Raw genomic sequence first — 48,349 nt, 5'->3', positions numbered from 1 at the left:
GGCGTCAGTCAACTCGCCCGGAGGGAGGCCATCAATGCGCCCACTTCTTTGTTAAATACCACGGAAATAGAACGACTATTCCTCGTGGTATTTGCCTCGAATTGAACGCATTGATGGCCTCTGAAGGCGAGCATCTTCAGGTCGTTTGGGTATAAAGCATGATCTGCAGAAAATCTCTGTCACCTTCATGTTGAGTAACGAGAGCGCCCGTCTTCCGGCGTATTTTCTCCAACTCAGCAGCATCGAGTGCGTAAGGTAGAAAGATGTTCAACGTTTCAATGTGCTGGCGTTTCGCTTCTTCCACCAGTGTGACAAGGTTAGAAACATCGCTGTAGAGCGATGAAAGAGAATGTGTCACCGATAAGGTGAAGGCCTCGCTTGGAAAAAAACCTTCGTATGTTTCGATCTGTTTTCTCTTAAATCGGCCCAACTGCGCTGTAAGAGCTTCAAAAAACGTCCAATGTTGGCGGCTGGATTCACACAGAAACTGTGTATAGTCAAAGCTCACGACATGCTGGTTTTGCTTATTTGTACTGTCTAAATATCCCGTCATAGCAAATCCCGTTGCTTTCATTATTCTTGAGATATTCCAAGCGACTACTTCTCATTTCGCCCATTGCTTTTAAGTGCCAAACTGACGATTCAAAAGCTGTTCTTTAATGCCTTAAAGCGAGAGAGAAGTCGCTTGGTTAATGTTCAACTTATCACTCACTATATGTGTTTTTCGAGATTAATCTCGCAAATAAACAAGAACTTTGGGCTTGATCAGCGATAAATTTATGTTGTCCAGAAAAATCATCAATCTTATCTACAGCGCTTTAACACCGAGTTAAAAACCACCGAAAAGAGGCTACAAAAAAACCAGCCCGGAGGCTGGTTCTTCAAACTTACGATCTGTGCGCGATTAAAGTGCTTTGTACAGTACTTTGTTACCAGATTGGATACGCTCTACAACACCTTCTTCAGCCAGCTTCTTCAGCGCGCCTGTCGCCCAAGATGCCGCTTTAGAATCTTCCTGACCTGCTGCCAGACCGATACCTTTAGGGTTGATACCTTCTGCGTTCTGACGAACGATGTCCAACACTTGCTGTTGTTTTGGGGTCAGTGAAACGTCTGCAACCACTTTTGCTGGTGCTTCAGTTTTTTGCTCAACTGCCGGCTTTTCAGCTTTAACTGCTTTTACTGGCGCTTCTTTCTTCGCAACAACTGCTGATGCAGATTTTGCTGCTTTGATGTGTTTCTGAAGCTTAAGTTGAACTTTACGTTTGTGAGAGATCTTCATTAAATCGTCCTACTCCGACGTACTGCATTGAAATTTACCGACAGTCTTCGAAAGCGAATACTCGTTCCAAAAGCCCGTTTGGGAAGGCAAAAGCCTTGTTTTACTTCCCTAAACCAGCCTTTTATCACCGCTTCGGTATCAAGCAGAGTTAAAAACAAAGCGCGTTTTATATCAAAAATCCCCCGCGTTTTGTAGCACTAACGACGACTGAGAATGAAAGTTGAGCCAAGTGTCGGAAACTACACTTTATTTTGTTTGGAATTCGACCGATAGTATTCGGTGATCGAACTAAGCTTTAGAGAAGTAATACAAGGAAAGTACCAACCCAGTGAGTAAACGATTGCTGATTTATCCTCCCCACCAGCAGATAGGCAAATATTTCCGTATCGCCGTGTTGATTTTGGCCATGGTGGTGGTGACATTTATTTTGCTCAACCCGCAGGTGAAACCTGTTCCCGCTCTGATTGGGCTCTGCCTTCTCGGATCACTGGGTGTATATATTGGCTATGTGATTGACCAGCAACGCCTCTCCTTTTCACTGTCTGACATGCACATTCAGCACCACACGCCTAAAGGGGGCTGGAGCCTTAAATGGCGCAATATCTATCAAATTGGCATTCCTTCCGTTTCCCATGAAGGCTGGCACCAGTCTTTGCCTTGGTTCGGTGTGAGGCTCAAAGACTATGAGCCGTTCCTTGAAGGCATCAGTTATCGCCTTGCAGGCCAAATCATCATGGAGCAGCGCGGACTCTTGCTCAGCGCCTACCGACGCGCCGAAGAACCGATGAGCAGCAAACTCGAAGACATGATGTTTGACGACACGCCTTACACATCGGCCAGTGGTAAGGTTTACAAAGGTCTGGTGGCGATGTTGGCGAACAGAATGAAGTACACCCGAGAGTTACTGGGGTATGACGTGTTTGTCAGTGAAGACTTGTTGGACAGGCCGCTAGAAGATTTTGTGGGGCTAACAAGGCAGTACTTGGCTTCTGCGGGCAGAGCACCCGCAGAAGAATAAAAAATTTTTACCAGATAGGCATGTTATCCGCGACATACGGATTTTGCTGACGCTCAATACCGAACGTTGATGTAGGACCATGACCAGGCACGAAAGTGATGTCGTTGCCCAGAGGGAACAGCTTGTCCTTGATTGAACTGATCAAGGTTGCATGGTCCCCTTTAGGGAAGTCAGTGCGGCCAATGCTGCCATTGAACAGAACATCACCGACCCACGCCATACGATCTTCTTCACTGAAAAGCACAACGTGACCAGGCGTATGACCTGGTGTGTGAATCACTTTCAGTACGCTTTCGCCCAGTGTCACCTCATCGCCGTCTTGCAACCATTGGTCTGGATCAAACGCTTCTGTACGCGCAAAACCAAACATTTCGCTTTGCGCTGGCAGCGCCTGCAGCCAGAACGCATCTTGCTTTTCTGGGCCAATCACAGGCACGTTGTAAGCCGCGCGGACTTCTTCAGTTCCACCAACATGATCCAAATGGCCATGAGTCAGAAGCACTTTAACCACGTTCACACCGAGTTCGTTAACCTTTGCCACCAGTTTGGACACGTCACCACCAGGGTCAACCAGCGCCGCTTCGTTGGTTTTATCACACCAGATGATGGAACAGTTTTGCTGAAACCCTGTCACAGGAACGATTTCGTACTTCAAAGCCATAAGAAAATCCGTATAAATGCAATAATCAGCGAAAGCATATCACGCCCGCGTTCTCATTTTAACGAGAACCGTTCCTTTAGAGGGGCGCATTGACACACGCCAATCTCAATTCAATGAAGTTCAATATGATCAAGGAATTGGAAAGAATTCCGCTGATTTTGTCATCAATTTGCAAACAGTCTGACACCAGTATGTCACCCCTTTGACAACTCGCCTTCATGTAAGCGCACTACATTGAGCATCGACAGTTGATTCGTTTTGATCATCAAATGGATGCCTATGAACCCTATCTCTGTGCGAACCGTGTGGATTTCCGATCTGCACCTGGGAAACAAGGATTGTAAAGCGCAATACCTGCTCGATTTTTTAAATCGACATACCGCAGAAACCATCGTACTTGTTGGTGATATCGTCGACTTTTACTCGATGAAGTCCAGCCACCACTGGCCGGAATCCCACAGTCAGGTGCTTTCTCTCCTCTTAAAACGTGCTCACGATGGCACACGCCTCATCTACATTCCCGGAAACCATGACGTCGCAGTACGGGACTATCTCAAGTTCGATTTTGGACGTATCGAAGTACGTGCCCGTTTCGAGCATGAAACCGTCACCGGAAAACGTATTATCGCCGTGCACGGCGATGAGTTCGATAACGCCGTATGTCACAGCCGATTGACGGAAATCGCCGGCTATGTCGGCTACGACTTCCTGCTTTTCCTGAACAGATGGTGGGCAAGGCTTCGTCGCAAGGCCGGATTCCAGTACTGGTCCCTAGCCTCATACATCAAGTCAAAAGTAAGTTCCGCCAATGTCGCCATTCAGCGTTTCGAAAATGCTGCAGTGCAATTCGCAAGACGGCGTGGTGCCGACGCCATTGTATGTGGACACATTCATCACCCGGATATTAAGCGGTTGGAAGGCACTTTCTACTTCAACGATGGCGACTGGATTGAAAACTGCACCGCTTTGCTCGAACAGCACGATGGCACCATTCAGCTTATCCGATGGACTGAAAAATCCACATTACTTGCGGAAACTGACGCCTTTGTCGACCCAGAAATGAATAGATTCCGTGAAGAGAAAGAAAGCATAGAAGCAGCCTGATGAGCGATAAACACCGTTCGAGGGCAAAAGGAAAGATATGTTTAGCATTGATGATGTCATTACAAAGAACTACCCAAAGATCGCTGACAAGCGCTGGATTTCTCGCCCTGTCAGCTCAACACTTCGTCGCTTACTTCACGAGGAAGCGTTTCAGAGCTTTGCGGAAAAATACCCTTATCTGAGAGGCTTTGAGTTCGTCGAACAGGTGCTGGATTATTTTCATTTCAGCCATGCCACCAGCGACCGCGAACGAGAACGTATTCCTTCCACTGGCCGCGTCGTGATTATCGCCAACCATCCCATCGGTTCGCTTGACGGCCTCGCATTGCTAAAACTGGTTCGTGAAATTCGGCCGGATGTCAAAGCGGTCGCTAACAACTTATTAATGCAGATTGAACCAATGCACAACTGTTTGCTGCCAGTGAATAATATGTCTGGGAAAACGCCAAAAGAGAATCTGCGCAAGATTGATGAATGGCTGCAAAATGACGGCGCGCTGATTATTTTCCCCGCAGGTGAGGTCTCTCGCTTCAGCCCGACCGGTGTGAAAGACAAAGCCTGGCATCATGGTTTTCTGAAAATGGCGACCAAAGCCAAAGCGCCGATATTACCTATTCATGTTGATGGTCGAAACTCAGCGGTGTTTTATGGCGCTTCCATGGTCTACAAACCCTTGTCTACCCTGCTGCTGGTCAACGAAATGTTTGGACAGGAAAACAACACCATCAATCTGACCATTGGCGAGGCCATTCCGTTTGCCAGCTATCATGCCAGCGCCAATCTTCCCCCAAAAACGCGAGTGAAGCTGTTCCGAAAGCATCTTTACAGCATCGCCAAAGGCAAGCCAGGTGAATTCCCCACCGAGTCGGCTATCGCTTCCCCCGAGCCAAGATTGAAACTGGCAAAAGAATTGGAACAGAGCGAGCGACTGGGCGAAACACCCGATGGAAAATCCATCTACCTCTATAGATACAAAGACGAATCCCATGTCATGCGTGAAATTGGCCGTTTGCGTGAAGTGGCGTTCCGCGCCGTGGGTGAAGGCACAGGGCAACGCCGCGATATCGACAAATACGACCAACATTATTTCCACCTAGTGCTTTGGGACCCCAAAGCCATGGACATTGTCGGCGCTTATCGCTTCTGTGATACCCAAGCCGTTATCGCGCAGCATGGGCTAAAGGCGGTGTATACCCATACCTTGTTCGACTACGGAGATGGCATGTCAGACGTGCTGAACAAAGGTTTGGAGCTTGGAAGAAGCTTTGTGCAACCCAAATACTGGGGCAAGCGCAGTCTGGATTACCTCTGGTTGGGAATTGGTGCATTTCTGGCGAAGCACCCTCATTACCGCTATCTCTTTGGCCCGGTCACCATCAGCAATGCCATGCCACAGGCCGCGAAGGAGTTACTGATTTTCTTCTACAGCACCTACTTTGGTGCACATGCGACCATCGCGCGTTCCAAGCGCCCTTTCAATATCGACAGCCAGAAAGAACATGAACTGCTTGTCCATTTTTGTGGCGATGACTATCAGAAAGATCTGAAGACACTCAAAATGCTGCTCGATAACCTGGGGACGGGCATTCCTACCCTCTACAAACAGTACAGTGAGCTGTGCGAACCGGGCGGCGTACAGTTTCTGGATTTCAGTATCGACCCGGACTTTGCCGACTGCATTGATGGCTTAGTGATGGTGGATATGACCAAGCTGAAGGAGAAGAAACGTCAGAGGTACATCTCTCCGCACCTGAGAGAAATCGAACTGGTTTAAGAACTGAAAAAGGCGCCGAGGCGCCTTTTTAAATCTTCGATAGTTATGACCAGCTACGAACCGGCCCAGTATCAATATGAATGAAGCCGCTACGCGGATAATAACCAACGCCACCAGCCTGAAGCTCCAGGGCGACTTTGCGCAATTTAGACAGAGACACATCTTCAATGAAGAAGTCGATGGCCTGTCCTGTGGTGTGGTAACTCTTCTTAGCCTGACCACCGCCATTTTTACGCAGCATTTCATTGGTCGCTGGGGAACGATAACCCGACACCATAGTGATTGGGTTTCTGGCATCGACAAGGTCATAAATCGCCGCAAGTTGATCGTAGAGTTTCGGATCCATCTCGGTAGAAACATTACGTCTGTGATCACGGCATAGCTGATTCAGCACAGCCAATTCTTTGTCTACATACTGCTTACCGTTGAAATAGCAAACATCAGCATGTTCACCGGTATTAATGCTCAACATGTCTATATTTCGTGGTTTACCGACTGCCAACGGCAGAGCGAGCGCCGTTTGAGGTAAGGCTGCCGCCACTAAACACGCCGCACCGCCCAGTATTAGGCGACGACGTTGGGTATCCAAACCGTCCATAACAACTAACAATTTCCCACAAAGTACTAAATAAACAATCAGAGTTGCTAACTACGCCAAATCCCGCGCTTTTCCTGTGGCAACTCTTAAAAACAGTTGGAATTTATCGACAATGAAAACGTTAATCAAACCCCAAAATGTCTCGATAATGAGCGAACTGCTGTAAATGGCACCGTTTCCTGATGATTTTCAGCAGGTTTTAGACATTGTCAGGAGAGTGTAAAAATATGCAATTGTGGTAAGCATCACACTGACACTCACCACAATCCGGTTTGAAGCGGTTAAGACTGTTGGTTTTTAGCGGTTAATGAAAAGGCTGCATTACGCTTTGGGCGCGCGTCGTAGTGGTAGACGTCTTCACGAAACTGTACTTCACCGTCGTCATTCACCCATGCAGTCTGATAAATGGTATGAACAGGGATCTTCTTACGCAGCGATACCCACTTAGTCTCGGGAATACGCTGGTAATATTCGTAGTCGCCAAACTCCAACCCAGACCGGCTCAACAACACCTGCGCCAATATCTCCGCTTTCTGCACTCTGATGCAGCCTGAGCTGTATGCGCGGCGCGATTTGCTGAACAAACCTTTGGCTGGCGTGTCATGCAAATAGATAGCATTGCCATTGGGCGTATTGAACTTGTAGCGACCAAGTGCATTGAAGTTACCCGGCGACTGCTGAAGACGGTATGGGAAATTATTCGGGCTCACGCTCTCCCAATCAATCTCCTCAGAGGAAATCACGGACCCATTTACCCAGCTACTCAGGACGGTATAAGAGTGTTTATCCAAATATTCGTTGTCCTGTTGCACCTTAGGTAAAATGTCTTCACGCATGATCTTAACTGGCACATTCCAACTCGGATTAAAGACAACGGAATCTAGGCGCGATTCAAACAGTGGCGTCCTTCGGCTTGGTCGACCCACAACCACTTTGCTGTCGAGCACAAGTTGGCTGTCCATCCACAGTTCCATTTCGTAGTTTGGAATGTTTACCAGAATGATTTTTTCACGATCTGTCGGCCACAAACGCAGACGCTCCATATTCAAGGCAAGAATTTGGATCCTGGAGTTCACCGACATATTCAACCAACGACGCGTCTTGTTGCCGATAACACCATCTCGCTTCAAGCCATGTCTTTCTTGAAAACGTTTGACTGCTTCAACCAACACGGCATTGTAAAAACCCACTTGCTCTATCTTCAGGCGTTGCGCGTCATAGGTACTCAAAACACCCTGGCGCTCAAGATTGGTGATGAGGTTATCCGGATTTTCGAGCTTTGCGCCGTGCTTGATCAGCCCACCCTGCGTCACCTTCGGCCAGTACATGGATTCTTGATCCTGAAGAGCAACAATCGCTTTTGCCATTTCACGGTACTGAGGCGTATCCGGACGCAACTTAAACACAAACTCATAAAGTTCGTTTCTGCTGGCAGAAACAATCAGATTATTGGTTTGAGTGAGCGTTGGGCGCGGCAAAGCCTCACTGATATCCGTACCGAAATACCAACTCTTGCCAAATTCAGGAATCGATTCGATGTAGCCAATCAGTGCAAGAAGGCTGTCAGTGGCGAATACGTCGTACGCACGCCAGTCACCACTGGCTCTTAGCTGACGCAAGATAACCGCACGCCATTCAAAATCCTGACTGATCCCAGCCAGAGAGATAATGTTTATCTGGGTTTCAAGCTCGTCTTTCGCGCGGTAGTCGTGCCAGATAGGAGCATAAGAGAAATATTCATAAATTTTAGCGACGTCATAAGTGAAATTGACGACACCTGGTTCCGGCTCGGCCTGTTTGACCCACAGCACGGCTTCTTTAGAGACACTATTAGGTGACTCCATAGTTTCCAATGCGTTAGCGGCCAATGGCATGGCAACATATACAAACAGTGCCTTGATAAGCGTACGAGCAGAAAACATGCGCTACCTCCGGTTAGAGATCATAGTATGGCAAATGGCGCAATTTTCGTTGGCGGAATTTTTATGAATATTGGAAAACAAAGGGTTAGAAAAGCATCATCCTAAAGCATGACCCAATGATTATCCCAAACTACGCTAGAAGACTGAAAAGCAATACTTTTTTGATGATTACGTATGACTAATCGCCCACTACCCGCACTAAGAGCAAAGCGGTCCTTCACCGCAGCCGCACCCGAGGCATCGAACAATGATCCCATCTCAGTAAGTACGCCTGAGGCTAAGTCCCAAATTCCAAAACAATTTCCACGTGGAGAAGTCGCAACTATCTGCGATTCTGTACACGCAACACTGCCAATGTATTGCTGAAAACGCGTCCACTGTTCTCTACTGGCCTTTAAAGGGGTAATGTCACGCCTATGTTGTTTTATTGCCAATAATGGAACGATGTTCTCAGCGTCTCCTTGATATTGCTGCGCAATCACCACATCTCCTTTTGGGCTCAACGCCAGGTGGCGGATACTCAGTTTTGGATCTTCTAAGGTGTGTTTCTCTTTTACCTGTCCTGACTCGATATCCATCAGTACCAATGACGGTTGCATCGAATCCAGGTTCAATTTCTTCCTGCCTTCAGTGCGTATCCCACCAACAGCGACTGCCAGAGTAGTGCCATTGATAACCTTCATTTCATGAGGACCGATACCAAAGCCAGAAATTTCACGTATACGGGTCAGTGAGCCATCTCGATGGGTGTGATAAACGCCAATACTGCCTTCACTGGTTGCGATATCTCCTTCTACGACAAAGAGTTGGTTACCGAGTACGTCGCCGTGCCCGTAGAAGAATTTTCCAGCTGGCGGAGAAGTCGTGTGGAGAACTGCGCCTGTTTCCAGATCGACGCTTTCAATGAATTGTCCTGGACGCCGCGCAAACACATAGGCAAACGACCTATTCTGGTTTATTGCTATGCCGTGCCCACGCCCGGGTAATGAGGTTTGGAAGCAAACCTCTCCATTTGTATTTACTGCCGTTACCGCGAAACTTCCGTCTGATGCTTTGGCACAGCCAAGAAACGCTGGCTTGGCTTTATCGGCTTCATTCTGATAAACGCGCCAACCACCTGCTAAAGCTCCTGTAGTAAGCAAACCTAATGAAGACAATAGCAAGCGACGGCGTTTTTGGCTTACACTCACCCTTTAGTCTCCATCCGTTGAATTAAACCCAACCACCAAACCCAACGTTGGCCCTACTTCGTCACTCAGTGCGGTTTGCAGGTAATCGATGTTGTTTGCAACAATCATCAATGACTGATAACCCGACTTATCTGCCAACAGCGGTGCCATTGACATGCTTTCCGGCACACTTTTCACCGCAGACTCGAAATGGAAATCCAAACGGTTAGCAAGTTCGGTATGTCCTTTTTCAACCAACAGTGGTTGAAGAGTGGATTTGTAACGCTGTTGCAAAGACTTCAGTCCAGCCTTCAAAAACGCATTCGATTGACCAGAGCGCCAAGCCTGAGCCTGATAAGGCTTGGGGAAACCCGGCTTGCCCATTGGTAATGATAAGGTCTTTGAAATTGCATCGAGTTGGGAGGTCACGCTGCGAAGCATCTCTGCTTCCAGTTGCTTCCCAGTCAGGTCATTCCAAGGGTTGACCTGCCACGCGCTGTCCAGCGCCTCTGCTGATTTCACAGTACGACCGACTACCGACAGCGTAAGAGGACAACGCATTTTCATGGACTCGACATCTGCCCCGTCAAACAGCAACCATTCAATCGCCCCAAGCCCTTGCACAGCAACACTTTGCTGAGCCAGTTCGTCAGCAGTTGGAACCGCATCTTTCTTCAAAAGCTGGGTCAACTGGCGGCCCGTAGTGTTTTTCTTGTCAGGATAAAACTGGATGTTCCAACTGATCGACATCGCCGCTTCGTTGCCAGAATTCCCTCCCACAAAAGACTGCCAAGCGCTCATGGTTTCGATCCACTTGCTCTGGGCTTCATTTAGTGTTTCTTCAGAAGGTGCTTCGCAGAGTCCACTTACACTTCCTTCCAACGCTCGTGCAGCATCGAGAAATCGCTTAGTGGATTGCTTTTGCATATCCCACATTACCAAGTCACTCTCTTTCACTGCGGCTTCACTGAAACAACCCGATAATAGTGACAGCGTCACGCAAAGCGTTAGTGTTTTCATTGGTGATTGAATAAACATGGCTACCACTCCTACAACGAATTCAGGAACGCAATAAGGGCTTCGCGCTGGGTTTTATCGAATCCCAACACGTTTTGTTTGCTGCTCTCGGCTTCGCCGCCATGCCACAGAACCGCTTCCATTACGTTTCTTGCTCGCCCATCATGCAGATACTCGGTATGTCCATTCACTTCTTCGGTGTAGCCCAAGCCCCATAACGGCGCGGTTCGCCATTCCTGTCCGTTAGCAATGAATTCACCACGGTTGTCTGCCAATCCTTCGCCCATGTCGTGAAGCAGCAAATCCGTATAGGGATGAATGGTTTGATTGCTCAGAGCTGGCCTATCAGTGCGCTCTCCGGTTTGAAGCGTTGATTGATGGCAACTTTCACAGCCTGCGTCGGTGAAGAGTTTCTCCCCTAGTTGCACTTTGGGATCATCGAGGTTTCGACGCATAGGCACAGCTAGATGCTGGGAATAGAACTCAACGAAATTAAGCACTTTTTCTGTGACTTCAGGGTTACCGCCATTTGGCAGCCGTTCACAGAGTGTTTGGGCGGAAGTGCAATTCTCCGCTGGGAATAAAGCACTGGTTAAGCCAAGGTCGCCATTAAATGCCGCCGCGTTTTGCTGCATCAAGGTAGGCTGTCCAGCTTTCCACCCAAAGCGGCCAACGACGGTTTTTTCCTGCAGAACATCCCACACTTCATTTGGACGCCCTGATACGCCTTTGCCCTCGTTGAGTTGCGCTGCGGCAATATCTCTCATCGTTTGCTCAGTGACAGACTCAAGCAAACCAAGACCAATCATAGGTGGCGCGATACGAACAGATTTCTCTATCTGAGGGTGCATATCTCCGTAATTGAGCTCTTCGATAGTGATAACAGGCTTTCGAAGCTCTACTGAATAACCGTCTTTAAACGTTTCATTGTGTTTCTCGAAACGTAGAGCAATCCGACCTTCTGGCTTCTCCCCCGGAAGTGCGAAGTCCTGGAGTTGGCCTCCATAAACCGGGTCAGGAATGTTACCTGACATGATCAGCGCTTTTTTCTGGGCATCTGTCATTGCCGGAATACTAAGACGGATAAGCATAGATACGGCGTTGTCATCGCCTGGTTTAGGTAGATGACCGCGCCCATCTTTGATATGGCAGTTCTGGCAACCATTGGTGTTGAAAAGTGGGCCCAGTCCATCTCTTGCATCTGTCGAAGCAGGCGCACTTACCCAAGGGTTTCTGAAAAAGCTGTTACCGACGCTGAAGTCGATGCGCTCAATCATAGGAAGATTGGTGGCAGGTTGTGAGAAGGCATTGACACCTTGCTTGTTGGTCGTGGTATCTCCGCCGGATTTAATAGCAGAGGCGTTGGCGGAACAGGCAATAACAGCAAAAGCGAAAAGAATATATTTCATAACGACATTGAAACCAGCTAAACGACAGAAGCCTCCCGCGAGAGGAGGCTCAATAAGACACAAGAATCAAACTCAGAACTGATGATCAGCGCTGTCAGGGTTCAGGTTGGAAATCCCTAATTCCGCAGCGACCGTTTCAATACTGCGGGTTTGTTGAACCAATGCCGAAATGGCGTTGTTCACCAGCTTGTTACCATCAGCGTTGTCGGACGCAATAAGCTGGTCAAAATGCACATTATCTTTCTCAGCAGATTCTACGAGTTGGTAAACGGCAGTGCGGGCAGAATCGAAATCTGCTTTGATTTGTGTAGCCGCTTTATCGTTGTTCTTCTTCACCATATCCAGCAGGGATGGACCAGTCAGTTCAGAACCATCAATACGCTGATAAGAGCCAGTCAGTACGTTGTAGATACCCTGCTCGTTGTAGTAGTGAGAGTTGTGCGTGTTGTCAGAAAAACAATCATGCTCGTCTTCCGTCGAATTCGCCTCTAAAGCGACTTTCATGCGCTCGCCTGCCAACTCACCGAGTGAAAGTGAGCCCATGCCAAACAGCATTTTACGCAGACCGTTTGTGGTATCTTCTTTCAAAAGGGTTTCGCGGTAGTTACCTGACTCATTCGCAGACCATTGTTTTTCCATCCAAGTTAAATCTTCGATGAGCAAATCAGAAGCGGCTTTCAGGTACTCACGTCGACGGTCACAATTGTTGTTGGTACATTCTTCGCCATAGGCAAAATCAGTGTAAGGACGCTCACCTGCGCCAGATAGAGTGCCATTCAGATCCTGACCCCAAAGCAAGAATTCAATAGCGTGATAACCTGTCGCTACGTTCGCTTCGGACCCACCAATTTCATTCAAAGAAGCCAATAGCTCAGGCGTAATAGTGGTGACATCCAGCTTCTCGCTACCCACCTGAATGCTAGTGTTAGACACGATATTCGCAACTGCACCACCATTACCAAGCTCGTATTGATAATCCGTTGCTACATAGTCGATCAGGCCTTCATCCAGTGGCCAAGCATTCAGCTGACCTTCCCAGTCGTCCACAATAGCGTTACCAAAACGGAATACTTCAGATTGTTGATAAGGTACGCGTGCAGCAACCCAAGCCGCTTTTGCAGCATCCAGGTTGGCTGGAGATGGAGATTCGATGAGTGCTTCAATCGCGGAATCCAGCTTCACCGCAGATTGTTGCGCGTCACTGTAAACAGCATGAGCTAGATTTGCGTAGTGGTTAACGACTTCGTCCGGCGTTGCCGCCATTGCAGTGGTTGAAACAGAAGAAAGAACCCAAATAGAGCTGGCAATAGCCAAAGTGGAGCGCTTCATAATCATTCCTTGAATGCATGTGGTTGTAACAAATTGTTGCGTTCGGCAACAATTATTACATTCACATTCGAGTAAATTCAAATGATATTGATAGTTTTTATCATTTAGATTAACCAGACATAATCATTCGTTGAAGTTTTGGGACTTTCATTTTATTTCAAGGATGAATGAGAGGTTCGAGAGAAGGTTCGTGTCACATCGCTTGAGACAGATTGAGCCTTGGGTGTAAGGTTGACCTAAAGTTAAGGTGAGAAATACAAGTTAATATCCGATAATCGCTGGGATTTTTCCTTCAACAACGGCGCACATTCTGCTGTGAATCAGTGATGAAAGTCTCCGTCTTTTACGCTTATTGCCCTATCAGCAATATTCCTGTGTAAAAGGTCTTTAAATCTTGATCTTTTATACCGATAATTCCCGCGATTTTTAACATCCTGCTGTCTAAAGGAGAGGCTTCTATGGAGAAGCACGAAGAGGTTCTGGTTGCACTACGACAAATCATCCGCGCTATCGATCTGCATTCTAGAAAACTGAATAAAGAAGCAGGTTTGACAGGACCCCAGTTGGTTCTGATGCGTGCAATCCAGGAACTGGGCGAAGTCACCATTCGTCAGCTTTCCAACCACACCAACATGAGTCAGGCAACAGCGACCACGATTCTTGATCGCTTGGCCAACCGTAACCTGATTGTGCGTGTGAGAAGTAATCTGGATAAGCGTAAAGTTCATGCCCATTTAACACCTGAAGGTGTGAAAGCATTAGAGCAGGCTCCAAAGCCTTTGCAGGAAAGCTTCATTTCCCGCTTCCAGTCTCTCGAAGAGTGGGAACAGTCGCTGCTGATATCTTCTGTTCAGCGTATCTCTTCGATGATGAACGCTGACAACATTGACGCAGCACCGCTTTTGGAAGTGACACCTCTGACATCTGCCGAGCCTGTGCGCTCTGAGTGATGAAAAACAGGATCGAAAAGAGCCCATTTGGGCTCTTTTTTATGCGCGCTTTTCCCTTCTTCCGAAGTTCACTATTCCCGTCGTTAGGGCAGTACCAGCAAAGATCGTTAATCCCCCCGCCAACATTCTCGGTGTGATGATTTCCCCTAGGAAGGCAACACCCCAAACCGCCGCAAATAGCGGAATAAGGAAAGTGACTGCGATCGTATTGGTTGGCCCTACCCTGCTAATCAACCTAAAAAACAGGATGTACGCGAAGCCCGTAGATGCAATCCCCAGGATGGCAGCAGCGATCCAGGCTGCAGAATCTGGCGCAGTTTCTGGCCAAAAAAGCAGTCCCAAAGGCAATAGAACAATTGTTGATCCAACCTGACTCCCTGTTGCAGTCACCAATGGTGGAACACCGGTCAGGAATCGCTTGGTATAAATCGCGGAGATGCCATACATCAAAGTAGCGCCCAGCACAGCAACGACCGGCCAACCCAGACCTTGATCGCCAAAATCCAGCTTGCCCCAAACCAGAATGATCACCCCTAGTACACCCAGTAACAAACCCAATATCCGATCACGGTTCAGCGACTCGCCAAGCCAAAGATAGGCAATAATCGCCCCCCAGATAGGCGAGCCTGCATTCACAATAGATGCAAAACTCCCGGTCACACTGACCATGGCATAGGCAAAAAGAATAAATGGAATGGCCGAACTAAAAAGCCCAACGACACAAGCGTGAAACCAATGCTCACGGAAAGCGGCGGTATGCCCTTTGAGTTGTAATAGCGGAAGCAAAAACAGTGCGCCGAGGCCAACTCGCACCAGTATCAAAGCAAATGGGCCAAAGTCCGGCACTGCATAACGAATAAGGATGAATGAGCCTCCCCAAAGTGCAGCGAGTAGCATTAACTCCATCACATCCAGTTTTTTCATTTCCATATTTTCCTGCCAATAAACCGTACGGTGAAGCGTATCCGAAGAGTCACAAAACCACTGGCCGGATACGGTACTCTCTACTGCTCACAATAAAGACACTATTTTTTATGTGGATTAAATTAGCCTCCGAACCACTAACCTTTTCAAACCATTGAATATTTGCATTAGACGCTGCTAAAACATAGAAATCCACACATTCAGACCTGATTGAAATTTGGCTTTAAGCATCTAGTTTTATATTTGATAACCGAAAATCTTATGTGGAAGATTGCCTGTGGAAAGAAGCATTCTCGTCGTTGACGATTCTGAAGCTATTTTACTGATGGTGAGATCTCTATTATCAGAAATTGGTGAGAATAATGTTCACACTTTCAGTAACCCCCACAAAGCGTTAGAAGAACTACGTCGCGCGCCCAACAAATATGATATTGTATTCACCGATCTCAACATGCCTTCCGTTGATGGAATGGCCGTGATCAGAGCTTTAGGAAAAATGAAATTTACCGGAGGTGTCTCAATCGTGTCTGGGCTGGACGCAAGGATTATTGAACTGGCGAGTTCAATTGCTCGTCAGCAGCAGGTTTGTCTGTTGGGCAATATTGCAAAGCCCATTAAAAAAGATGCACTGCAGCTCACTCTGGACAGATTGACTCACTTTGAAGAAAGAAAATTTCTGGACTACCAGAGAATGTCTCCCTCTGAGCTCATCGACTGTATTACGCACCGACAGGTAATACCCTACTATCAACCAAAATTGAACTCACAAAACAATCGCGTAGAAGGTCTGGAAGTTTTAGCTAGAATTCAAAAACCAGGTGAATCCAACGCTATTTTACCGGGCCGTTTCATACCAACAGCCATTGAAAATGACTTGATTGACCTCCTCACAATGCAGCTGGCTGAGATGACAGCGTCAGACATTAAAGAGCTGTCAGATATCTTTGGAGAAGATGTCACGATAAGCCTCAATTTATCAGCATCACAACTGGCTGATTTGGAAGTGCCCAACCGCTTGGAGTTTCTGTTTGAAGCACACGGTATCGACAAGTCCCGCGTCACTCTGGAAATCACAGAAGAATATGCGCTTAAAAGCTCTGAACAAATGGAGTCTCTTAACAGACTGAGAATTCGGGGACACGGTGTATCACTTGATGACTTCGGCACAGGTTTCACCAACATCCAACAACTGCGCACATTGCCTTTCACCGAGATTAAAATCGACCGAACCTTGATAAGCAAAATTCATCAGGACCAGTTCAGCCAGGTTATTGTTCAGTCATTGGTGAATATTATGGATAAGTTCGATGTCCAATTAGTTGCTGAAGGAATCGAACAAATCGAAGAGTTTGAGTATTTGCATTCCAACTACCCAGAGATGTTGCTCCAAGGCTTTATCATATGCCGCCCTAGACCCATAGAGTCGCTAAGAAGTTGGTACAACAGTTGGTTGAAAGGAATTGGCGCCAACATAAGTTCAGATGGAACCAACCGCTGACGCCGAAGTGCAAATAAGAAATGGTCTACGGCACACCGTGGCCTTTGCTTGCAACCCAAATGCGATACCACTGCTCACGACTCAGTTCGACTGACATTGCTCGCACAGCAGATTCCACGCGTTCAATCTTACCCGAACCAACGATTGGCAAAGGCTGACTTGGATGACGGATAACGAAGCCATAAATCACCTGCTCCATCGTTACACCCAGTTCCTCAGCAATTTCTGTCAACGTTGCTCTTAGACGAACGGCTTGCTCAGAATCCGAAGAGAAGATCTCCCCTCCGCCCAAACAAGACCACACCATTGGACGAACACGCAATTGCTGCATTAAATCCAGAGTACCATCATGTGCGACGTCGAAATTAATTGGATTAATTTCGACCTGATTCGTTACCAACGGTTTATCCAGGCGGGATTGCAGCAGGTTAAACTGAGAAGGTGTAAAGTTAGAGACCCCAAAGTGCTTCACCTTACCGGCGGTATGAAGCTTCTCAAATGCACCAGCCACTTCATCGGCATCCATCAAACAATCAGGGCGATGGATCAAGAGCACATCCAGACTATCCACGCCAAGACGGTAAAGACTGTTGTCTACTGACTGCAGAATATGCGCTTCTCCTGTGTCGTAGTGGTTAATTTTGCGTTCGGGTGCACTCTGACTCACCAGCTTGATGTCGCACTTGGAGACAATCTCCATGCTATCGCGTAATGAAGGCTCCAGCTTCAGCGCTTCACCAAACAGCGTTTCGCATTGATAGCCACCGTAGATGTCCGCGTGGTCGACCGTGGTAATGCCAAATTCAAGGTGCTTTTTAATAAAGGTCAGGCGCTCTTGTGGAGACATTCCCCACTCACCCAGTCGCCAATAACCTTGAACAAGCTCCGAAAGCTCTGGCCCTTGCGGTGCTATTTGTGCCCGTTTAATCGCAGTCACTCAACCTACTCCTGTTATTTGAGTACCTCCTTTGCAACATGAGCAAAGGTGGAAAGCCAACAATGTAACATGGGCCGCAAATTGAAAGCACTTTGCCGTCCAAAAAATGATTCAGTTCAGCGTCCAAAAAGTGTTTTATTTCCTCAGCTTGTTCGATATATATTCGAGAAGACCCGCGTAAGGATACGAATATGAAAACCATTGGCTTAATTGGCGGAATGAGTTGGGAGTCGACAGCGACTTACTACAGGTTATTGAACCAATATACTCGGGAAGCTTTAGGTGGCCATCACTCCGCGAAAATCCTGATGAGCAGCGTCGATTTCGCCGAAATTGAGGCTCAGCAACGCGCTGATGCCTGGGATGAATCTGCAAAACAATTAGCAAGAGAAGCAAGAAAGCTTGAAGCCGCAGGCGCTGACTTTATGCTGATTGGTACCAACACCATGCACAAAGTGGCTTCTGAAGTTCAAGACGCGATTTCCATTCCTCTCCTGCATATTGCCGATGCAACCGCTCAGAAGCTCAAAGAAGATGGCATCAAGCATGTTGGTTTGTTGGGCACACGCTTCACCATGTCACAGCCATTCTACAAGGAGCGTCTTACTTCCCACGGTATTCAGGTGACTGTTCCGGAAGGCTGGCATCAGGACATTGTTCACGAAGTTATCTACCAAGAACTGGTTCAAGGTGAGGTAAACACGCATTCCCGCAAACAGTATCTTTCTGTTATCGATGCACTTAAAGCCCGTGGGGTTGAAGGTATTATATTGGGATGCACTGAAATAGGGTTGTTGATCCAGCAGCAGCATACTCCTATTCCTCTCTATGACACCACTGAACTGCATGCAGAAGCAGCAGTTAAACTAGCACTGTCTGAGTTCAGCAAGGACGCAGTATGACAATTCGAGCAGTACAGGCCGGAGATCTTCAGGCCATTAACGACATCTACAACCACTATGTGCGTGAAACCTCGATCACTTTCGATTACGAGCCATGGACAATCGAACGACGTCAAGTCTGGCTGGAAAAGCTGAGAAACAGTGAGGGTTACTACCATGTACTGGTCAAAGAGAACGAGCATGGCGAAGTGATTGGATTTGCCTATAACAGCGAATTCAGGGAAAAACAGGCCTACAAAGTCAGTTCTGAAATCACGATCTACCTCCACCCCGGCGTGCGTGCCAAGGGTTTAGGATCAGCACTGATGGAGGCTCTTTTGGACAAAATGTTATCTTCTCCGATATCCAGAGCTTATTCTGTGATTACTTTACCGAACCCTGCCTCTATAAAATTGCATGAAAAGTTTGGCTTTCAACAGGTTGGGCTATTGACTGATGTTGGCTACAAATTTGACCAGTATTACTCCGTTGCCATTTTAGAGAAGTCAATAAATAACAAATAAATACATAACCTCATTCATTATCAACACATTTTAAAGTGGGCAAAGGCTTATAAACTTTGTCCAATTCCTCTTACCCACCGCAAAAACCGAAAAGGCCATAAAGTCATACAATCCCACCAACAAACCTCCACATTTACCGTATTTCACTTCTTAATTTTAATTTCTATCCCTCTGTTTTTAATAATGAAAACTAATTCCCTTCACTTTCATTACCTTAATGAGCCCGCACAAAGATTCCTGTGCGAAGTAAACAATTTGTCAAAAAGTTTTCCTACACTTTCAAGAAACCTATTTGGATCGCATGTCTCTTTTATGGAGCAAGGTGACAATGAGAATTTCTACAAAAATTAAAGCCGCATTTATCGCAATCAGTGCTATCGCTGTCATTGCGACAGCGAGTTTACTCACAGCAACTGCCATCAATACTTCCTCATTAGCGATTGAACATCAGTTGGAGAATCAACTGCTTTCAGTCAGAGAAGTGAAAAAAGCGGAAGTGCAAGATTATTTCGTCAACATCAGTAAACAGCTCACCAATCTGGCCAACTCAACCATGACAGAAGATGCCATGGTTCAATTTGCGAAAAGCTTCCAAAGTGTCACCACAGAGACGTTCCCAACCACGGAGCAGGGAGACATTCTCAAGAACTATTACCAAAATGAATTTGGGGCTACGTACAGAGAAACCAATAATGCCAGTACAGATGCCCTCTCAAACCTCGACAGCATTGGTCAAAACGGATTGCTTCTGCAACAGGCATATATCGGTTTAAACGAACACCCACTCGGTAATAAGCACCTGTTAGACAAGGCAAGCGATGGCACGACTTACAGTGAGGTTCACGAGGTTTTTCACAACAATTACCGCACCTTTCTAGAGTCATTTGGTTACTACGACATCTTTCTGGTCGATAACTCTGGCAATATCGTGTACTCAGTTTTCAAAGAGCTCGACTTCGCGACCAACCTCCAAACAGGCCCTTACAAAGACAGCGGTCTTGCTGAAGCGTTTACTGGTGCGAAAAGTTTAGGCAAAGGCGAGTTTTCCTTTGTCGATTTCAAGCCCTACTACCCTTCCTACGACAGCCCCGCTTCTTTCATTGGATCCCCCATTGTAAAAGATGGAAAAAACATCGGTGTACTCGTTTTCCAAATGCCCATTGATACGATTAACACAATTATGACTTACCACGGTAAGTGGCGAGAAGATGGGTTGGGAGAGTCCGGGGAGTCTTTCTTGGTTGGACCAGACGGCCTGATGCGCTCTCAAGCTCGTATGTTGGTTGAAGATAAAGAAGAATACCTCAAACTACTTGCCACATTTGGCGTGCCACAGAAACAGGTCGACCGCATTGCCACAACAGAGTCTTCTGCAGGGCAGCAGCCTATAGATTCAACATACGCGAGCCAGGCGCTTGCAGGTGAAAAAGGCTTCGTTGCTACGGAGAATCATCTTGGTAGCAATGTATTCGCTGCCTACACACCGATAGATATTCTTGGCACCCAATGGGCGCTGATTTCAGAGATTAACAAACAAGAAGCGCTGTTCGAGGTTCACGCTCTTGAGTCCACTTTGTATCAGGCGGCAGCTCTTACAGGCGTCGTGATTATTGCTATTGCTATCATTTGCGCTTGGGTGATTGCTTCAAGCATTAATAAGCCGATTGCCAATCTCACCCAACGTATCACCAGCATCGCCAAAAACCATGACCTCACGATGCGTTTGGATGCCAGCGGAAAGGATGAAATTGCACAGCTTTCGTCATCAATGAACACCATGCTTGATGACTTTATGACGGTTATCAAAGGCGCAGATGCCACCGTCAAAGCACTTGGCGACGCATCTTCGGATATCCAACAAAACATCAGTTCCATGCGCGGTGAGGTTGACCAACAAGCCTCTAATTCAAGCCAGGTGGCTACTGCCGCAACAGAGATGAACGCATCAATTTCAGAAGTCGCGAATTTTGCCAATACCGCCTCAGAGTCTTCTGAGAGTGTGGTGCAGTCAGTGCGCAAAAGCGCCGATGTCGGTAAGCAGTTGGTCAACGAAATTTCGTCGTTGTCTGACAAGATGAACGAAGCAACCCAATCCATGGAGCAACTGTCAGCCGAAAGCCACTCAATTGGCTCCGTGCTTGATGTGATTCAGGGCATCGCTGAACAAACTAACCTCTTGGCACTGAATGCCGCGATAGAAGCAGCGCGTGCGGGTGAACAAGGACGCGGTTTCGCGGTGGTTGCTGACGAAGTGCGTTCGCTAGCGATTCGAACCCAAACATCGACAGAAGAAATCCGTGCCAAAGTAGAATCACTTCAGGCGGAAACAGACAAAGTGGTCAACGGAATCAGAGGTGCCAATCAGTTTGTGGCAAGCAGCGTAGAAAACTGTAACCGAAACAACGAAATGCTGGCACAAATTGAAGGCATGATGGTCGATATTAATGACATGAACACCCAAATTGCCACAGCGGCGACGGAACAGTCTTCAGTGACGGAAGAAATTTCGATGAACGTGACGAATATTGCCCGTTCTTCCGAAACTGTCTCGGAGAAAACGGTCAATACCGATGGCACAGCCATCAGTATTAATGAACAGGCAAAGAAACTCACCGAACAAATCGGGATGTTCAAAATCGCATAGCCCATGTTGCAGAAAAACAAAGGCCAGCATATTTGCTGGCCTTTTCGTTCTGTTTGAATCTCGCTTACTCAGCGATTTCCAATGCTTCCTGAATCGGGGGGTTGGTTTTCGCCATCTCTCCAAATCCACGCAAACCGACAACGTGCACGTGTTCTTTATCGTTAAAGATCTTACGTACCAGTTTGTAGGTGGTGCCCTGCTCTGGGCTGATGTTTTCCGGCGCTGCAATCAAAAGCTGCATATCCAGACGATGACAAAGCTCGAACAGGGTCGAGATTGACTTCGCATCCAGACGCGCTGCCTCATCAAGGAACAGCAGACGACAAGGAATCACATCTTTGCCGCGCAGACGGCGGGATTCTTCTTCCCAGCTCTGCACCACCATCAACAGAATAGCCTGACCCGTACCAATTGCTTCACCTGTCGACAATGCGCCGGATTCCGCTTGCAGCCAACCGTCAGTACCACGGTTAACTTCAATACCCAGTTCCAGATAGTTACGGTAGTCCAGCAACTCTTCACCCAGAATCTGAGGAGAGCGTTGACCCAGATCGATATGCGGGTTCAAACGTTGGAACAGTTTTGCCATCGCTTCAGAGAAGGTCAGACGGTTGTTACCAAACAAGTCTTGATGCTGTTCAGCTTTCTCCGCCAAGCCTTCTAACAATTGCGCGTGGGTATCACGAATCGACACGTTCAGGCGCACGCCCTTCACCTGACCAAAGGCAATGTTAGACAAGCCTTGGTTCAACAGGCGAATACGATTTTGTTCGCGCTGAATGGTCTTGCGGATAATGTTCGCCACAGACTCTGAACTGATCGCAAGACGCTTCTCGCGCTGAGTCAGTTCTTCCGTCAAACGTGCCAGTTCCACTTCCATTTCTTCAATCGCTTCAACCGGATCGTCGGTACGAATGATGTCATGACGGATACGCTCACGAAGATGCTGGTAAACCGCCACATAGAACAGAACCTTACGCTCAGGACGTGCCATGTCTTCCGATGCACGCAATGCATCACGCAGCGTTTCATTGTCTGCGACTGCCAGACGCAACGCACCCAAGGATTTATCCGACAATGAACGCAGTTCGTCAGCAGACATGTACGCCATTTCACGACGGTTAAGCTGCTTCTCTACGTTACTGCTGCGGGCAATCTTGAGTACATCCATCCAACCCGCTTTCGCATTGACGACGAAAGTGCGCAGTTCAGTGTATTCTTTGCTGGCTTTCTTCAGCGTTTTCACCAGAGACTTCATCTCCAGCTCAATCGAGGTCAGGCCTTTTTCCAGCTCGCTCTTGCGGCTACGCGATTGTGATAGCTGCGCATTTAGCTCGTCACGACGAATACGTGCTCGCTCTTCCGCTTCTACATCGGCGCGAACACCCAGCTCAACCAATTCACGTTTGAATTCAGCAACCGTTTCTTGTTTCGCTTGGTGCGAGCTCTTCAGAGACGCCAGAAGCTGGTTGTATTGGTTCACCTGATCGCGAACCTGCTTCACGTGTTCACGTGAACGGGTACGGGCGCGCTCAGCATCTACCAGCTTAGCTTTCAGCTGTTCATTCAGTTCGCTGCTCTTATCAAGAAGCTCAACCGCGTCGGCGTATCCAAAGTGGTGGCGACGCTCGACCAAATCAGACAGTGCGAAAAGCGTTTTCTTCAGCGATTGCAACGCTTCGTCCGCTTGCTGGTATGCAGCGTTCAGTGCATCAAACTGTTCTGGGTCGGTATCCAGCGTTGAAACCAGATTCTCCAACTCAGCGAGTGCTTTGCCATGCTCACGGGTGAAGTGGCGAGCTTCGTCTGCCTGAGACAGGCGGCTTTCCACTTCTTCCAGACGACCTTCCAGCGTTTCGTCTTCAAGCGCGTTAACGACGTGCTGAAGTTTGTTCAGAAGTGCAATCGCTTCTTTCGAACCGGTCAGTTGGCTACGAACCTGCTGCTCGCTCTCGCGAAGCTGAGCCAGTTGACGCTGAACACTGCCACGTTTTTCACGCAGGTCTTTCAGTGCCGCTTCTGGATCTTCGTTGAATGCGACGTTCATGTGGTTCGACACGAACTGATTGAAGCTTTGGGTCAAACGTTGAAGCTTCTGCGCATCAAACGAGGCTTTGGCGTAGTTTTCGACTAACTCTTCACGCTTCTCACGTAAGATTTCTAAACGGTGCTCACGCGCCGCACGGCCAAATAGCGGGATTTTCGGGAAGCGAGAGTAACGAAGCTGACGGTCGTTCAGGTGAACACAAACCGCATCTTCCAGCTCTTCAACATCGAATACGCTATCGTCAAAACCGTCTGCATCACCTTCGATGATGTAGAGATCTTCCGGGCAATCATCCAGATCCAGCAGCTTCTCTTTAATACCTTTCAGATCAGGTACAACAATCGCGTGACGTGCCGGGCCATAAAGCGCCGAGAAATACGGAGCATCATCAATGGTGATGTCATCGTAAATCTCAGAAAGCAGCGTGCCACCCAGTGTGTCAGCCAGAGATTGGAGACGCGCATCGTCGCTACCGCCTGGCTGCGCCAGACGTTCGATTTCTGCTTCCAGCGCTTGTTTCTCAGCTTGCAGCTTATCGCGGGTCGAGATAGTTTCACGCTCATCCGCCATCACGCGCTGCATGGTATCCAACACTGCCTGATTGTCGTAAAGCTCAGCTTCAGTCTGTTCTGCCAATTTCTCCAGCGCTTCTTGCGCGGCAATCCAGGCTGGCGCGACTTTTTCGAACTCAACCGCTTTAGCATTGATTTCGTTTTCGCTGCGTTGCAATTCGCGGACTTTCTCCGCTTGTTCGCCAACCGCTTCTTCTGCGGTTTCCAGACGTTCTTGTTGACGCGCCATTTCCAACTCAACCGCTTCTTCCGAAGCCACGGTTTCGTTGAACTGACGATGATACTGCTCAGACAGAGTTTTCGCCTGCTGGAAACTGCGCATCTGACGTTCAAGGTCGCGATGCTGTGAAGCTAGCTGTTCAGCATTTGCCGCAAGATTCGCGAATTCACGGCCTTTTGCGATCACTTCGCGGGCTTTCGCGCCTGCGTCAGAACGTTCGACTTCGCCAGCGATGCTGCGCACTAATTCAAGGCCACGCTCGAACTGTTTAGCTGCGGCAGAAGACAGATCCAACTTGTGTTTCAGGCTTAAAAGCTCAGAGGTTTGTGCCTCTTCCTGCGCTTTCAGAGAACCCAAATATTCCGTTGCGTTTTCTTGTGAAAGCTTGTTATTACCGGTTAGTTCACGGGCTTTTTCCAGCGCTTTCACCGCTTGCTGATATTGCAGCGCGCGGGTTTGCTGCATATCCAGCGCTTGTTGGTAGTCAGCAAGCTGGGTTTTCAGGCTATCCACTTCTTCTTCAGAAAGGTGTGCCTGCTCTTCCGCCATCGCGAGTTGTTCTGTGGCTTCTTCCACCACCATGATCTGCTCTTCGAGACGGACTGCCAGCTCTTCCAAGTCTTCCTGATAGCGCTCAACTTTCTCTTGCTGACGTACTGCCGTCTGAACCAATTGCAGATGGTCAGACGCGGCTTGATAGTCCTGTTCTAAGTGAGTCTGGCTATCTGTCAGTGCATCCAATTCATCCGTCATGCGGCCAAATGTGGATTGGAAATCATCCAACTGGCGGCGAGAGCCCAACAGTTCGCCGCGGCGCTGCAGTGCCAGCTCGAGCTTTTTGCGACGCTCGTTGGCATGGCGCATGTAGTCAGACGCCACATAGTTGGTCGATTCAGTGATCAGGTGCTTGAACAGGTCACGGTCACGCTGGGTCAGCTTGATGGCTTCCAGCGTCATACGGTTTTCACGAAGTGCCACTTCCATATCCTGGAAGGCTTTCTTCACGCCGCCGTTCTGTGGCAACAGGTAATCACGGAGGGATTTGGTAATCGCGCTCGAAATACCGCCGTAAAGCGATGCCTCAATCAGGCGATAGAACTTAGAACGATCGCTGCTGTTACGCAGCTTTTTCGGCAAAGCTCCGAACTCGAACATCTGCGCGTGATAATCAGTCACGGAGTTGAACGCTTTGTAATGCGCCGTATCGTAGTCTGCCAGCGCGTCTTTCACCTCGTTCAATTGACGAACACGAACCTGATTCGCAGACACGTTTTCGATCAGGATGTCAGTTGGCTTCACACCAGATGGCAAGCCCTGAACGATGAAAGGCTTGATATCAACTTTCTTATCGCGGCCCGCCACTTGTTGCAGACGAACACCGAACAGAATACGTTGGTTACGCGAGTTCACCACATCCAGCGCGGCATAACAGGCGCCCGGCTTCAATTTACCGTGCAGGCCTTTATCACGTGACGCGTTAGAACTGCCCGCTTCTGTGGTGTTGCGGAAATGCAGCAGGCTTTGGTCAGGGATCATCGCGGTGATGAACGCAGCCATGGTGGTGGATTTACCCGCACCGTTACCGCCAGAAAGCGTCGTGACCAGGTTGTCGATGTCAAAAGTACGGGCAAAGAAACCGTTCCAGTTGACCATAGTCAGCGATTGGAATTTACCGCGTTGGGTCATGCCTGAACCTCCTGATCATCATCTTCACGCTCTTCGTCGTGTTCTTCATCTTTCAGCAGGCTTGATTGAGCATGCTCTTGGGTGTGGATAACGGCTTCACCATCACGGATCAGACGCAGTTGTGCTTCGCGGATATCGTCTCCCGCACGCACATCGGCACCGAAGCGGAATGTCGCTTCGCTCACGCGAAATTTGCCGTTCTCACCGATTGGCACAATCATGCCCAAACGGCGAAGACGACGCAGTGAGGTCTTCACTTTGTCGAACAGTTTTTCACGGTCCAAGTCAGAGCCAGATGCACGCAGTGTCACCAACTTCATCAGTTTTTTCTCATCTGCCAGTGTCAGCAGCTCATCGAACAGTTCTTGAGTGGTGAAAATACCTTCCTGTGCCAAACGCTCTGGGCTCAGATAAAGGAAACACAGCACCTTACCCACCAGCATGTCGAGTTCGGACAGCACTGCGCGTCCGATCAGCGAGGTTGAACGAGGGCGCAGGTAAAAGAAGCCTTCCGGCGCTCGCACCAACTCAGCGTTATAACGCTGGTAGAAATGCTGCAACGGGTTTTCGAATTCAATCAGGTATGCATGATTGTCCAGATCTTCGCTGGCAATATGGCGGCCAGCACGCAGCGCACTATCCAAAGCCGGGAACAAAGGATTGGCAATCGCTTTGGCCAATTCTTCCGGCATAAATTCTTCAATATTTATCGATGACATTCGCTTGTACCTTGGCTCCATAATCGTTAATTGCCTGCCAGTCCGGCTGAATCGCACTCAAGTCAGATTGCGAGTAACCAAGGCGAACCGCTTGGTTGATCACAATGCGTGCTAAGTCGAAGTGGCGTGCTTGTGGGTGTTGAGCCAGATAGTTTTTCAGTACCACGCCCAAATCTATGCCCTCGCCCGTCGTACGGTGACGAGACAGCATGTCAGAGATTTGGTCGCTCAATTGGTCGTTAACCAGTGTCAGTTCCTCAAACTCGACTTCTGCCGGCATTTCGCCTGTCACTTCGTCATCACGAAGTACCAGTGCTTCGTCACGCATATCGCGTAGACGCTCTGCATCGGCAAAGGTCAGGAACCATGGGTTATCGAAGTATTCTGTCACCGACTGACGAAGACGCTGGCTGAACGCGCGGTTCTTGTCCATATCGATGGCATTACGAATAAACTTGTGAACGTGGCGGTCGTAACCGATCCACAGATCAATCGCCTGCTGGCCCCAGTTCACAATGCGATCGAGCTTCATTTGCAGGTTGTAGATCATGGCATCAACGAAATCTAAATCGTCACGGCCTTGTACCTGCTCCTGAATATTCAAAAGCTGGGTTTGTAGCTGATCCCCGGCAGATTGCAGGGTGTCCTGAAGTTCGCGGAGTGTGCTGGAGGTTTCGTTCAGCAGTTGCTCACAGTTGGCAATCGCAGCCTGCCAGTCTTGGTTCAACAGCGCAGCAATGTCTTCTTTCACTTTCTGCTGCTGTTCATCCATGGTGCGCTGGTTCAGATCGATACGATCGAAAATTTCGGCCACTGAATACTTCAGTACGCCATAAACATTCTTACGCCAGAAATCTGCATCACCATCTTCTGCGGCAGCGGTCAGGGCTTTATCAATCTCGTCTGCCACCATGGACAGTTGGATAGAAAGCTTGAGAGAGCTGTATTCGCGGTGACGCGCATAGTAATCGCTGATACCCAGTGCCAGCGGTGTGAGTCGGTAAATACTCGCACCGTCCGTCATTTCACTGGTGAAACGACTTAGCAGGCGGCTGCGTACCAAGTCGTTGATGGCATTGTTCGCACGAAACGCGATGGTTTCGCTAGCTTGATCGAATTGGTCACTGACGATACGGAATGCATCAATCAGCTCCCCTTCCCCTAGCTCCTCCTCGTAACGCTCGCTGCTGAGTACAGCAACGGCAAGGAGAAATGCCAGCCGTTCCGGCGGCAGATTGAGGGAGAAGTCGTTCGTTTTCACCCAACCAACCAACTCAGGAACAGTCTGAGAGAATTCGCTCATCCGTTTTCCTTGTTGTATACGTGTAATCTTGTAATCGTTATGGCTCGAGAGGCCTTTGCGCGTACACGTGAATGTAGCGACCTAACGAGATAAAAGGTTCCTGACGGCAGAGCTTTTGCTCCATCGCCACCACCTGTTCAAAGGTGAACTCGCCCGTTCTTGTGTCTTTCATATAGTCATGGAACGTGCGGACACCACTTTTCCCTAAAATGGTAAAACCGGCCTCTTCAATCCACTGGTAAACATCTTCCGGTTGAAGACCCTTTTGAGGCTGGAGTTTGAAACGTTTTCTGTGCGGCATGCCTTCTTCTACATGGGTCAAATTGCCGCAAATTAAATTCTTAAACAGCAATCCATTTTGGTTGTAGAACATGACCGAAGCAACACCGCCCGGCTTAACTTGTGACAGTACGACATCCAGTGCTTCACGTGGATCTGCCAACCATTCCATCACCGCATGAAAAAGCATCAAATCGAATGGTTTATCAACATGCTGTGCGATTTCTTGCGCAGGCGCGTGGACGAAGCGATATTGCGGCAGAAGGCCTGCTTCTTCGATATCTTTTTCCGCCAGTTCGAGCATCTGTGAAGAAAGATCACACAAGGTGACTTTGTGTCCGCGATGTGCAATTTGTTGCGATAACTGCGCTAAACCGCCTCCAGCGTCCAAAATGTCTAATGGACTGGATTCACCCAAGCGGCTAAGTATTGATTCGAGATCTTGCCAAACAACGGCTTGGCGGATTTCTCCCTTGCCCGAGCCATAAATGTTTTTAACAAATTTGTGGGCAATGTCGTCGAAATTTCTATCCTCTGTCACAGTGCCTTCGTTATCATTGTCTGCTAAGGGGTTTATTTTCGCATAAGCCTGCCGTTAATAAAGGTCTGATGCACTTTCTGGCCCCTGTTTGACTATATTTCGGGCGACATTTCATGTTTGAACTAAAAAAACTTATATCAACTTTACTGATGCCCTTGCCTGCGCTACTGCTTCTTGGATTCTTCGGTCTCTTTTTGATCTGGTTTACCCAGCGCAAAGGCTTCGGTTCGTTCCTCGTTTTTGTTTCGCTGCTGTTAATGACATTGGTTTCTTTTCAACCGTTCACTTCCTCACTTCTCATGAAGCTGGAACGTCAATATGAGCCCTTCCTGCCAACAGAAGAGCCTGTCGACTATGTGATGGTATTGGGTCACGGACATGTCGTTGATGATGAGATTCCGCCAACGTCAGAATTGTCACGTGTTGCACTGATGCGTCTTGCTGAAGGCATCCGGATTCACTTCATGTATCCGACTTCAAAATTGATCCTTTCTGGCTATGACGGTGGATATGAAGTAAGCCATGCGCGGATGCTGGCAAGGGTTGCGATGGCGCTGGGTGTCAACAAGAACAACATCCTGTTACTCGAAACGGCGAAAGATACCTGGGAAGAAGCTTTCCAAGCGGCTTCTGTTGTTGGTGATAGTAATCTTGTGCTGGTGACATCAGCGAACCACATGCCACGCGCTATGTACGAATTCGAAAACGCAGGTTTGAACCCAATTCCAGCACCAACCAACTTCATGGCGCAGAAAGAGATTCATCAACCGTGGATCAAGTACGGCCCTCGCGCGCAGTACCTTGAGCAGTTCGAACGTTACTGGCACGAAAACCTGGGACAACTATGGCAACGCCTACGGGACAAAGTTGCTCAACAGGAAGCGGTACTTGATGGTGATCCTGTTACCTCTCCGGAGCAAACCAAAGATGCAGTGCTGGAAGATATCGAAGAGCTGGATCAGGCTATCAATCCCAATGCGGATAATCTAGCTCCTGCCAATTAACACACTTTTTGAACCAGAAATAAAAACGCCCTGACTGAGTCAGGGCGTTTTTTCTATCAATAATCAGATTATTGAGCAGCAATCAGCTTGCGCACCACTTCCAGATCTTCTGGCGTATCAACACCCGCTGGCGGCGCTTCTATAGCAACATCCACATGGATTTTCTCGCCATACCAAAGCACACGAAGCTGTTCCAGACATTCGATATGCTCAATTGGGCTTGGTTCCCAGTTGATGTAGGTATTGATAAAGCCCGCACGGTAACCGTAAATGCCAATATGACGTTTCAGGTTGTGATGAATTTCAGCTGGCGCTTTAGCAAAATTATCGCGATCCCAAGGAATCGTTGCACGGCTGAAATACAATGCGTAACCGTCTTTGTCCGTCACCACTTTCACGGCATTCGGGTTGAACACTTCGTCTGCATGATCAATGTTGATGGCCAGTGTCGACATCGGCGCTTCACTTCGTGCTAAGTTCTCTGCCACCTGACGAATTACGCTTGGTGGGATCAGTGGTTCATCACCTTGAACATTCACAATGATTTCATCAGCAGCCAGATTGTATTTCTCAACCACTTCAGCCAAACGCTCAGTGCCTGATTGGTGGTCTTCGCGTGTCATGCACACTTCACCACCAAAGGCATTTGCTGCATCAACAATGCGTTGATCGTCAGTCGCAATGATGACTTTGTCCGCGCCTGACTTCATTGCCTGCTCATAAACCCATTGGATCATCGGCTTGCCACCGATATCAACCAGCGGCTTTGCAGGTAGGCGGCTCGACGCATAACGCGCCGGGATCACCACAGTGAATTTCATTGTTTAACCTCGTCAGAAGACATTTCGCGCGCTTCTGTTGTCAGCATAACTGGAATACCTTCACGGATTGGATAAGCCAAGCGGTCGAATTTACATACCAACTCGTTATTTTCTTTGTTGTAGTTGAGCTTTCCCTTACAAGCAGGGCAAGCAACGATTTCAAGCAGTCGGTGATCCATATCCATCCTTCACTTTCATGATTTTGTTCAAAATGTTGGCCGTATCTGTGTCGCTAAACGCAGCGTCAACAGGCAGATACCACCAATTTTCAATGTCTGGGTATTGGTTGATAAAGGCGCGGCATTTCACTGCGTCTTTTTCCGTCATCAGCAAATTCTGGCCTTTCTTCGCCAATGCGTCCAATTGGGTATATTCAAATGCTTTATGATCAGCAAAAGGCTCGCAGTGCACTGGCTTAACACCAAGAGAGGCCAAAGTATTAAAAAAGCGCTGTGGGTTCCCGATTCCTGCCAAGGCAACAGAGGCGTCGAGAGAATCAGCAGGAGCACGTTTGCCTGTTTTCAGGTTAATGAACTCAGCAGGTTTCAGCGACATCGCGATTTCATCCGCTTCTGCTTCACCACCGTTGCAGACAACGAAATCGACACTGTTCAAGCGGTCAGTCTGCTCGCGCAGTGGGCCAAACGGCATGTAGTGTTGATTGCCGAAACGACGTTCACCATCAACGATAACGAATTCAATATCTCGCGCCAGTTTGTAATGCTGAAGGCCATCATCAGTGATGACGATATCGACGCCCAATGGCAACAGGGCCTTTACGGCATCACTGCGAACAGGAGAAATAGCAACAGGTACCTTGGTGCGCTGGTAAATCAAAACTGGCTCGTCACCCGCTTTGTCGGTGTTGGTGTTTTCATCAACGACAAACGGATAGCTTTCCGCTTTACCGCCATAACCTCGAGAAACCACACCAGGATTAAAGCCTTTGGCTTTCAATTGCTCCACCAGCCAAATCACCACGGGAGTTTTGCCATTGCCGCCCACCGTGATGTTACCCACCACTATCACAGGAACAGGCGGTCGATAGGCATTATTAGTGCCGGCTAAAAATGCAGCGCGACGCTTTCTCGCAATCGCGCCAAACAACTTGCTCAGCGGCCACAAAAGTGGCGCGCCGATCCAACCTAGCGGGTGGTTTTCAAACCAGATTTTTTCGACCAAACCCGCCAAGCGTTATTCTCCAAACTGGATACGATGAAGCTGTGCGTATGCACCATCTTTGGCGAGCAAGTCGGCGTGAGTGCCACGCTCAACAATCTCACCTTCATCGACAACCAGAATTTGATCAGCGTTTTCGATGGTCGAAAGTCGGTGCGCAATCACAAGCACAGTGCGGTCTTTTTGTAACTCATCCAACGCTGCCTGGATAGCACGCTCTGACTCAGTATCCAACGCAGACGTTGCCTCATCGAGAATCAGCACTGGTGCGTTACGCAGCAAAGCGCGTGCAATAGCGATACGTTGGCGCTGACCACCAGAGAGGCTCACACCGTTCTCACCGATGATTGTGTCAAAACCATTGTCCATATTACGGATAAAGTCTGACGCATAAGCCAAGTCTGCTGCGCGCTCAATCTCTTCGCGGGTGTATTCGTTCTCAGCCGCGTAAGCAATGTTGTTGGCGATGGTGTCGTTAAACAGGTGAACATTCTGGGAAACGATAGCAACGTGATCACGCAGGTTACTTAGGGTGTAATCTTCGATTTTTACGCCATCAATGGTGATATCACCGCTGTCGATGTCATAGAAACGGGTCAACAGGTTAGCAATGGTGCTCTTACCTGAACCAGAGCGGCCCACCAGCGCCAACGTCTGCCCTGCAGGCAAATCGAAGGTAACATGGTTAAGCGCTGGCGCATCTTTGGTTGGGTAAGTGAAGACAACATCGTTGACCTTAACATCACCTTTTACGCGCTCAGCAACGTGTTGGCCGTTGTCTTTCTCTGTTTCCAGTTCCATCAACTCGAACAAGCTATTACACGCAGCCATACCACGCTGGAATTGCGAGGTCACGTTAGTCAGTGCTTTAAGAGGACGCATCAGGCCGAACATGGCAGCAAATACGACAGCAAAAGTACCAGCGCTCAACTCACTGCGGATAGCATCGGTGTTTGCCAAAACCAGCACAGCAACCAGAGCAAAAGACGCAATTAACTGAATCACAGGGTTAGCGATCGCCTGAGCAGATACCAGTTTCATGGTTTGCTGACGCATGCGGTTAGATACATCTTCAAAACGCGCCTTTTCGACTTCCTGACCACCGAAGCTCAATACCACTTTGTGGCCTTTCAGCATTTGCTCTGCAGATGAGGTCACCGAACCCATGGCTTCCTGCATGTTGGAAGAAATTTTACGGAAACGCTTGGAAACGATGCGAATAGCAATAGCAACGATTGGCGCGATCACTAAAAGGATCGCCGAAAGCTGCCAGCTGTTATAGAACATCAGAATCATCAGACCAATGATTGACGCGCCTTCACGCACTAAACTGACCAAAGCACCACTGGTCGCATTGGCAACTTGTTCTGAATCGTAAGTAATACGGGAGAGAAGCGCACCGGAAGATTCTTTATCAAAGAAGCTCACCGGCATCTTCATGAAATGGTTAAACATGCGGCGTCGCATGGTCATCACGACTTTACCGGATACCCAGGAAAGGCAGTATGCTGAAACGAAACTCGACACACCACGAATCAGCATTAAGCCAACGAGATAGAGCGGCATCCATTTCAGGAAATCGCTTTCGACTGCATCATACGTAAAGCCTTCATCAAGCAAAGGCTTAAGCATAGAAACCATAAGGGTGTCACCCGCAGCGTTAACAATCAACGCAATAACAGCAACCACCAAACCCGCTTTGTAGTTAGCGATGTATGGCCACAGCTGCTTAAAGGTTTCCCAGGTAGTTTTGTCTTGGTAGTTTGATGACATGTTATTTGCTTATATTCTTGCAAGTAGCGGGCATTCTACTCTTTTATTGGGGGTGGTCCAAACATCTTCCTATACCAAAAAGGCTCGATATCAAGACGTTGGCTACTAACCCGCCAACCCTTGTCTGAGAAATGCACACTCACTTGGCCGTGTTGTCCGGTTTCATACCACGAAATATTGCGTTCGCGGTATCTATCGACAACATCGGGGTTCGGCAAGTTCCAAGGAGTATATCGACCCGTCGATGCGATCGCCGCGTTGGGATTGACGGCATCAATAAATCCTGACGATGAGGATGTCTTGCTACCATGATGCGGAACCAGCAGAACATTTGCACTGACATCAGCGTCCCGTTCTACCAACCATTTCTCCTGCTCTTTGGGTAAGTCTCCCGTCAGCAAAACTGAATAGTTTTCGTCTGAGATACGTACAACGCAAGAGTCTTCGTTCTCTGCCTCTTCAGTCACTTTGTTGGGATATAACACCTCGAAGTTCAGTGATTGCCATTGCCAGTCTGCTCCGCGGACACAAGGAATATAGCCACCACCAACTTCAGGTACCCTCACCCAATCTGGAGAAAGGTTTTCGATGACCCAATCCGCGCCACCAGAGTGATCATTATCTCCATGGCTGAGAATCAACCCGGTTAGTTTGCTGTTTCTAGAGGAAAGAATAGGTTCAACCACAGATTGCGCAATACTCCCTGTTGACCATGCAGCGCCTGTGTCATACAGGATGGCCTCTCCATTCTTTTCGACCAACACTGCCAGTCCGTGTCCAACATCAAGAACATCGAGCTGCCATTCGTTTGATTTCTCTGCAGAGCCGCGCCAGCCCACTAAGCTAAGGATCATCACCACAGAAAGCACTTTGAACTTTCGAAATGCACCCAGAGATAGCAAATACAGCATCAGGACAAGAACAAGAACGAAACCCAACGAATTGCTTTGAATATCCAGCCATCCAATATCGGCGTGGTTTAACATCTGACGAATGGGCCAAAGTGAATAATCGGCGAGACGCCATAACCAAGCAGCACTAAATACTGAACTTGCAAGAAGCGAGAGTAATATGATTGGCACCGTCAACAGACTCACGATGGGCACAGCAATCAGATTGCAGAGTAAAGAAAGGAAACTGACTCCTCCAAACCATGCCCATGTAAGCGGTAACATGCCGACAATGAGATAACACTGCATGCGAAATAGCTGGATGACGTAATTCAGCGGACCTTTCGACTCCTCTCTGCCAGTCGTAAACGTCATAACGCAAAGAACCATCACCGCACCAAAGGAAAGCCAAAAACTGACGGAGAACACCGACAGCGGATCAATAAGTAATACAATGCCCAGCACCAACAAAAAGGTATTGAAAGGACTGACGCTAAATCCCGATTGTCGAATCGCCATGAAAACGACCAAAGCAATCAGCGCTCTTTGAGCCGTTAAAGAAAAGCCCGCCAACCAAGCATAGGTGATAGCACACCCCAAACCTGCCAGTATCGAAAGCCATAGATATCTATCTGATCGATTGAATAGCGGCAGGGAAGCTTTAGTGACTCTGTAACCAAAGAAGAATGCCAAACCGATATGAAGCCCTGAAATCGCAAGCAGGTGTGCCAGCCCCGAGTTTCTGAGCGTCATCCAATCTTGGCTGGTTAGCAGTGCCCTTTCACCAAACGCGAGTGCAACGAGGAATGCGCTGTTTTCGAAAGGGAGGATTTGAGGGAGTGTCCGGTCAAAAAGCCACTGCCTGGCAGATATTTCTTCGTCAATCAGATTCGCAGAAAGCACGCTGCCTTTGGCATGAATGTGTTTTGAGAGAAAATAGGTTTCTGCATCAAACCCTGCTTCGTTTACTCTCCCATAAGGTTCACGGATTCGGACCTTAAGCTCCCAGTGTTGCCCTTGTTTTACGGGAAATTCACTGCGCCAATATAAACGGGCGCGGAATTTCTCAAAGGCGCTCAATTTCCGTCCATTCACTGTGTCGACATCAAAGATTACACTTGTTTGCTGATTTTCCCCTGTAAAAAGGCTGCCAACTTTGCCCGCTATGGTAGTATTCTGAACCACTGTCAAAGCGGTACTGGTTTTAAACAAATGCAGTGACGCTGCGCTGGACGCCACCAGACAGCCAATGGTGAGACCAATTACAAACAGGGGAACGCGTTTGCATTGGACAAGGATGACAGCGAGAAGCCCAAGCATCAGCATGGGTTCCGGGAGCGCTGGCCACCATCTAAGCGAGACAATAGCCACCACGATGCCGAGCATGATTTTCATATCGGTAGCCGTTTCGTGTGAAATGAAGATCTATGCCAAGAAAAATAATTAAAAAGTTTCTCCCCAGACACGACGTCATTCGCAAACAAAAGGCGCTGGCGGTCTTTGGCAATTTGCTTTACGACCCTAACCTTTGGTGCCTGAATCGTCGTTCTGCGTCTGGTGCCTTCGCCGTCGGCTTGTTTATGGCATTCGTACCGCTTCCGAGCCAGATGATCATGGCTGCTGGCCTTGCCATCATGTTTGGCGTGAATCTGCCTCTTTCTGTTGCTCTGGTTTGGATCACCAACCCCATTACCATGCCTTTGATATTCTGGGGTGCATACAAAGTAGGAACCTGGTTGATGGGCACGCCCGATTACCACTTCCACTTTGAACTGACTTGGGATTTCCTGTTCAATCAAATGAGTCAGATTGGACCTCCTTTCCTTCTGGGTTCCTTCGTTTGTGGCGTGGTATTTGGTCTTATCGGGTATTTTGGTGTCAGAGGGATTTGGCGATATTCCGTAGTCAGAAGCTGGCAAAAACGCCGCTTACGTCTGCCCAAGATCAAAGCGCTAAAGAAGAAAAAAACCAAAACTGACAGCTAGAAAACGAAAACAGACACATAAAAAAATACCCCGCATTAGCGGGGTATTTTTTTATTCCGATTCAAGCTGCGAGCCGATATGCGAGCTTTTCGCCTTAAGATGTAATCGCGCAACTTATCACCGTTACCTTGCGCTCAATACAGCAGCGGGTTGCAACTTGCAGGCTCGCTGTGCGGGATACCATGTTGCCAGTAGACTCAATACAATCGCGGTGACGGATACCAGCAGGACATCCCCCATTTGGAGTTGAGTTGGTAGGAAATCGACAAAGTAAATATCACCTGAGAGGAAGTCCTGCCCAGTCAGGGTTTCTATCCAACCAACAATTGTTGTTAGATTCAGTGCAATCAAACATCCCGCAATCGAACCCATCAGGCTGCCAATCAAACCGGAAAGAAAACCGTGCCAGATAAAAATGGAGCGGATCAGGCCATCTTTTGCGCCCATAGTTCGCAGCACAGCAACATCTGCAGCACGGTCTTTCACTGCCATCATCAAGGTAGACACAATGTTGAAGCAGGCCACGCCGATGACTAACACCATGACCAGATACATAATCGCGCGCACCATCTGGATATCGCGGTAAAGGAAACCGTATTCCTGCGTCCAGTTCTTAAGGTACACATACTCTTTAAGCGTATACCCCACTTCACGAACGATCTTACGCGCTTCAAGTGGGTCCTTGACTCTTAGCGCAACACCGGAAACCGCATCACCCATATCAAGGTATTGCTGTGCATCCTGAATAGGCACCAGTGCCAAGCCATGGTCGACTTGACCACCCAAGCTCAGCACACCAGACACCTGCATTCGGATACGCTGTGGTGCACGCAGCTTCAATTCTGGATCCGGCGAAGGTACCAATGCCGTCACCCAATCTCCGACTTCAACACCCAAACCATCTGCAATGCCTTTACCCAGCACCACAGCATGATTTCCAGGAGTGAGTGTCGACCAGGCGTTATCAAGCACATAGTCACCGATATTGCTGACACGCACTTCCTGTTCCGGGTCGATACCGCGGATTTGCACCGGCTTTAGGTTGGCTCCTTTTTCCAACAAGGCCGTGAACGTCACATAAGGTGCACCAGCAGAAACCCATGGATTGGCCTCTGCGGTTTCTTTCATTTCCTGCCAGGCTTTTACTGGCGCTTCCACACCTTCAAGTTGGGCATGAGGAATCACGGCCAGCACGCGGTTATTCAATTCGCGTTCAAAGCCGTTCATTGCAGACAGACCAACAATGATGACCATGACGCCAACAGAGATACCAATCATGGAAGAAACAGAAATAAACGACACCAGCTTGTTGCGTCGTTTGGCTTTGCTGAATCTGCGCCCGATAAACAGTGCTAAAGAATCCATCATGACGCTACAGCCTCAGCGTTCGATTCCACAAACTGACCATCCAGCATCGAGAGCTGACGATCCAGTTTCTGCGCAAGTTCTCGGTCATGAGTCACCACCAAAAACGCGGTATTGAATTCCTTGTTTAACTGACGCATTAGATCATAAATATCCAACGCAGTTTTGTGGTCGAGGTTACCGGTTGGTTCATCCGCCAACACCAGCGCAGGGCGATTCACTACAGCACGGGCAATCGCAACACGCTGGCGCTCACCGCCAGATAGCTCTGACGGACGATGCTCACCACGATGACCCATACCAACTGCTTCCAGCATTTCCATCGCGCGACGCTTCGCTTCAACAGGCTTCTCACCGCCAATCATCAGCGGCATGGCCACGTTTTCTACAGCGGTAAAATCCGCGAGAAGGTGGTGAAACTGGTAAATAAAGCCAATACTCTGATTTCGCAGCGTCGCCTGCTCTGAGGCTCGCATTTTCATCAGGTCTTTGTCTTCAAAAAACACATCACCTTCAGTCAATGTATCCAACGCTCCAAGAATATGGAGCAGCGTACTTTTACCCGACCCCGACGCACCAACAATTGCTACCAATTCGCCTTTTTCAATCGAGAACGACACGCCTTTTAATACGTGAGTTTCCAACTCCCCTTCCTGATAAGTTTTGGTGACGTTGGAACAGGTTAACAATGCATTACTCATAGCGAAGCGCCTCGGCTGGACGAACAGAAGCCGCCTTTAACGACGGGAACAGGGTTGCAATAAGACTTAGTGCGATAGCACCAATCACGACAGAAAGCACTTGTTCAGGTTTCAGAACCACTGGCAGCGACAAACCGCCCCCCAACAAGCTCAAGTTGAATATCGCCATTACTTCATTGATGTTCAGCGCCAGCACAGAACCGGCCATACCGCCTAATAGCGCACCTATCACACCGCTGCTGGCCCCTTGAACGACGAATAGCGCCACGATGCCGTTGTGATTCATACCTTGTGTTTTGAGAATGGCGACTTCAGATTGCTTCTCCATCACCACCATAATCAGAGCAGAAATGATGTTAAAAGCAGCGACCAGAATGATCAGGCTCAGCATCAATCCCATCATGTTCTTTTCCATTTTTACGGCTTGGAAAAGTTCACCACGCAATGCTCGCCAATCGGACCAATCATAACCCATGCTCTCTGCGACTTTTTCCAGTGTCGGTACGTTGAAAGGCTCTTCAACGAAAAGCCTTAGATCCGCTGGCTGGGAACGGGGAAGACGCATGAGACGAGCGACATCATTGAGATTACCGAACATCAGTTGATTATCGACATCGGTCGCCGTGTCGTAGATCCCTGTTACTGTGAAATTACGTTGGGAAGGAATACGTCCTACAGGGGTAAACTGGCTGGCACTGGTGATCATCACGCGAACTTTATCACCCACGGAAACATCCAGATCGCGGGCAGTTTTGCGCCCCAAAACCAGATTGTAACTGCCTGGCGTCAGTGAATCGAAATCGCCGCGTACCATAAATTCACGGATTGGCTCACGCGCGCCGACATCCACACCAAGCAATTTACCGGCAGAAATAGACTTAGGGCTCTGAACAACTGAGTCAGTGCTGACGATAGGCGCTGTTCCCGTCACGCCATCAAGCTTAGCCAATGTGTTAACGTCCGGCGCGTGTTGGGCATCGCCCGCCACAATGGCTTGCGGAATCACACCAAGAATGCGGTGCTTTAATTGGCCTTCAAAGCCGTTCATCACAGAAAGCACGGTCACCAGCGCCATCACACCAATGGTGATACCCGCAGTTGACATATAAGAGACAAAGCGGCCGAATTTATCGCCGGATCGCCCTCTCAGATAGCGCAGCCCTATAAACACCGGTAAAGGGTGAAACATAAAATGAGATCTCAAAACGTTGTTTCGCAGTACAAGAGAGAACTACAAAAACAAATAACAATCTTTGGCAAGAAGAATACCTTTTAGGTCAGCTAATTGCCACGAAACCACGTGTGGAACACGGTAATCAGATGCTTTTTCAAGCTAAACGTTCAGTAATTTAAACTACCTGTCGGGTCAGACTTGTCTAAGTGCTGTGAAATTAAACATTTCTTCAACAGGCTTGGTTGGGTAAATCCTGCCACTGCGGGTATAATCAATAGCACTACAGGGTTTTAGGATTACAGATGAGCCAGGACGAATACTTTTCCGTACATGCGCACCTCAAGATTAACGTAGAGATACTTGAAGACGACGAGCATGTGCCTTCTGAAGCCGAGTTTGGCCGAGAAATCCCTGTCGCTTTTCGCATTGCGAGCGAATGTGGTGACCTCGACAGCGGCGTTGAGAAAGAAATCCAGGCCCTACACCACGATGACAGCCAAGCGCTGACTAAATTCCTGCAGGCGCAGAATCAAAAAATCAACCTGCTGCTCGGCTTCATGCTATCGCAACAAGACGATCCTAAACTCCGTTATCAAACCGAAACCTTCGGTGCGAGCAGCCTTACTTTCATTGCACGAAAAGCTTTCGAGAAAGGTCAGCATGTGCGATTGAAGCTCTTTCTTGAGAACCCACCTTCTGCTATTTACTGCTACGGTAGCGTCTACGGCTGCAAAGAAAAGAACGGTAAGTATGCTGTCGGCGTGAAATACATCCGCCTTCAGGAAGAAGACAGAGACGTGTTAATCCGTGCTGCGCTTCATCAACAGCAAAAACTGCTCCGTCAACGCGCATTGGAAAGAAACAGTTAAGCCCCAGAATTCATGACTAACAACGCATTATTTGATTTACCTGCTCCTGAAAAAGCAGGAGACACCCGCGTCATCGCTAATCTGATAGGCGCCTCTCTTCCCCTGACGGTTGCGACTCTTGCCGAACAGCAGAACCGCTTTATTTTGATGGTGGTGCCGGATAACCAAACCGCCCTCAAGCTACAGCCTGAGATTAAACAGTTTACCGGCCGCGAGTGTCACGTTTTTCCTGATTGGGAAACCTTGCCCTACGACAACTTCTCGCCGCATCAGGACATTATCTCCGACCGCATCGCGCGCCTGTATCAATTGCCGCAACAAACCAATGGTATCTTGCTGATCCCTGTCAGCACATTGATGCAGCGCGTCATGCCGCATTCGTTCTTGGTTCAGCATGCGTTGATGGTGAAAAAAGGCGATTTGCTCTCACTGGAAAAACTGCGTTACCAGTTGGAACTTTCAGGCTATCGTCACGTTGATCAGGTGATTGAACACGGTGAGTACGCCAGCCGTGGTTCGATTCTCGACTTGTTCCCGATGGGGTCAAACCAGCCTTACCGTATTGACTTCTTTGATGATGAAGTAGATACCATCCGCGAATTCGACCCAGAAAACCAGCGTTCGACGCAAGAGTTGGACAGCATCAACCTGCTACCTGCCCATGAATTTCCAACGAATGATGAAGCAGTTGAGCAATTTCGCGGGCGCTGGCGTGAACGTTTTGAAGCTCGCCGTGAACCAGAATCTATCTACCAACAAGTCAGTAAAAAAACCTGGCCGGCAGGCATCGAATACTGGCAGCCACTGTTCTTTGATGAAACAGAAACCCTGTTTGATTACCTGCCAAAGAATACCTTGGTACTGACAAAAGGCGATGTGGAATCAGCCGCCAAACAATTTTTGGGCGATGCGGATTACCGCTATGACCAACGCCGTGTTGACCCGCTTCGCCCTTTGTTGCCACCAAACGACATCTGGCAAAAGGTTGATGAACTGTTTGGCGCGTTTAAGAACTACCCACGCATCAAGGTTCAAATCGATTCAACGGAAGACAAAGCAGGCAGAAGCAACGCGCCTGTCACTCCACTTCCAGAACTGACCGTTAATCAACAACTCAAAGAACCACTGGGCGCCCTAAGACAATTCACGGAAGAGTTTTCCGGAAAAATCATTTTCTCGGTGGAGACAGAAGGCCGCCGAGAAGCCATGCTGGATCTGCTGGCACGCATCAAAATCCGCCCGATGGTTTGTGGGTCACTCAATGAAGCATTCGATACACCGACCAATTTCACTATGGTTGTCGGCCCAGCTGAAATCGGCTTCCAATGCGAAAGCCCTTCATTTGCCCTGATTTGTGAAAGCAACTTGCTTGGCGAGCGCGTTGTCCAGCAACGTCGCCGTGACAATAAAAAAGCCACGACTAATTCCGACACCATTATCCGTAACCTGGCGGAACTTCAGATAGGACAACCCGTTGTTCACCTTGAACATGGTGTTGGTCGCTATCTTGGCCTACAAACTTTGGAAGCCGGTGGCATTACTACTGAATATGTCACGCTCGAGTATCAACAAGGTTCAAAACTGTATGTACCTGTTGCGTCCCTGCACCTGATCAGTCGCTACAGTGGTGGTGCAGAAGAAACCGCGCCGCTGCACAAGCTTGGTGGTGAAGCATGGGAGAAAGCCCGTAAGCGCGCGGCAGAAAAAGTCCGCGACGTAGCAGCAGAACTGCTTGATGTATACGCTAAGCGCGCCACCAAACCAGGGTTTGCGTTCAAACATGACAGAGAGGCTTACCTCGACTTTTGCGCAGGCTTCCCATTTGAAGAAACCGCCGATCAGAAACAGGCGATTAATGCCGTGCTGTCTGACATGTGCCAGCCAATCGCAATGGACCGCCTTGTTTGTGGTGACGTGGGCTTTGGTAAAACCGAAGTGGCAATGCGTGCCACTTTCCTTGCGGTGAATAACAGCAAGCAGGTGGCAGTATTGGTACCCACTACCCTGCTCGCCCAACAGCATTTTGAAAACTTCCGCGACCGTTTTGCTAACCTGCCAGTGCGCGTTGAAGTGCTTTCCCGCTTTAAGTCCGCGAAAGAACAAAAGCAAATTCTGGCAGACAGCGCAGAAGGTAAAGTCGATATTCTCATCGGTACCCACAAGCTTCTTCAAAACGATGTGAAATTCCACGATCTGGGTTTGTTGATTGTCGATGAAGAACACCGATTCGGCGTGCGCCAGAAAGAGAAAGTGAAAGCAATGCGTGCGGATGTCGACATCCTAACGCTCACCGCAACGCCAATTCCGCGAACCCTGAATATGGCCATGAGCGGCATGCGCGACCTTTCAATTATCGCCACACCGCCTTCTCGCCGACTGGCTATAAAAACCTTTGTTCGAGAGCGCGAAAAATCACTGATCCGAGAAGCGCTTCTTCGTGAGATCATGCGTGGTGGTCAGGTTTACTTCCTGCACAACGACATTGATTCGATTGAAAAAACTGCTGATGAATTGGCAGAGCTGGTGCCAGAAGCACGCATTACTGTGGCACACGGTCAGATGCGAGAGCGCGAACTGGAACGCATCATGTCTGATTTCTATCATCAGCGTTTTAACGTATTGGTGTGTACCACCATCATTGAAACCGGTATCGATGTTCCAACAGCCAACACCATCATCATGGACCGTGCTGACCACCTTGGCCTTGCTCAGCTTCACCAGTTGCGTGGCCGTGTTGGTCGTTCACATCATCAAGCCTACGCCTACTTGTTGACCCCTCATCCAAAACGCATGACCAAAGATGCAGTCAAACGCCTGGAAGCCATTGCTTCACTCGAAGACTTGGGTGCAGGCTTTACGTTGGCGACCCACGACTTGGAAATTCGTGGTGCAGGTGAACTGCTGGGTGATGAGCAAAGTGGTCAGATTCAGTCGATTGGTTTCACCTTGTATATGGAGATGCTGGAACAAGCCGTTGAAGCGTTAAAAGAAGGCAAAGAGCCATCACTTGACGATCTTCTTAATCAGCAGACAGATGTTGAGCTTCGACTTCCGGCATTATTACCCGACAGCTACATCCCGGATGTCAATACGCGCCTGTCACTGTACAAGCGTATTGCGGGAACCAAATCTTCCGATGATATCGAAGAGTTGCGCGTTGAGTTGATTGATCGCTTCGGCTTATTGCCTGATTCAGCGAATAATTTGCTTAAAGTACAGCAGCTCAAACTGGATGCAGCGAAACTGGGTGTACGTAAGATCGACGCACACGACAGAGGCGGTGTGATCGAGTTTACTCAAAACGCCCAAATTGATCCCGGCTTCCTGGTGGGTCTGTTACAATCCCACCCAAGCCGTTATCGTTTCGAAGGACCAACCAAACTCAAAATCGTCGAATCGCTCACTGATCGCCGTGAGCGGGTTGAGTTCATCGAAACACTATTAAACCAATTTGCCGAGAATTTATTGGTTGCCTAGAACAAGGCAACTGGCTTTAAAAACGGAGTAATGCCTTGAAAAAGCTGATTATCCTGCTGCTGTGTGTCATTAGTTGGCCTTCCTTCGCTGAACGTTGGTTCGACGTTGAAGTGATTGTATTCAAGCGTAACCAGAACCCTGACGCTGTTCAGGAAAACTGGCCAGATGCGCAGCCGGACATCAACCTGAGTGGTGCTGTTTCTGTCTTCGACAAACAAACACTTGCGGCGCGTGGTCTGCAAGTGCTTCCTAAAAACCAATGGCAATTGAATGCGGAATACAATCGCTTGGCTAACCATGCGGGTTTCAAACCACTAGCGCATGTAGCATGGCGTCAAAACGATGGTGGCCGCGGTGCTATGCCTAAACTGCGCTTTACTGCAGGACGTAACTTCGGTGATAACTTCTACACCGATGGCACTTCAAAAGATGCGCCTCTGGTGACGAGTGAGTCTGCTCCTGATGGATATCAGCCAACAGACAAAGTCAGCGGCCCAATGTATGAGCTGGATGGCTTTATTCGTGTATACGTTCAGCACTACCTGTTCATTGAAACCGACCTCGCGCTGCGTGAACCTGGTGAACGTAAAGTTCTGAAAGAAGTTCAGGCTGTTCCGGTTCCTCTTGATAACCAAGTGGCTACCGAAGTGGAAGGCATCACTGCTGAAGGCTCAGATATTGCTGCGGTGACGGAAGGTAGTGCACTGACTGGGCTTCAAAAGCTGGAGCGTACTTATTCAGTGGAAAAATACCTGAACTCTTATGCTTTCGAGCAAAAACGCCGCATGAGAAGCGGTGAAATCCATTATCTGGATCACCCACTGATGGGTCTGATTATTCAAGTCACACGCGTCGAATAAGCGCTTTGTGAAACAGAATTTTTCTACAACGCCCTCATTTGAGGGCGTTGTTTTTTCGGTACTTTTAACCAAAACTATAATGATACGGATTAGCCGAGTACAACATGCAAGCCAACCTTGAATTTCAAACTGACCGACTCATCCTGCGCGCACTCAAACAAGTGGATGTCGCACCGCTTAAAAAAGCCATTTCCGAGTCAGCAGACACCATTAGCCCTTGGCTGGATTGGTGCCATGAAGGATTCGATGATATGGACGCCGAAGCCTGGGTGAATCGTAGCCGCCAGGGTTGGCTGACCGGGGCAAGTTATGAATTAGCTGCATTTGAAATAGAAACCGGTGAACTCGTCGGTTGTGTCTACGTTTCCAGTATCGACAGCGTCGCCAACATGGCAAACCTCGGATACTGGATTGCGACTAAATTCCAGGGCAGAGGATACGCTTTGGAAGCCACAGAAGTGGCAGCTACCCTCGCCTTCGGACATCTGTTGTTGACCAGGTTGGAATTGGTGATGGATCCTGCCAACGAAGCCAGCATCCGAATTGCAGAAAAGCTCAGAGCAACCTTTGAATGCCGTGCACGTAATCGCTATATGTATGATGGTGAAGCCCGTGAAGGCTTGGTGTACAGCCTCATTCCTAACGATTTCCTCCATTGAAATCTAGGTACTTCTCGTGGAAATCTGTGAAATAAGTCTCTGCCCTCACAATATTTATTGAGCAATCTCTAAGTTAAGGTTTTGTCATGAAACGGTAACCAAATCTAAAGGTAACCGTCACACCCCTCCCTATAATCAAGCTTATTAATAATTAGCTGACTAGAAATAATGTTTTCCAGAAATCTACACTGGATCGTGTTCGTTGTTGGTACAGCTGCGGCGTTATGCAGCGGTTTTGCTGTCCATCAAATTGACGAAAAGCGTCAACAGAGTTCATTCAACACACTGATTGAACAACGTTTAAAGGGCTTGGAAAAAGCCCTTTACTCATTCCACGAGTTGCAGCTCTCCGCGCAGCTTTACTTCCAGACCGACAAGAACCTGAGTAAGAAGAAATTCCAGCAATTTCTCTCCAGTCGAACTCGTGAAAGCTCGGGAATACATTCAGTGTTTTGGCTTCCTAAAGTGTCCAAGGACTCCATTGACGACTTTGAAAGTAGAGTCATAGGCAGTGAAGACGGGACATACAGCAACTATCAAACCTTCCCTCAACTTGATTATCGATGCGCATGGGCTTTGAGTGAATATGCGTTTCCCGTGCTTTACGTCTCGCCTGAGAACCAAGTAGAAAACTATATTGGATGGCGGGCCGAATCACAGTGTCACTTCGCACATGCCATGGAACGGGCTTTCTTTCAGCGCGAACCAGAAGCAAGCTTTTTTGAGGAAAATGGTATTCACGGAATTCGACTGTTCTCAGCGGTTATTCTAAATGATGAGCTCAGAGGCTATCTGGTTACTTCTATTTATTTCGACAGTTTTTTCTCTGCAATATGGTCCAGTTATGATGCGTTGGATAACCTGAAAATCGCCGTATGGCCGCAATACAGTACCAGAAACGAAAAAGGTGCTTTGCTATTCAAAACACAACAACAAAGTTATGGAACCAATGCATTTAGTGCAGAGCATTTAGTGAAAATACCAGGGAGTGAAGAAGGCATCTGGTTTACATTTGAAGCACCGAAAAATCATCTAATAAGTTATCAATTTAGCCTGGGGATGACGGTATTGGGCTTTCTTCTGACTATCGCCACCAGTTTCTGTATATGGTCATATTCCAGCCGGCTTGCCCTCGCTAATCAGCTTGTTTCAAAACAAACCACGAAACTTCGCTTTCAGGCATACCACGACAACCTAACTTCATTAAACAACCGCTTAGCACTCGAAAAACGATTAGAACAAGAACAGTCGAGACTGAAAAATGTAGAAAGCTTTGGGTTTTCGATTCTCTTTATCGATTTAGATCGATTCAAGAACGTGAATGACTCCCTTGGCCATCTGATTGGAGACAAACTTTTACAATCTGTGGCCGATCGTCTGTTTATTTCGACACAGGCACCCAACAAAGTGTTTCGTTTTGGGGGCGATGAATTCGTCGTATGCTTGTCAGACGTGATCTCTCAGGATGGCGCATACCGAAGCGCCAGTGTATATCTTGATGCGATTAACCAGCCCTACCTCATCGACGGTCACGATATTCAAATTGGCGCAAGTATTGGTATTTCAACTATCAGGGATCACAGCTTCACCTTGCTGGATATCATTCAGCAAGCAGATATTGCTATGTACCACGCCAAAGAAAGCGGCGCTTCAATCACCTTTTTCCATAACACCATGCTGGAAAAGGCCCAACAACGCTTCAACATCGAACAAGAACTGGCTTACGCGCTCGAACTCAATCAATTGTCGTTGGTGTACCAGCCAATTTGTAAGAACGGTAAGGTTCTCCATTTTGAAGCTTTGCTGCGCTGGTATCACCCAGAGATGGGGGCAGTTTCTCCCATCGACTTCATTCCAATTGCAGAAGATACTCACCTCATTCATACCATCGGCCGCTGGGTATTAGCCAATGTTTGCCAATTGCTCGGACACTGGCAAAACCACGCCAGCGACTTCGACTACCCAGGCGTAACTGTCAACGTTTCGGCTAAACAATTGATCTCGCCTGCCTTCATCACCTTCGTTAAATCATTGATCAAAGATAATAATATTGCCCCCTACAAGTTGGGGCTGGAAATCACTGAATCAACGTTGATGGAAGATGAACAAGCCAGCGCGCAGGCACTGCAAGCATTGAGAAAGGCGGGAGTGAGACTTTATCTGGACGACTTTGGTACGGGATATTCATCTCTTTCACTATTAGGAGAATACGTTTTTGACGTCATGAAAATAGACCGCCACTTCATAACCAATGTAATCGACTCTGATAGAAGCTCTACCAAGCTTTGCGCAGCAATGATCCAATTAGCAAAAACCCTGGAAATGGATGTGGTAGCAGAAGGTGTGGAAACAGAAGAGCAGCTGACGTGGTTATTAGAGCAAGGTGATGTCTCTATTCAAGGCTACCTCATCTCACGCCCGCTTCCTGTAGAAGAATTGTTTAACTGGCACCCAGCCTGTAGCGTGCCACTTCGTATTGAAGCCCTTAACACGAAGCCAAAAACCTTTGCGCCACTCTTGTTCAAGCCCCATTTAGGCCAGGCATAAAAAAGCTGCCATTTGGCATAATGCATGTGAATTAAGC

At 48.3% G+C, this 48,349-nt stretch carries 38 protein-coding genes; 15 read left to right on the top strand and 23 right to left on the bottom strand.

The window, feature by feature from the left end; genetic code table 11:
• Positions 1 to 136: 136 nt before the first annotated feature.
• Both RN22_RS16605 and RN22_RS16600 read right to left on the bottom strand, forming a co-directional pair.
• Positions 137 to 574 (bottom strand): hypothetical protein, encoded by a 438-nt coding sequence (locus tag RN22_RS16605; protein ID WP_231590920.1) that lies wholly within the window; start codon positions 572 to 574, stop codon positions 137 to 139.
• A gap of 330 nt (positions 575 to 904) precedes the next feature.
• On the bottom strand, positions 905 to 1,282 hold the full coding sequence (locus RN22_RS16600; RefSeq protein ID WP_002540541.1) for a hypothetical protein: 378 nt from the start codon (positions 1,280 to 1,282) through the stop codon (positions 905 to 907).
• Positions 1,283 to 1,610: 328 nt separating this feature from the next.
• Here RN22_RS16600 and RN22_RS16595 point away from each other — a divergent pair, with 328 nt between their 5' ends.
• Entirely contained in the window at positions 1,611 to 2,300 is a 690-nt protein-coding gene (locus RN22_RS16595) for a DUF2982 domain-containing protein (RefSeq protein ID WP_046305914.1), read from the top strand.
• A 7-nt stretch (positions 2,301 to 2,307) separates the two neighbouring features.
• Here RN22_RS16595 and RN22_RS16590 read toward each other — a convergent pair whose 3' ends face one another.
• Positions 2,308 to 2,961: an MBL fold metallo-hydrolase gene (locus tag RN22_RS16590; RefSeq protein WP_046305912.1), complete on the bottom strand. Its 654-nt coding sequence runs from the start codon at positions 2,959 to 2,961 to the stop codon at positions 2,308 to 2,310.
• Positions 2,962 to 3,240: 279 nt separating this feature from the next.
• On the opposite strand from RN22_RS16590, the gene RN22_RS16585 reads away from it, so the two are divergent.
• Positions 3,241 to 4,065, top strand: a complete 825-nt coding sequence (locus RN22_RS16585) for a UDP-2,3-diacylglucosamine diphosphatase (protein ID WP_046305910.1) — start codon at positions 3,241 to 3,243, stop codon at positions 4,063 to 4,065.
• A gap of 37 nt (positions 4,066 to 4,102) precedes the next feature.
• Complete coding sequence (locus tag RN22_RS16580) at positions 4,103 to 5,839, top strand: lysophospholipid acyltransferase family protein (RefSeq protein ID WP_046305906.1); 1,737 nt, start codon at positions 4,103 to 4,105, stop codon at positions 5,837 to 5,839.
• A 43-nt stretch (positions 5,840 to 5,882) separates the two neighbouring features.
• On the opposite strand, the gene RN22_RS16575 is transcribed toward RN22_RS16580, so the two are convergent.
• From RN22_RS16575 to RN22_RS16550, 6 genes are all read right to left on the bottom strand, one after another.
• Positions 5,883 to 6,437 (bottom strand): DUF882 domain-containing protein, encoded by a 555-nt coding sequence (locus tag RN22_RS16575; protein ID WP_046305903.1) that lies wholly within the window; start codon positions 6,435 to 6,437, stop codon positions 5,883 to 5,885.
• Positions 6,438 to 6,718: 281 nt separating this feature from the next.
• Positions 6,719 to 8,359 carry a murein L,D-transpeptidase gene (locus tag RN22_RS16570; protein ID WP_046305901.1) on the bottom strand — a complete coding sequence of 547 codons (1,641 nt, stop codon included), beginning with the start codon at positions 8,357 to 8,359 and terminating at the stop codon, positions 6,719 to 6,721.
• Positions 8,360 to 8,460: 101 nt separating this feature from the next.
• Positions 8,461 to 9,549, bottom strand: coding sequence for a DUF1513 domain-containing protein (locus RN22_RS16565; RefSeq protein ID WP_046305900.1), 1,089 nt, complete (start codon positions 9,547 to 9,549; stop codon positions 8,461 to 8,463).
• Between the two features lie 3 nt (positions 9,550 to 9,552).
• Positions 9,553 to 10,566, bottom strand: coding sequence for an imelysin family protein (locus RN22_RS16560; RefSeq protein ID WP_046305897.1), 1,014 nt, complete (start codon positions 10,564 to 10,566; stop codon positions 9,553 to 9,555).
• Between the two features lie 11 nt (positions 10,567 to 10,577).
• On the bottom strand, positions 10,578 to 11,954 hold the full coding sequence (locus RN22_RS16555; protein ID WP_046305894.1) for a di-heme oxidoredictase family protein: 1,377 nt from the start codon (positions 11,952 to 11,954) through the stop codon (positions 10,578 to 10,580).
• Positions 11,955 to 12,026: 72 nt separating this feature from the next.
• The gene (locus tag RN22_RS16550) at positions 12,027 to 13,283 is read right to left on the bottom strand and encodes an imelysin family protein (protein ID WP_046305892.1); all 1,257 of its coding nucleotides are present in this window, start codon (positions 13,281 to 13,283) and stop codon (positions 12,027 to 12,029) included.
• Positions 13,284 to 13,741: 458 nt separating this feature from the next.
• On the opposite strand from RN22_RS16550, the gene RN22_RS16545 reads away from it, so the two are divergent.
• Positions 13,742 to 14,233, top strand: coding sequence for a MarR family winged helix-turn-helix transcriptional regulator (locus RN22_RS16545; protein ID WP_002540528.1), 492 nt, complete (start codon positions 13,742 to 13,744; stop codon positions 14,231 to 14,233).
• A 39-nt stretch (positions 14,234 to 14,272) separates the two neighbouring features.
• On the opposite strand, the gene RN22_RS16540 is transcribed toward RN22_RS16545, so the two are convergent.
• Positions 14,273 to 15,157: a DMT family transporter gene (locus RN22_RS16540; protein WP_231590919.1), complete on the bottom strand. Its 885-nt coding sequence runs from the start codon at positions 15,155 to 15,157 to the stop codon at positions 14,273 to 14,275.
• Between the two features lie 271 nt (positions 15,158 to 15,428).
• On the opposite strand from RN22_RS16540, the gene RN22_RS16535 reads away from it, so the two are divergent.
• Positions 15,429 to 16,655: an EAL domain-containing protein gene (locus RN22_RS16535; RefSeq protein ID WP_156168221.1), complete on the top strand. Its 1,227-nt coding sequence runs from the start codon at positions 15,429 to 15,431 to the stop codon at positions 16,653 to 16,655.
• Between the two features lie 25 nt (positions 16,656 to 16,680).
• Here the strand turns inward: RN22_RS16535 and RN22_RS16530 are convergent, their stop codons facing one another.
• Positions 16,681 to 17,592 carry an aldo/keto reductase family oxidoreductase gene (locus tag RN22_RS16530; RefSeq protein ID WP_046305887.1) on the bottom strand — a complete coding sequence of 304 codons (912 nt, stop codon included), beginning with the start codon at positions 17,590 to 17,592 and terminating at the stop codon, positions 16,681 to 16,683.
• A gap of 191 nt (positions 17,593 to 17,783) precedes the next feature.
• Between RN22_RS16530 and RN22_RS16525 the strand changes: the two genes are divergently transcribed.
• From RN22_RS16525 to RN22_RS16515, 3 genes are all read left to right on the top strand, one after another.
• Complete coding sequence (locus RN22_RS16525; RefSeq protein ID WP_046305885.1) at positions 17,784 to 18,494, top strand: aspartate/glutamate racemase family protein; 711 nt, start codon at positions 17,784 to 17,786, stop codon at positions 18,492 to 18,494.
• The gene (locus RN22_RS16520) at positions 18,491 to 18,997 is read left to right on the top strand and encodes a GNAT family N-acetyltransferase (RefSeq protein WP_046305883.1); all 507 of its coding nucleotides are present in this window, start codon (positions 18,491 to 18,493) and stop codon (positions 18,995 to 18,997) included. The genes RN22_RS16525 and RN22_RS16520 overlap by 4 nt, the downstream gene beginning before the upstream one ends.
• A gap of 328 nt (positions 18,998 to 19,325) precedes the next feature.
• Positions 19,326 to 21,641, top strand: coding sequence for a methyl-accepting chemotaxis protein (locus RN22_RS16515; protein WP_046305881.1), 2,316 nt, complete (start codon positions 19,326 to 19,328; stop codon positions 21,639 to 21,641).
• 64 nt (positions 21,642 to 21,705) lie between these two features.
• On the opposite strand, the gene mukB is transcribed toward RN22_RS16515, so the two are convergent.
• Genes mukB through cmoM form a run of 4 tightly spaced genes read right to left on the bottom strand, consistent with a single transcriptional unit; the run spans position 21,706 to position 29,008 of the window.
• Positions 21,706 to 26,166: a chromosome partition protein MukB gene (gene mukB, locus RN22_RS16510; RefSeq protein WP_046305879.1), complete on the bottom strand. Its 4,461-nt coding sequence runs from the start codon at positions 26,164 to 26,166 to the stop codon at positions 21,706 to 21,708.
• On the bottom strand, positions 26,163 to 26,885 hold the full coding sequence (mukE, locus tag RN22_RS16505; protein ID WP_046305878.1) for a chromosome partition protein MukE: 723 nt from the start codon (positions 26,883 to 26,885) through the stop codon (positions 26,163 to 26,165). The genes mukB and mukE overlap by 4 nt, the downstream gene beginning before the upstream one ends.
• Entirely contained in the window at positions 26,866 to 28,188 is a 1,323-nt protein-coding gene (mukF, locus tag RN22_RS16500) for a chromosome partition protein MukF (RefSeq protein ID WP_046305876.1), read from the bottom strand. Before mukF ends, mukE begins: the two co-directional genes overlap by 20 nt.
• A 37-nt stretch (positions 28,189 to 28,225) precedes the next feature.
• Positions 28,226 to 29,008, bottom strand: a complete 783-nt coding sequence (cmoM, locus tag RN22_RS16495; RefSeq protein WP_046305874.1) for a tRNA uridine 5-oxyacetic acid(34) methyltransferase CmoM — start codon at positions 29,006 to 29,008, stop codon at positions 28,226 to 28,228.
• Between the two features lie 113 nt (positions 29,009 to 29,121).
• Between cmoM and elyC the strand changes: the two genes are divergently transcribed.
• Positions 29,122 to 30,012 (top strand): envelope biogenesis factor ElyC, encoded by an 891-nt coding sequence (elyC, locus tag RN22_RS16490; protein WP_046305872.1) that lies wholly within the window; start codon positions 29,122 to 29,124, stop codon positions 30,010 to 30,012.
• Between the two features lie 68 nt (positions 30,013 to 30,080).
• Here the strand turns inward: elyC and kdsB are convergent, their stop codons facing one another.
• From kdsB to RN22_RS16465, 5 genes are read right to left on the bottom strand one after another with little or no spacing between them, the layout of a single operon-like run.
• Complete coding sequence (kdsB, locus tag RN22_RS16485) at positions 30,081 to 30,833, bottom strand: 3-deoxy-manno-octulosonate cytidylyltransferase (protein ID WP_046305871.1); 753 nt, start codon at positions 30,831 to 30,833, stop codon at positions 30,081 to 30,083.
• The gene (locus RN22_RS16480) at positions 30,830 to 31,012 is read right to left on the bottom strand and encodes a Trm112 family protein (protein ID WP_002540511.1); all 183 of its coding nucleotides are present in this window, start codon (positions 31,010 to 31,012) and stop codon (positions 30,830 to 30,832) included. The genes kdsB and RN22_RS16480 overlap by 4 nt, the downstream gene beginning before the upstream one ends.
• A complete protein-coding gene (gene lpxK, locus RN22_RS16475) occupies positions 30,993 to 32,024 on the bottom strand; it encodes a tetraacyldisaccharide 4'-kinase (RefSeq protein ID WP_046305869.1) in 1,032 nt (343 codons plus the stop codon). Before lpxK ends, RN22_RS16480 begins: the two co-directional genes overlap by 20 nt.
• Positions 32,025 to 32,027: 3 nt before the next feature.
• Positions 32,028 to 33,785 (bottom strand): lipid A ABC transporter ATP-binding protein/permease MsbA, encoded by a 1,758-nt coding sequence (gene msbA, locus RN22_RS16470; RefSeq protein WP_002540509.1) that lies wholly within the window; start codon positions 33,783 to 33,785, stop codon positions 32,028 to 32,030.
• Between the two features lie 35 nt (positions 33,786 to 33,820).
• Complete coding sequence (locus tag RN22_RS16465) at positions 33,821 to 36,070, bottom strand: DNA internalization-related competence protein ComEC/Rec2 (protein ID WP_046305867.1); 2,250 nt, start codon at positions 36,068 to 36,070, stop codon at positions 33,821 to 33,823.
• A gap of 32 nt (positions 36,071 to 36,102) precedes the next feature.
• On the opposite strand from RN22_RS16465, the gene RN22_RS16460 reads away from it, so the two are divergent.
• The gene (locus RN22_RS16460) at positions 36,103 to 36,660 is read left to right on the top strand and encodes a DUF2062 domain-containing protein (RefSeq protein ID WP_046305865.1); all 558 of its coding nucleotides are present in this window, start codon (positions 36,103 to 36,105) and stop codon (positions 36,658 to 36,660) included.
• 123 nt (positions 36,661 to 36,783) lie between these two features.
• Here RN22_RS16460 and lolE read toward each other — a convergent pair whose 3' ends face one another.
• From lolE to lolC, 3 genes are read right to left on the bottom strand one after another with little or no spacing between them, the layout of a single operon-like run.
• Positions 36,784 to 38,028: a lipoprotein-releasing ABC transporter permease subunit LolE gene (lolE, locus tag RN22_RS16455; RefSeq protein ID WP_046305863.1), complete on the bottom strand. Its 1,245-nt coding sequence runs from the start codon at positions 38,026 to 38,028 to the stop codon at positions 36,784 to 36,786.
• On the bottom strand, positions 38,025 to 38,726 hold the full coding sequence (gene lolD / locus RN22_RS16450; protein WP_046305861.1) for a lipoprotein-releasing ABC transporter ATP-binding protein LolD: 702 nt from the start codon (positions 38,724 to 38,726) through the stop codon (positions 38,025 to 38,027). Before lolD ends, lolE begins: the two co-directional genes overlap by 4 nt.
• A complete protein-coding gene (gene lolC / locus RN22_RS16445; protein WP_046305859.1) occupies positions 38,719 to 39,915 on the bottom strand; it encodes a lipoprotein-releasing ABC transporter permease subunit LolC in 1,197 nt (398 codons plus the stop codon). The genes lolD and lolC overlap by 8 nt, the downstream gene beginning before the upstream one ends.
• A 287-nt stretch (positions 39,916 to 40,202) precedes the next feature.
• Here lolC and RN22_RS16440 point away from each other — a divergent pair, with 287 nt between their 5' ends.
• The 5 genes from RN22_RS16440 (at position 40,203) to RN22_RS16420 (ending at position 48,312) form a co-directional block, all read left to right on the top strand.
• On the top strand, positions 40,203 to 40,769 hold the full coding sequence (locus tag RN22_RS16440) for a PilZ domain-containing protein (protein ID WP_002540501.1): 567 nt from the start codon (positions 40,203 to 40,205) through the stop codon (positions 40,767 to 40,769).
• A 12-nt stretch (positions 40,770 to 40,781) separates the two neighbouring features.
• On the top strand, positions 40,782 to 44,246 hold the full coding sequence (gene mfd / locus RN22_RS16435) for a transcription-repair coupling factor (protein ID WP_046305857.1): 3,465 nt from the start codon (positions 40,782 to 40,784) through the stop codon (positions 44,244 to 44,246).
• 35 nt (positions 44,247 to 44,281) lie between these two features.
• A complete protein-coding gene (locus tag RN22_RS16430; protein WP_046305855.1) occupies positions 44,282 to 45,106 on the top strand; it encodes a peptidoglycan binding protein CsiV in 825 nt (274 codons plus the stop codon).
• Between the two features lie 104 nt (positions 45,107 to 45,210).
• Complete coding sequence (locus tag RN22_RS16425) at positions 45,211 to 45,765, top strand: GNAT family N-acetyltransferase (RefSeq protein ID WP_046305852.1); 555 nt, start codon at positions 45,211 to 45,213, stop codon at positions 45,763 to 45,765.
• Positions 45,766 to 45,933: 168 nt separating this feature from the next.
• A complete protein-coding gene (locus RN22_RS16420) occupies positions 45,934 to 48,312 on the top strand; it encodes an EAL domain-containing protein (RefSeq protein WP_046305850.1) in 2,379 nt (792 codons plus the stop codon).
• Positions 48,313 to 48,349 lie beyond the last annotated feature (37 nt).

Source organism: Grimontia sp. AD028, from assembly GCF_000973155.1.
Lineage (GTDB): Bacteria > Pseudomonadota > Gammaproteobacteria > Enterobacterales > Vibrionaceae > Enterovibrio > Enterovibrio indicus.
Note: the sequence above shows the minus strand (reverse complement) of the source record. Positions and strands in the feature narration are given on the sequence as shown.

Bases quoted from the DNA above. Each gene is read 5' to 3' on its own strand.
- RN22_RS16605 (WP_231590920.1), bottom strand. From the start codon at position 574: ATGAAAGCAACGGGATTTGCTATGACGGGATATTTAGACAGTACAAAT.
- RN22_RS16600 (WP_002540541.1), bottom strand. From the start codon at position 1,282: ATGAAGATCTCTCACAAACGTAAAGTTCAACTTAAGCTTCAGAAACAC.
- RN22_RS16590 (WP_046305912.1), bottom strand. From the start codon at position 2,961: ATGGCTTTGAAGTACGAAATCGTTCCTGTGACAGGGTTTCAGCAAAAC.
- RN22_RS16585 (WP_046305910.1), top strand. From the start codon at position 3,241: ATGAACCCTATCTCTGTGCGAACCGTGTGGATTTCCGATCTGCACCTG.
- RN22_RS16580 (WP_046305906.1), top strand. From the start codon at position 4,103: ATGTTTAGCATTGATGATGTCATTACAAAGAACTACCCAAAGATCGCT.
- RN22_RS16575 (WP_046305903.1), bottom strand. From the start codon at position 6,437: ATGGACGGTTTGGATACCCAACGTCGTCGCCTAATACTGGGCGGTGCG.
- RN22_RS16570 (WP_046305901.1), bottom strand. From the start codon at position 8,359: ATGTTTTCTGCTCGTACGCTTATCAAGGCACTGTTTGTATATGTTGCC.
- RN22_RS16560 (WP_046305897.1), bottom strand. From the start codon at position 10,566: ATGTTTATTCAATCACCAATGAAAACACTAACGCTTTGCGTGACGCTG.
- RN22_RS16555 (WP_046305894.1), bottom strand. From the start codon at position 11,954: ATGAAATATATTCTTTTCGCTTTTGCTGTTATTGCCTGTTCCGCCAAC.
- RN22_RS16550 (WP_046305892.1), bottom strand. From the start codon at position 13,283: ATGAAGCGCTCCACTTTGGCTATTGCCAGCTCTATTTGGGTTCTTTCT.
- RN22_RS16545 (WP_002540528.1), top strand. From the start codon at position 13,742: ATGGAGAAGCACGAAGAGGTTCTGGTTGCACTACGACAAATCATCCGC.
- RN22_RS16540 (WP_231590919.1), bottom strand. From the start codon at position 15,157: ATGAAAAAACTGGATGTGATGGAGTTAATGCTACTCGCTGCACTTTGG.
- RN22_RS16525 (WP_046305885.1), top strand. From the start codon at position 17,784: ATGAAAACCATTGGCTTAATTGGCGGAATGAGTTGGGAGTCGACAGCG.
- RN22_RS16520 (WP_046305883.1), top strand. From the start codon at position 18,491: ATGACAATTCGAGCAGTACAGGCCGGAGATCTTCAGGCCATTAACGAC.
- RN22_RS16515 (WP_046305881.1), top strand. From the start codon at position 19,326: ATGAGAATTTCTACAAAAATTAAAGCCGCATTTATCGCAATCAGTGCT.
- mukB (WP_046305879.1), bottom strand. From the start codon at position 26,166: ATGACCCAACGCGGTAAATTCCAATCGCTGACTATGGTCAACTGGAAC.
- mukE (WP_046305878.1), bottom strand. From the start codon at position 26,885: ATGTCATCGATAAATATTGAAGAATTTATGCCGGAAGAATTGGCCAAA.
- mukF (WP_046305876.1), bottom strand. From the start codon at position 28,188: ATGAGCGAATTCTCTCAGACTGTTCCTGAGTTGGTTGGTTGGGTGAAA.
- elyC (WP_046305872.1), top strand. From the start codon at position 29,122: ATGTTTGAACTAAAAAAACTTATATCAACTTTACTGATGCCCTTGCCT.
- kdsB (WP_046305871.1), bottom strand. From the start codon at position 30,833: ATGAAATTCACTGTGGTGATCCCGGCGCGTTATGCGTCGAGCCGCCTA.
- RN22_RS16480 (WP_002540511.1), bottom strand. From the start codon at position 31,012: ATGGATCACCGACTGCTTGAAATCGTTGCTTGCCCTGCTTGTAAGGGA.
- msbA (WP_002540509.1), bottom strand. From the start codon at position 33,785: ATGTCATCAAACTACCAAGACAAAACTACCTGGGAAACCTTTAAGCAG.
- RN22_RS16465 (WP_046305867.1), bottom strand. From the start codon at position 36,070: ATGAAAATCATGCTCGGCATCGTGGTGGCTATTGTCTCGCTTAGATGG.
- RN22_RS16460 (WP_046305865.1), top strand. From the start codon at position 36,103: ATGCCAAGAAAAATAATTAAAAAGTTTCTCCCCAGACACGACGTCATT.
- lolE (WP_046305863.1), bottom strand. From the start codon at position 38,028: ATGATGGATTCTTTAGCACTGTTTATCGGGCGCAGATTCAGCAAAGCC.
- lolD (WP_046305861.1), bottom strand. From the start codon at position 38,726: ATGAGTAATGCATTGTTAACCTGTTCCAACGTCACCAAAACTTATCAG.
- lolC (WP_046305859.1), bottom strand. From the start codon at position 39,915: ATGTTTCACCCTTTACCGGTGTTTATAGGGCTGCGCTATCTGAGAGGG.
- RN22_RS16440 (WP_002540501.1), top strand. From the start codon at position 40,203: ATGAGCCAGGACGAATACTTTTCCGTACATGCGCACCTCAAGATTAAC.
- mfd (WP_046305857.1), top strand. From the start codon at position 40,782: ATGACTAACAACGCATTATTTGATTTACCTGCTCCTGAAAAAGCAGGA.
- RN22_RS16425 (WP_046305852.1), top strand. From the start codon at position 45,211: ATGCAAGCCAACCTTGAATTTCAAACTGACCGACTCATCCTGCGCGCA.
- RN22_RS16420 (WP_046305850.1), top strand. From the start codon at position 45,934: ATGTTTTCCAGAAATCTACACTGGATCGTGTTCGTTGTTGGTACAGCT.